The 54,423-nt window shown below is 65.1% G+C and carries 55 protein-coding genes and 2 pseudogenes (1 of these 57 only partly in view); 13 read left to right on the forward strand and 44 right to left on the reverse strand.

Annotation, left to right across the window (positions count from 1 at the left end; genetic code table 11):
- Positions 1 to 198: 198 nt before the first annotated feature.
- The gene (locus tag AVKW3434_RS13755) at positions 199 to 1,959 is read right to left on the reverse strand and encodes an ABC transporter ATP-binding protein/permease (RefSeq protein WP_284406297.1); all 1,761 of its coding nucleotides are present in this window, start codon (positions 1,957 to 1,959) and stop codon (positions 199 to 201) included.
- Between the two features lie 239 nt (positions 1,960 to 2,198).
- Between AVKW3434_RS13755 and AVKW3434_RS13760 the strand changes: the two genes are divergently transcribed.
- Entirely contained in the window at positions 2,199 to 3,302 is a 1,104-nt protein-coding gene (locus AVKW3434_RS13760) for an enoyl-CoA hydratase/isomerase family protein (protein WP_284406298.1), read from the forward strand.
- A 9-nt stretch (positions 3,303 to 3,311) separates the two neighbouring features.
- Here the strand turns inward: AVKW3434_RS13760 and AVKW3434_RS13765 are convergent, their stop codons facing one another.
- From AVKW3434_RS13765 to smpB, 4 genes are all read right to left on the reverse strand, one after another.
- Positions 3,312 to 4,136 carry an anti-sigma factor family protein gene (locus AVKW3434_RS13765; RefSeq protein ID WP_284406299.1) on the reverse strand — a complete coding sequence of 275 codons (825 nt, stop codon included), beginning with the start codon at positions 4,134 to 4,136 and terminating at the stop codon, positions 3,312 to 3,314.
- Between the two features lie 7 nt (positions 4,137 to 4,143).
- Entirely contained in the window at positions 4,144 to 4,659 is a 516-nt protein-coding gene (locus tag AVKW3434_RS13770) for a sigma-70 family RNA polymerase sigma factor (RefSeq protein ID WP_272569669.1), read from the reverse strand.
- Between the two features lie 27 nt (positions 4,660 to 4,686).
- Positions 4,687 to 5,070: a COG4315 family predicted lipoprotein gene (locus AVKW3434_RS13775; protein WP_272568718.1), complete on the reverse strand. Its 384-nt coding sequence runs from the start codon at positions 5,068 to 5,070 to the stop codon at positions 4,687 to 4,689.
- Between the two features lie 100 nt (positions 5,071 to 5,170).
- Entirely contained in the window at positions 5,171 to 5,644 is a 474-nt protein-coding gene (smpB, locus tag AVKW3434_RS13780; RefSeq protein ID WP_272568719.1) for an SsrA-binding protein SmpB, read from the reverse strand.
- 140 nt (positions 5,645 to 5,784) lie between these two features.
- Between smpB and AVKW3434_RS13785 the strand changes: the two genes are divergently transcribed.
- Both AVKW3434_RS13785 and AVKW3434_RS13790 read left to right on the forward strand, forming a co-directional pair.
- Positions 5,785 to 6,225 carry a type II toxin-antitoxin system RatA family toxin gene (locus AVKW3434_RS13785; protein ID WP_272568720.1) on the forward strand — a complete coding sequence of 147 codons (441 nt, stop codon included), beginning with the start codon at positions 5,785 to 5,787 and terminating at the stop codon, positions 6,223 to 6,225.
- Positions 6,218 to 6,574: an RnfH family protein gene (locus tag AVKW3434_RS13790; RefSeq protein WP_284406300.1), complete on the forward strand. Its 357-nt coding sequence runs from the start codon at positions 6,218 to 6,220 to the stop codon at positions 6,572 to 6,574. The genes AVKW3434_RS13785 and AVKW3434_RS13790 overlap by 8 nt, the downstream gene beginning before the upstream one ends.
- Before the next feature lie 75 nt (positions 6,575 to 6,649).
- On the opposite strand, the gene AVKW3434_RS13795 is transcribed toward AVKW3434_RS13790, so the two are convergent.
- Complete coding sequence (locus tag AVKW3434_RS13795) at positions 6,650 to 7,165, reverse strand: DUF4124 domain-containing protein (protein ID WP_284406423.1); 516 nt, start codon at positions 7,163 to 7,165, stop codon at positions 6,650 to 6,652.
- Between the two features lie 105 nt (positions 7,166 to 7,270).
- Here AVKW3434_RS13795 and guaB point away from each other — a divergent pair, with 105 nt between their 5' ends.
- The 3 genes from guaB to AVKW3434_RS13810 all read left to right on the forward strand — a co-directional run bounded on the left by guaB (position 7,271) and on the right by AVKW3434_RS13810 (position 11,991).
- Positions 7,271 to 8,746 (forward strand): IMP dehydrogenase, encoded by a 1,476-nt coding sequence (gene guaB / locus AVKW3434_RS13800; protein ID WP_272552260.1) that lies wholly within the window; start codon positions 7,271 to 7,273, stop codon positions 8,744 to 8,746.
- Positions 8,747 to 8,821: 75 nt separating this feature from the next.
- Positions 8,822 to 10,441 carry a glutamine-hydrolyzing GMP synthase gene (gene guaA, locus AVKW3434_RS13805; RefSeq protein ID WP_284406301.1) on the forward strand — a complete coding sequence of 540 codons (1,620 nt, stop codon included), beginning with the start codon at positions 8,822 to 8,824 and terminating at the stop codon, positions 10,439 to 10,441.
- 293 nt (positions 10,442 to 10,734) lie between these two features.
- Positions 10,735 to 11,991: a tyrosine-type recombinase/integrase gene (locus AVKW3434_RS13810; protein ID WP_284406302.1), complete on the forward strand. Its 1,257-nt coding sequence runs from the start codon at positions 10,735 to 10,737 to the stop codon at positions 11,989 to 11,991.
- On the opposite strand, the gene AVKW3434_RS13815 is transcribed toward AVKW3434_RS13810, so the two are convergent.
- From AVKW3434_RS13815 to AVKW3434_RS13910, 20 genes and pseudogenes are all read right to left on the reverse strand, one after another.
- The gene (locus tag AVKW3434_RS13815) at positions 11,969 to 12,340 is read right to left on the reverse strand and encodes a helix-turn-helix transcriptional regulator (protein ID WP_284406303.1); all 372 of its coding nucleotides are present in this window, start codon (positions 12,338 to 12,340) and stop codon (positions 11,969 to 11,971) included. The two genes, AVKW3434_RS13810 and AVKW3434_RS13815, sit on opposite strands and share 23 nt — an antisense overlap.
- Positions 12,341 to 12,435: 95 nt before the next feature.
- Entirely contained in the window at positions 12,436 to 12,699 is a 264-nt protein-coding gene (locus AVKW3434_RS13820; RefSeq protein WP_284406304.1) for a DUF2274 domain-containing protein, read from the reverse strand.
- Entirely contained in the window at positions 12,696 to 13,982 is a 1,287-nt protein-coding gene (locus AVKW3434_RS13825) for a TraB/TrbI/VirB10 family type IV secretion system protein (protein ID WP_284406305.1), read from the reverse strand. Before AVKW3434_RS13825 ends, AVKW3434_RS13820 begins: the two co-directional genes overlap by 4 nt.
- Positions 13,979 to 15,004: a P-type conjugative transfer protein TrbG gene (gene trbG, locus AVKW3434_RS13830; protein ID WP_502869082.1), complete on the reverse strand. Its 1,026-nt coding sequence runs from the start codon at positions 15,002 to 15,004 to the stop codon at positions 13,979 to 13,981. The genes AVKW3434_RS13825 and trbG overlap by 4 nt, the downstream gene beginning before the upstream one ends.
- Positions 15,001 to 15,705, reverse strand: coding sequence for a conjugal transfer protein TrbF (gene trbF / locus AVKW3434_RS13835; RefSeq protein ID WP_284406306.1), 705 nt, complete (start codon positions 15,703 to 15,705; stop codon positions 15,001 to 15,003). Before trbF ends, trbG begins: the two co-directional genes overlap by 4 nt.
- 22 nt (positions 15,706 to 15,727) lie before the next feature.
- Positions 15,728 to 17,110 (reverse strand): annotated as a pseudogene (gene trbL / locus AVKW3434_RS13840) (P-type conjugative transfer protein TrbL).
- A 2-nt stretch (positions 17,111 to 17,112) separates the two neighbouring features.
- The gene (locus AVKW3434_RS13845; protein WP_284406307.1) at positions 17,113 to 17,385 is read right to left on the reverse strand and encodes an EexN family lipoprotein; all 273 of its coding nucleotides are present in this window, start codon (positions 17,383 to 17,385) and stop codon (positions 17,113 to 17,115) included.
- A 10-nt stretch (positions 17,386 to 17,395) separates the two neighbouring features.
- The gene (gene trbJ, locus AVKW3434_RS13850; RefSeq protein ID WP_284406308.1) at positions 17,396 to 18,124 is read right to left on the reverse strand and encodes a P-type conjugative transfer protein TrbJ; all 729 of its coding nucleotides are present in this window, start codon (positions 18,122 to 18,124) and stop codon (positions 17,396 to 17,398) included.
- A complete protein-coding gene (trbE, locus tag AVKW3434_RS13855) occupies positions 18,121 to 20,577 on the reverse strand; it encodes a conjugal transfer protein TrbE (RefSeq protein WP_284406309.1) in 2,457 nt (818 codons plus the stop codon). The genes trbJ and trbE overlap by 4 nt, the downstream gene beginning before the upstream one ends.
- Before the next feature lie 10 nt (positions 20,578 to 20,587).
- The gene (locus tag AVKW3434_RS13860; RefSeq protein WP_284406310.1) at positions 20,588 to 20,869 is read right to left on the reverse strand and encodes a VirB3 family type IV secretion system protein; all 282 of its coding nucleotides are present in this window, start codon (positions 20,867 to 20,869) and stop codon (positions 20,588 to 20,590) included.
- Positions 20,866 to 21,198, reverse strand: a complete 333-nt coding sequence (locus AVKW3434_RS13865; protein WP_284406311.1) for a TrbC/VirB2 family type IV secretion system protein — start codon at positions 21,196 to 21,198, stop codon at positions 20,866 to 20,868. The genes AVKW3434_RS13860 and AVKW3434_RS13865 overlap by 4 nt, the downstream gene beginning before the upstream one ends.
- Positions 21,195 to 22,229: a P-type conjugative transfer ATPase TrbB gene (trbB, locus tag AVKW3434_RS13870; protein ID WP_284406312.1), complete on the reverse strand. Its 1,035-nt coding sequence runs from the start codon at positions 22,227 to 22,229 to the stop codon at positions 21,195 to 21,197. The genes AVKW3434_RS13865 and trbB overlap by 4 nt, the downstream gene beginning before the upstream one ends.
- The gene (locus AVKW3434_RS13875; protein ID WP_284406313.1) at positions 22,226 to 22,735 is read right to left on the reverse strand and encodes a CopG family transcriptional regulator; all 510 of its coding nucleotides are present in this window, start codon (positions 22,733 to 22,735) and stop codon (positions 22,226 to 22,228) included. The genes trbB and AVKW3434_RS13875 overlap by 4 nt, the downstream gene beginning before the upstream one ends.
- Positions 22,732 to 24,735, reverse strand: coding sequence for a conjugal transfer protein TraG (locus AVKW3434_RS13880; RefSeq protein WP_284406314.1), 2,004 nt, complete (start codon positions 24,733 to 24,735; stop codon positions 22,732 to 22,734). Before AVKW3434_RS13880 ends, AVKW3434_RS13875 begins: the two co-directional genes overlap by 4 nt.
- A gap of 281 nt (positions 24,736 to 25,016) precedes the next feature.
- Positions 25,017 to 25,904, reverse strand: coding sequence for a LysR family transcriptional regulator (locus tag AVKW3434_RS13885; RefSeq protein ID WP_284406315.1), 888 nt, complete (start codon positions 25,902 to 25,904; stop codon positions 25,017 to 25,019).
- A gap of 132 nt (positions 25,905 to 26,036) precedes the next feature.
- Complete coding sequence (locus tag AVKW3434_RS13890) at positions 26,037 to 26,402, reverse strand: RidA family protein (RefSeq protein WP_284406316.1); 366 nt, start codon at positions 26,400 to 26,402, stop codon at positions 26,037 to 26,039.
- A 2-nt stretch (positions 26,403 to 26,404) separates the two neighbouring features.
- Positions 26,405 to 27,877 (reverse strand): FAD/NAD(P)-dependent oxidoreductase, encoded by a 1,473-nt coding sequence (locus AVKW3434_RS13895; protein WP_284406317.1) that lies wholly within the window; start codon positions 27,875 to 27,877, stop codon positions 26,405 to 26,407.
- Positions 27,874 to 28,191: a (2Fe-2S)-binding protein gene (locus AVKW3434_RS13900; protein ID WP_284406318.1), complete on the reverse strand. Its 318-nt coding sequence runs from the start codon at positions 28,189 to 28,191 to the stop codon at positions 27,874 to 27,876. Before AVKW3434_RS13900 ends, AVKW3434_RS13895 begins: the two co-directional genes overlap by 4 nt.
- Positions 28,175 to 29,293: an NAD(P)/FAD-dependent oxidoreductase gene (locus tag AVKW3434_RS13905; RefSeq protein ID WP_284406319.1), complete on the reverse strand. Its 1,119-nt coding sequence runs from the start codon at positions 29,291 to 29,293 to the stop codon at positions 28,175 to 28,177. The genes AVKW3434_RS13900 and AVKW3434_RS13905 overlap by 17 nt, the downstream gene beginning before the upstream one ends.
- A 30-nt stretch (positions 29,294 to 29,323) precedes the next feature.
- Positions 29,324 to 30,289, reverse strand: a complete 966-nt coding sequence (locus AVKW3434_RS13910; protein ID WP_284406320.1) for a tripartite tricarboxylate transporter substrate binding protein — start codon at positions 30,287 to 30,289, stop codon at positions 29,324 to 29,326.
- Between the two features lie 184 nt (positions 30,290 to 30,473).
- On the opposite strand from AVKW3434_RS13910, the gene AVKW3434_RS13915 reads away from it, so the two are divergent.
- Positions 30,474 to 31,373 carry a LysR family transcriptional regulator gene (locus AVKW3434_RS13915; RefSeq protein ID WP_284406321.1) on the forward strand — a complete coding sequence of 300 codons (900 nt, stop codon included), beginning with the start codon at positions 30,474 to 30,476 and terminating at the stop codon, positions 31,371 to 31,373.
- Positions 31,374 to 31,391: 18 nt separating this feature from the next.
- Here AVKW3434_RS13915 and AVKW3434_RS13920 read toward each other — a convergent pair whose 3' ends face one another.
- Complete coding sequence (locus AVKW3434_RS13920; protein ID WP_284406322.1) at positions 31,392 to 32,300, reverse strand: LysR substrate-binding domain-containing protein; 909 nt, start codon at positions 32,298 to 32,300, stop codon at positions 31,392 to 31,394.
- A 111-nt stretch (positions 32,301 to 32,411) separates the two neighbouring features.
- Here AVKW3434_RS13920 and AVKW3434_RS13925 point away from each other — a divergent pair, with 111 nt between their 5' ends.
- Genes AVKW3434_RS13925 through AVKW3434_RS13935 form a run of 3 tightly spaced genes read left to right on the forward strand, consistent with a single transcriptional unit; the run spans position 32,412 to position 36,432 of the window.
- Positions 32,412 to 33,752, forward strand: a complete 1,341-nt coding sequence (locus AVKW3434_RS13925) for an MmgE/PrpD family protein (RefSeq protein WP_284406323.1) — start codon at positions 32,412 to 32,414, stop codon at positions 33,750 to 33,752.
- Positions 33,753 to 33,798: 46 nt separating this feature from the next.
- Positions 33,799 to 34,803 carry a Bug family tripartite tricarboxylate transporter substrate binding protein gene (locus AVKW3434_RS13930; RefSeq protein ID WP_284406324.1) on the forward strand — a complete coding sequence of 335 codons (1,005 nt, stop codon included), beginning with the start codon at positions 33,799 to 33,801 and terminating at the stop codon, positions 34,801 to 34,803.
- A 24-nt stretch (positions 34,804 to 34,827) separates the two neighbouring features.
- Positions 34,828 to 36,432, forward strand: a complete 1,605-nt coding sequence (locus tag AVKW3434_RS13935) for an amidase (protein WP_284406325.1) — start codon at positions 34,828 to 34,830, stop codon at positions 36,430 to 36,432.
- 128 nt (positions 36,433 to 36,560) lie between these two features.
- On the opposite strand, the gene AVKW3434_RS13940 is transcribed toward AVKW3434_RS13935, so the two are convergent.
- The 10 genes and pseudogenes from AVKW3434_RS13940 to AVKW3434_RS13980 all read right to left on the reverse strand — a co-directional run bounded on the left by AVKW3434_RS13940 (position 36,561) and on the right by AVKW3434_RS13980 (position 43,728).
- Complete coding sequence (locus AVKW3434_RS13940) at positions 36,561 to 38,585, reverse strand: DUF3363 domain-containing protein (RefSeq protein WP_349816837.1); 2,025 nt, start codon at positions 38,583 to 38,585, stop codon at positions 36,561 to 36,563.
- Between the two features lie 297 nt (positions 38,586 to 38,882).
- Positions 38,883 to 39,416: a S26 family signal peptidase gene (locus AVKW3434_RS13945; RefSeq protein ID WP_284406326.1), complete on the reverse strand. Its 534-nt coding sequence runs from the start codon at positions 39,414 to 39,416 to the stop codon at positions 38,883 to 38,885.
- On the reverse strand, positions 39,413 to 39,931 hold the full coding sequence (locus tag AVKW3434_RS13950) for a DUF2840 domain-containing protein (RefSeq protein WP_284406327.1): 519 nt from the start codon (positions 39,929 to 39,931) through the stop codon (positions 39,413 to 39,415). The genes AVKW3434_RS13945 and AVKW3434_RS13950 overlap by 4 nt, the downstream gene beginning before the upstream one ends.
- Positions 39,928 to 40,191, reverse strand: coding sequence for a ribbon-helix-helix protein (locus tag AVKW3434_RS13955; protein ID WP_284406328.1), 264 nt, complete (start codon positions 40,189 to 40,191; stop codon positions 39,928 to 39,930). Before AVKW3434_RS13955 ends, AVKW3434_RS13950 begins: the two co-directional genes overlap by 4 nt.
- Positions 40,188 to 40,823 (reverse strand): ParA family partition ATPase, encoded by a 636-nt coding sequence (gene parA / locus AVKW3434_RS13960; protein ID WP_284406426.1) that lies wholly within the window; start codon positions 40,821 to 40,823, stop codon positions 40,188 to 40,190. Before parA ends, AVKW3434_RS13955 begins: the two co-directional genes overlap by 4 nt.
- Positions 40,824 to 41,168: 345 nt before the next feature.
- Positions 41,169 to 41,987, reverse strand: a pseudogene (locus AVKW3434_RS13965) (replication initiator protein A); the annotation flags it as partial.
- Positions 41,988 to 42,007: 20 nt separating this feature from the next.
- Positions 42,008 to 42,304 (reverse strand): helix-turn-helix transcriptional regulator, encoded by a 297-nt coding sequence (locus tag AVKW3434_RS13970; protein ID WP_284406330.1) that lies wholly within the window; start codon positions 42,302 to 42,304, stop codon positions 42,008 to 42,010.
- Between the two features lie 92 nt (positions 42,305 to 42,396).
- A complete protein-coding gene (locus AVKW3434_RS13975; RefSeq protein ID WP_284406331.1) occupies positions 42,397 to 42,936 on the reverse strand; it encodes a DUF2285 domain-containing protein in 540 nt (179 codons plus the stop codon).
- On the reverse strand, positions 42,854 to 43,276 hold the full coding sequence (locus tag AVKW3434_RS24285; protein WP_502869083.1) for a transcriptional regulator domain-containing protein: 423 nt from the start codon (positions 43,274 to 43,276) through the stop codon (positions 42,854 to 42,856). Before AVKW3434_RS24285 ends, AVKW3434_RS13975 begins: the two co-directional genes overlap by 83 nt.
- Before the next feature lie 20 nt (positions 43,277 to 43,296).
- A complete protein-coding gene (locus tag AVKW3434_RS13980; protein WP_502869084.1) occupies positions 43,297 to 43,728 on the reverse strand; it encodes a DUF2958 domain-containing protein in 432 nt (143 codons plus the stop codon).
- 87 nt (positions 43,729 to 43,815) lie between these two features.
- Here AVKW3434_RS13980 and AVKW3434_RS13985 point away from each other — a divergent pair, with 87 nt between their 5' ends.
- Positions 43,816 to 44,106 (forward strand): helix-turn-helix domain-containing protein, encoded by a 291-nt coding sequence (locus AVKW3434_RS13985; RefSeq protein WP_284406332.1) that lies wholly within the window; start codon positions 43,816 to 43,818, stop codon positions 44,104 to 44,106.
- Positions 44,107 to 44,152: 46 nt separating this feature from the next.
- Here the strand turns inward: AVKW3434_RS13985 and AVKW3434_RS13990 are convergent, their stop codons facing one another.
- Positions 44,153 to 44,500: a DUF2958 domain-containing protein gene (locus AVKW3434_RS13990; RefSeq protein ID WP_284406333.1), complete on the reverse strand. Its 348-nt coding sequence runs from the start codon at positions 44,498 to 44,500 to the stop codon at positions 44,153 to 44,155.
- A 583-nt stretch (positions 44,501 to 45,083) separates the two neighbouring features.
- On the opposite strand from AVKW3434_RS13990, the gene AVKW3434_RS13995 reads away from it, so the two are divergent.
- Positions 45,084 to 45,752, forward strand: a complete 669-nt coding sequence (locus tag AVKW3434_RS13995; RefSeq protein ID WP_284406334.1) for a DUF6988 family protein — start codon at positions 45,084 to 45,086, stop codon at positions 45,750 to 45,752.
- A 53-nt stretch (positions 45,753 to 45,805) separates the two neighbouring features.
- On the opposite strand, the gene AVKW3434_RS14000 is transcribed toward AVKW3434_RS13995, so the two are convergent.
- The 4 genes from AVKW3434_RS14000 to AVKW3434_RS24240 all read right to left on the reverse strand — a co-directional run bounded on the left by AVKW3434_RS14000 (position 45,806) and on the right by AVKW3434_RS24240 (position 49,397).
- A complete protein-coding gene (locus tag AVKW3434_RS14000) occupies positions 45,806 to 46,111 on the reverse strand; it encodes a DUF736 domain-containing protein (RefSeq protein ID WP_076196773.1) in 306 nt (101 codons plus the stop codon).
- A gap of 590 nt (positions 46,112 to 46,701) precedes the next feature.
- Positions 46,702 to 47,151 carry a thioesterase family protein gene (locus tag AVKW3434_RS14005; protein ID WP_284406335.1) on the reverse strand — a complete coding sequence of 150 codons (450 nt, stop codon included), beginning with the start codon at positions 47,149 to 47,151 and terminating at the stop codon, positions 46,702 to 46,704.
- 239 nt (positions 47,152 to 47,390) lie between these two features.
- Positions 47,391 to 48,695 carry a hypothetical protein gene (locus AVKW3434_RS24235; protein WP_349816838.1) on the reverse strand — a complete coding sequence of 435 codons (1,305 nt, stop codon included), beginning with the start codon at positions 48,693 to 48,695 and terminating at the stop codon, positions 47,391 to 47,393.
- 6 nt (positions 48,696 to 48,701) lie between these two features.
- Positions 48,702 to 49,397, reverse strand: a complete 696-nt coding sequence (locus AVKW3434_RS24240) for a ParB/RepB/Spo0J family partition protein (RefSeq protein WP_349816839.1) — start codon at positions 49,395 to 49,397, stop codon at positions 48,702 to 48,704.
- 886 nt (positions 49,398 to 50,283) lie between these two features.
- On the opposite strand from AVKW3434_RS24240, the gene AVKW3434_RS14015 reads away from it, so the two are divergent.
- The gene (locus AVKW3434_RS14015; RefSeq protein WP_284406336.1) at positions 50,284 to 51,957 is read left to right on the forward strand and encodes a hypothetical protein; all 1,674 of its coding nucleotides are present in this window, start codon (positions 50,284 to 50,286) and stop codon (positions 51,955 to 51,957) included.
- Between the two features lie 281 nt (positions 51,958 to 52,238).
- Here the strand turns inward: AVKW3434_RS14015 and radC are convergent, their stop codons facing one another.
- Both radC and AVKW3434_RS14025 read right to left on the reverse strand, forming a co-directional pair.
- Positions 52,239 to 52,748: a RadC family protein gene (gene radC, locus AVKW3434_RS14020; RefSeq protein WP_284406337.1), complete on the reverse strand. Its 510-nt coding sequence runs from the start codon at positions 52,746 to 52,748 to the stop codon at positions 52,239 to 52,241.
- A 350-nt stretch (positions 52,749 to 53,098) separates the two neighbouring features.
- Positions 53,099 to 54,423 carry the 3' portion of a DUF5623 domain-containing protein gene (locus AVKW3434_RS14025; protein WP_284406338.1) on the reverse strand. Its footprint extends 1 nt past the window's final position, so only the last 1,325 of its 1,326 coding nucleotides appear in the window; its start codon straddles the right edge of the window (only 2 of its three bases are visible, at positions 54,422 to 54,423); its stop codon occupies positions 53,099 to 53,101.

Genomic DNA, 54,423 nt, shown 5'->3' on the forward strand with positions numbered 1-54,423 from the left:
CTACCTGATCCACCACCGCCAGCTTAAAGGCCAGTGTGTAGTCCTTCTGCGTTCTCTTAACCCATTGATCCACTTGACTTTCCTTTCTGATGAACAGAAAGGTGTCAACCTCATTCAGGACGGGTCACTGGCTTCGAGAAAGGCACCGCAAGGTGCCTTTTTCTTTTTCTCGTTGCCCTTCCTGCGGTGCCCCAGGGCTCAGGCAGGCAGGGCGGTCTCCCCGGCTGGGGCGCCCTGCCCAGGCAGGGTGGAGGTGGCGATCGCCTGCGGTGCGTGGCTCGGCGCCAGCACGCATTCGCGCGCATGGAAGTCGGCCAGCGCGTCCCGGTGGCCCACGCTGATGACCGTGGCGGCAGGCAGGCGCTCGGCCAGCAGCGTGTAGAGCATGCGCTCGGCCGCCGGGTCCAGCGCGCTGGTGGCCTCGTCCAGCAGCACCCATTCGGGTTGCTGCAGCAGCACGCGCGCGAAGGCCAGGCGCTGCTGCTCGCCGGGCGACAGGCGCTGGGCCCAGGGCGCCACCTCGCCGAGCAGGCCGCTGAACGGTGCGAGCCCCACCGCCTGCAGTGCCTCGCGCACCTGCGCTTCGGGGTGTTCGCCGGCCGTGTCCGGGTAGGCGAGCGCATCGGCCAGGCTTCCCATCGGCAAGTAGCTGCGCTGCGGCACGAAGAGCATCCGCGCGCGCGGCCGCTCGATGATGCCGCTGCCGAAGTCCCACAAGCCTGCCAGCGCGCGCAGCAGGGTGCTCTTGCCCGCACCGGAGGGGCCCCGCAGCAGCCAGCGCTCGCCGGGTGCGATGCGCAGGTCGGGCACGCGAAGCAGCGTGGCGCCGCCGGGCAGGGCCAGTTGCAGGCCGTGCGTCGCCAGCACGGAGCCGTCCCCGGCTCGCCACTGGATTCCTTCGGACGGCGTGGCAGGCACGGTGGCGAGCACGTCGCGCAGCTCGGCCAGCCGGTTCACCGTGGCGCGCCATTCCGCCAGCGTGCCGTAGCTGTTGATGAACCAGGACATCGCCCCGCTCACCGTGTCGAAGGCCCGGCTGATCTGCATCAGCACCCCGAAGCTGTAGGCGCCCGCGAAGTACCGGGGCGCCGCCAGCGCGAGCGGCAGCACCACGGCCACCTGCGTGTACAGCGAGTTCACCAGCGTGAGGCGCTTGGTGTAGCGCATCACCATCCGCCAGTTGTCCTGGATGCGGCCGAACAGGGTGGCGGAGTGGGCGGCTTCGGCCCGTGCGCCGTCGTACAGTGCGATGGGCTCCGCGTTTTCGCGCACCCGCACCAGGCCGAAGCGGAAGTGCGCCTCCACCTGCTGCTGGCGGTAGTTCACGGCCACGAGGCGGTGGCCGAAGGCCTGCATGGCGACCGAGCCCACCAGGGCATAGGCCGCAGCGGCCCAGACCATGTAGCCCGGAATGGTGGCGCTGTAGCCCGCCACATGCACCAGCAGCGGCCCGCCCACCGACCAGAGGATGACAACGAATGAACCGAGGGTGACCACCGTGGACAGCAGGTCCAGCGTCAGCGCGAGGGTGGTGGTCGCCAGGCTGCTCAGGTCATCGGCGATGCGCTGGTCCGGGTTGTCGGCCAGCCGGTCGCGCTCGATGCGGTAGAACGCGTTGCCGTGCAGCCACCGCTGCAGGTAGTCGGTCGTGAGCCACCGGCGCCAGCGAAAGCCCAGCATCTGCTTGAAGTACAGCGCATACACGGCCAGGACGATGTAGGCCAGCGCCAGCCCGGTGAACAGCAGCAGCAGGGGCCCGAAACGGGCAGTGTCCCGCGCCTCCAGGGCGTTGAAGAAGTCCGCGCTCCAGGCGTTGATGCGCACGTTGATGTACACGATGCCCAGGTTCATCGCCACGATCAATGCCAGCAGGCCCCGCGCGGGCCAGCGCTCCTGCGAGAACCAGTAGGGGCGGATCAGTGACCAGGCGGACGTCTTGGCAAGCGGGGGATGGGGCATCGAGGGCGCGATCGTTGTGGGGAGATGGCCAGTGTGCCGCGCGCGCCGGGCGGCTGGCTTAGCCGGGCCTTAAACGCGCTCTCGTGCGTCGCTGCGTGCTTTGTTGCGTGCGAGGTGCCGGCACCTGTCCACCGCCTGACATTCGCTGCGGGCCACAGGCCCTAAGATTCCGCCCGGGCCGGCCGCCAGCGTGCGAGCGGGCCTTTCAGACCGTGAACCGATTGAAAAAAGGAACAGCGATGACGGAGACGACGACGGCAGCGGCCGCAGAGGTGTTGGCCCAGGTGCGCGGGCAGGTGGGGTTCATCACCCTCAACCGCCCCCGGGCACTGAATGCGCTGTCGCTGGGCATGGTGCGCGCGCTCATGGAGACCCTGCTGGCCTGGCAGGACGACGAGCGCATCCTGGCGGTGGCCATTCGCGGCAGCAACAAGGAAGGCCCGTTCGGCGCCTTCTGCGCGGGCGGCGACATCCGCTTTCTGCACCAGGCGGGCAGCCAGGGCGATCCGAGGCTGGAGGATTTCTTCACCGAGGAATACGCGCTCAACCACCTGATCCACCACTACGGCAAGCCCTACATCGCGTTCATGGACGGCATCGTGATGGGCGGCGGCATGGGCATCAGCCAGGGGGCCAGCCTGCGCATCGTGACCGAGCGCACGAAGATGGCCATGCCCGAGACGGCCATCGGCCTGTTTCCGGACGTGGGGGGCGGCTACTTCCTGTCGCGTTGCCCGGGGCACGCCGGCGAATGGCTGGGCCTGACGGGGGACACCATCGGCGCGAGCGATGCGGTGGCGCTGGGCCTGGCCGACGGATGCCTGCCGTCCGATCGGCAGGCGGCGGTCTGGGATGCGCTGGGCACGGAGTCCTTCACCGACGCAGCGGCGGTGCAGGCATCGATTGCTACTAAATTTGTAGCAAAAGAGGCAATGAGTACTAGGGCATCGGCCGAAATCGATCGATATTTCGCGTTGGACAGCGTCCAGGCCATCATGGCGGCCCTGGAGGCCTCCGGCACCGACTGGGCCCGCGCCGCGGCAGCCACCTTGCGCAAACGCTCTCCGCTCATGCTGCACGTGGTGCTGGAGCAGATCCGCCGCGCCCGCCGCATGGACCTGGCCGCCGATCTGCGCATGGAGCGCGACATGGTGCGCCACTGCTTTTTCCTGCGCCCCGGCCAGAGCGAAACGGTCGAAGGCATCCGGGCCCTGGCGGTGGACAAGGACCACACCCCGCGCTGGAGCCCGGCGCGCATCGAGGACGTGACGCCGGAGATGGTGGCACCGTTCTTCGAGAGCCCGTGGCCGGCCCATGCCCACCCGCTGGCCGCGTTGCGCTGAGCGCGGCCATCACAACTGCGGATGCACTGCCGTCGCCAGCCCCAGCAGGGCGGCGCGCGGCAGGGCGCCGCTGAGCGCATAGCCGAAGCCGCCATCCGTCCAGTAAAAGCAGGGCACCGGGCCGTCCGCATCGAAGCGGAAAGCCGTGTCGGCGGCGCCGGGCTGGCCCGCCGCCAAGGCGCCGAGGTACAGGGTGACGCGCTCTCCGGCGGCGTTCTGGTACATGAACTGGGCCCGTGCGCCCGTGTCTCCCGGCAGCAGCCGCCCGCCCACCAGCTCGTACCCCTGGGCCGCCAGCACGGGAATCCTGAGCGGCCGCCCGAGCCGCTTGGACAGCCACTGCACCAGATGCTCCTGCTGTGCGGCGGCCACCTCCACGGGGTGCCGCTGCTCGGGCTGGTACACCGCGTGCGCCACGGCGGCCTGTTGCGCGAATCGGCGGGCGACGGCGGGTGCGGCATCGGCCATGCGGCCGGCGGCCTGGCCGCGGTGGTCGGTGGGCCATTGCCCGTGCACGGTCCAGCCCAGGCCGAAGGCGAGGAGCAGCGAGGCGGCCATGCCGCCCAGGCGCCACCAGCGGGCCTCGCGCTCCCGCACGGCCTCCAGGCGGCCGGCCGCGCGGCGCAGGCTGTCCGGCACCGGCGCCGCGTCCCAGGCGGCATGCAGGGCCTGCAATTGCGCGCGCTGGGCCTGCCAGGCCGCTGCAGTGGCCTGGGTCTCGGCATCGCGGGCGAGGCGGGCGCGCAAGGCCTCGGCTTGCGCGGCCGAAAGCCGTCCGTCGGTCAGGGCGTGCAATGCGTCCTCGGAAATGGGGGTGTCGTCGTGGGAGGCCATGGGGTCCTCACTTCATGCGGCGCAGCGCGGGCGGGGCGTCACCGGGCGCCGGGCGCGCTGTGGCGGGCGCGTGCATCAGTTCGCGCAGCCGTGCCCGGGCGCGGGACAGGCGCGACATCACCGTGCCGACGGGGATCTGCAGCACGCGGGCCGTCTGCGCGTAGTCCATGTCTTCGAGCGTGACCAGCAGCAGCACCGCGCGCTGGTCGGAGGGCAGGCGCTGCAGGCAGCGATCGAGGTCGATGGCGTCGTCCGATGCGGGTGCGGGGGCCTGAAGGCTGTCCTGCACGGCCTCGATGTCCAGCAGCGGCAGGGCCGAAGCCGAGCGCTGCTGGTTCAGGTACAGGTGGTGCATCAGGGTGAAGAGCCACGCCCGCAGATCGCTGCCCGATCGCCAGAGCAGCCACTTGCGGCACGCGCGCTCCAGCGTGTCCTGCACCAGATCGTCCGCGGCCCAGGCATTGCCGGTCAGGGCCCGCGCATAGCGGCGCAGGCTGGGCAGGTGCTCGACGATCCGGTCCATGGGAGCGGGCGCTGGGCCGGTCCCGGATCAGGGCTTGGCGGTGTGCCAGACCTGGTTGACGCCGTCGCCGGTGCGATCGCCTGGCTTGGCGTCCTTGGCCCAGTAGTACAGCGGCTTGCCCTTGTAGGCCAGCTGGCTGCTGCCGTCGTCGCGGCGCACCACGCTGTAGTCGCCGGTCGGGGTGGCATTGCCGGCCATCAGCGGCGGCCAGTTGGTGGCGCAGGGGCCGTTGCAGACCGATTTGCCGCTGCCCGTCGCATCGCGGTCGAAGGTGTAGAGGGTCATGCCGTTGGGGCCGGTCAGTGCGCCGTCCTTGGCCTGGACGCCAGCCGGCGCCGTCATCATGGAAGAGCAGCCGGCCAGCGCCAGTGCAAAGGCAGCGGTGGCCACGGAGGAAGCGATGCGGATCATGGGTGTCTCCAGTCGATCGGGTGCGGGCGACGCGAAATGCGGCCCTGCACCTGGATGAACACCGAAGGATGCGCTTTTATTCCCGGCGCCGCCGAAAAAATTACCGGTGGCGGCTTTTCATGGCGCGCTCGACCTCGCGCTTGCCTTCGCGGTCCTTGATGGTGTCGCGCTTGTCGTGTTCTGCCTTGCCCTTGGCCAGCGCGAAATCGCACTTCACCAGGCCATCCTTCCAATGTAGGTTGAGCGGCACCAGCGTGTACCCCTTTTGCTCGACCTTGTTGATCAGGCGATCGATCTCCTGCCGGTGCAGCAGCAGTTTCTTGGTGCGCGCCGCCTCGGGGCTGACGTGGGTCGAGGCGGTCTTCAGGGCGTTGATCTGGCAGCCGATCAGGAACAGCTCGCCTTCGCGGATCACGACGTAGCCGTCGGTCAGTTGCACCTTGCCTTCGCGCAGTGCCTTGACCTCCCAGCCGTGCAGCACCATGCCGGCTTCGTAGCGTTCCTCGAAGAAGTAGTTGTAGGCTGCCTTTTTGTTGTCGGCGATGCGGGACTGTGTTTCGGGTTTTTTGGCCATGGGTTATAGGTGCGGCGCAAACCGGGAGATGAAAGCCCTCCCTACAATCGTTGTCGTCTCGCTTCCAAGATTTTAGGCCCACGCGCTCCAGGCCCTCCGTAGGGCATCCGGCCCTTTGCCCTGGGCGCCTTGCTTCATCCATGAAAAACGTCAACAAGTCCGTCCTGATCTGGTACAGCCCCGAGGAAATGTTCGCCCTCGTCACCGATGTGGCCAAGTACCCGGAGTTTCTGCCCTGGTGCGACCACGCGGCCGTGCTGGACCAGGACGCGCAAGGCATGACGGCCGAGGTCGGCATCGCGCTGGGCGGGCTGCGCAAGACATTTGTCACGCGCAACACGCAGGAGGCCGGGCGCCGCGTTCAGATGCGCCTGGTCAAGGGGCCATTTTCGCAACTGGACGGCGACTGGGTTTTCCATCCCGTGGGAGACGGCTCGCAGCGCGCCTGCAAGGTCGAGCTGACGCTGAACTATGGTTTCGACAGCGTGGCGCTGGCGGCCTTGGTCGGGCCGGTTTTCGATCGCATTGCCGGCACGATGGTGGACGCGTTCATCCAGCGCGCCGAGCAGGTGTATGGCTGACAGGCCGGACACATCCGCTGTTGGGGCGGCGGTGGAGTGGCTGACGGTGACGGTGGTGCACTCCTCGGCACCCCGATCAACCGTGGAGCGGGTCTTGCCGTTGCCCAGGGGGGCCACCCTGGCCGATGCATTGAAGGCCTGCGGGCTGGCTGCGGGCGACAGCGCCTGCGGCGTATGGGGCAGGGCGGCGGCGCCCGACCAGGTTTTGCAGGACGGGGACCGGGTGGAGCTGTACCGGCCTTTGGTGGTGGACCCCAAGGTGGCGCGGCGCGAGCGTTTCGCCCGCCAGGGGGCCCGGTCCACCGGCCTGTTCGCGCAGCGCCGGCCGGGTGCGAAGGCCGGCTATTGAGGGCTGGCGGGCACGGGGGTATTTGACATGCCCTTGCGGGTGGTCATCCAGTGACCGTGCCGGGTTCTGCCCGGCTCAGCGCGGCGCGCACTCGGACGCGATCACACTGTCGGCGCGGCGGGCCTCCGCGGCCTTGGCGGATTCGTCCATGAACACGCGCTCTCCCTGTGCATTGGTCTGGCTGAACAATTGGCCGGATGTCATCGCTGCCTTGGATTGCCGTGCCCGCTCGCAGTTTTCGGCCCGCAGCTTGGCCTGGCGCTCCTCGTCGGCCCTCTTCTTGGCGGCCTCTGCCGCGTCGGCCTGGGCCTTGCGCTCTTCCAGTTCCTTGTCTTTCCCGCTGGGGCGTGGCGCACTGGCTGCCGCCATGGCGGCAGACGCCCCATCCGCCGCAGGCGGTACGGCAACCGGGCGGGCCGAGATCGCATTGCCGCCGGGCTGCTTGAGAATGCTCTTTTGCGGAATCTCCGTTGGCGGCGGCCGGTCGCTGAAGACCTTGCGGCCGTCCTTGTCGATCCACTGCCATTGCGCCGCAGCGCCCATGGCCCACGTGCAGGCGAGGGCGGCCAAAAGAAGCTGGGGGGTTTTCATGCGATGCAAGTTTAGCGGCCCAAGCCCCTTGGCGCCATGGTTGCCAAGCCACAACGCGAGCACACGCACGGCCCGCAGGTACAATCCTTTTTTTGGAGCTTTCTCATGCGCCTTCTTGGAAAAGCGCTCACCTTCGACGATGTGTTGCTGGTGCCAGCGTACTCCCAGGTCCTCCCCAAGGACACGTCCCTCGCGACGCGACTCTCCCGCAATATTTCCCTGAACCTGCCGCTGGTGTCCGCCGCCATGGACACGGTCACCGAAGCGCGCCTGGCCATTGCCATCGCGCAAGAGGGCGGGATGGGGATCGTGCACAAAAACCTCACGCCGCAGGAGCAGGCCGCCCACGTGGCCAAGGTCAAGCGGTACGAGTCCGGGGTCGTTCGCGATCCCGTCGTCATCACGCCCGAGCACACCGTGCTGCAGGTGTCGCAACTGTCGGAGCAACTGGGCATCTCGGGTTTTCCGGTGTGCGACGGTGGCAAGGTCGTCGGCATCGTGACGGGGCGCGACCTGCGCTTTGAAACGCGCTACGACGTCAAGGTGCATGAAATCATGACGCCGCGCGACAAGCTCATCACGGTCAACGAGAAGGAAGGCACTTCTCCCGCCGCGGCGAAGGCCTTGCTCAACAAGCACAAGCTCGAGCGGCTGCTGGTGGTCAATGACGCGTTCGAGCTCAAGGGCCTGATCACGGTCAAGGACATCACCAAGCAGACCAGCTTTCCCAATGCCGCGCGAGATGCCGCTGGCCGCCTGCGCGTCGGCGCGGCTGTCGGCGTGGGCGAGGGCACGGAAGAGCGCGTGGAAGCGCTGGTGAAGGCCGGAGTCGATGCCATCGTGGTGGACACGGCCCACGGCCACAGCAAGGGCGTGATCGACCGGGTGCGCTGGGTCAAGCAGAACTACCCGCAGATCGACGTGATCGGCGGCAACATTGCCACGGGCGCTGCCGCGTTAGCCTTGGTGGAAGCCGGCGCCGATGGTGTCAAGGTCGGTATCGGCCCAGGCTCCATCTGTACGACCCGCATCGTGGCGGGTGTGGGCGTGCCGCAGATCATGGCCATCGACAACGTGGCCACGGCGCTCCGGGGCACGGGCGTGCCTCTCATCGCCGATGGCGGCATCCGTTACTCCGGCGATATCGCCAAGGCCTTGGCGGCCGGCGCCAGCGCCGTGATGATGGGCGGCATGTTCGCCGGCACCGAAGAAGCGCCGGGCGAGGTCATCCTGTTCCAGGGCCGCAGCTATAAAAGCTACCGCGGGATGGGCAGCATCGGCGCCATGCAGCAGGGCAGTGCGGACCGTTACTTCCAGGAATCCAGCACGGGCAACCCCAATGCGGACAAACTGGTGCCGGAAGGCATCGAAGGCCGTGTGCCCTACAAGGGGTCGATGGTCTCCATCGTGTTCCAGATGGCGGGCGGCGTGCGCGCCGCCATGGGTTACTGCGGTTGCGCCACGATCGAAGAAATGAACAACAAGGCCGAGTTCGTCGAGATCACCACCGCAGGCATCCGCGAAAGCCATGTCCACGATGTGCAGATCACGAAGGAAGCGCCCAACTACCGCGCCGACTGATCTTGTCGCCACCACAGGCCCGAACCCTTCTTGCGGTGTTCGGGCCTTTGTTTTTTCCTCCCCCCGTCGCCTGCCATGCAACACCAGAAAATCCTCATCCTCGATTTTGGCTCCCAGGTCACCCAACTCATCGCGCGCCGAGTGCGCGAGGCGCATGTGCTCAGCGAAGTACACCCCTGCGATGTCACGGATGAATGGATCCGCGAATATGCCAAGGACGGTTCGCTCAAAGGGGTGATCCTCTCCGGCAGCCATGCCAGCGTGTACGAGGACACCACCGACAAGGCCCCGCAAGCCGTGTTCGAACTGGGCGTTCCCGTCCTGGGCATCTGCTACGGCATGCAGGCCATGGCCCACCAACTGGGCGGCAAGGTCGAGGGCGGGCACAAGCGCGAGTTCGGTTTCGCGGCGGTGCGTGCACGGGGCCACACCGAGCTGCTGCGCGACATTGCCGACTTCACCACGGAAGAAGGCCACGGCATGCTCAATGTGTGGATGAGCCATGGCGACAAGGTCACGGAGCTGCCCCCGGGCTTCAAGCTCATGGCCAGCACCGAGAGCTGCCCCATCGCCGGGATGGCGGATGAAGAGCGCAAGTTTTATGCGGTGCAGTTTCACCCGGAAGTCACGCACACCGTGCAGGGCAAGGCGCTGCTGGAGCGTTTCGTGCTCGGTATCTGCGGCGTGCGTCCCGACTGGATCATGGGGGACTACATCTCCGAAGCGGTCCAGAAAATCCGAGACCAGGTGGGCGACGAAGAAGTCATCCTGGGGCTGTCCGGTGGGGTCGATTCCTCGGTGGCCGCCGCGCTGATTCACCGCGCCATCGGCGATCAGCTGACCTGCGTTTTCGTGGACCACGGCCTGCTGCGTCTGAACGAAGGCGACTTGGTCATGGAGATGTTCCAGGGCAAGCTGCATGCGAATGTCATCCGCGTCGATGCGAGCGATCTGTTCTTGGGCAAGCTGGCAGGCGTGAACGACCCGGAAGCCAAGCGCAAGATCATCGGCGGCGAGTTCGTGACGGTGTTCAAGCAAGCGGCCGCCAAACTGAAGGCGGGAGACAAGGGCCACAAGGGTGCCACCTTCCTCGCGCAAGGCACGATCTATCCCGATGTGATCGAGTCGGGTGGCGCCAAGAGCAAGAAGGCCGTCACCATCAAGAGCCACCACAACGTCGGCGGTCTGCCTGAGCAGCTCGGCTTGAAGCTGCTGGAGCCGCTGCGCGATCTGTTCAAGGATGAGGTGCGCGAACTGGGCGTCGCCCTCGGGCTACCGCCCGAAATGGTGTACCGCCATCCATTCCCCGGGCCGGGCCTGGGCGTGCGCATTCTTGGCGAAGTGAAGAAGGAATACGCCGGTCTACTGCGGCGTGCCGACGACATCTTCATTCAGGAGCTGCGCAATTTCATCGATCCAGGCACTGGCAAGAGCTGGTACGAGTTGACCAGTCAGGCCTTCACCGTATTTCTGCCCGTGAAAAGCGTGGGTGTCATGGGCGATGGGCGCACGTATGACTACGTGGTGGCCCTGCGCGCCGTGCAAACCAGTGACTTCATGACCGCGGATTGGGCAGAGCTGCCTTACGCCTTGCTCAAGAAAGTGTCCGGACGGATCATCAATGAGGTGCGCGGGATCAATCGAGTGACTTACGACGTCTCCAGCAAGCCGCCAGCGACGATTGAGTGGGAATGATTTGCCGCACTTCGCGGACAATCAACTAATATCGCTAAAGAGACGTAAGTTGTTGATTTATAAATGTTTTATCATCAACATCTATCGACAACGATTGGTGGCAAGCGACTCAAGTTGTCGGTTGATCTGTCGGTAGCCAAAGTTCGTTCCACTGGTCTAAAATTTGTACCGTCAGCCTGTTTCGACGCATGACGGTAAAAAATAAGGCGAAAAGCTAGGTTTCATGCGGGTTCCGGGCGTGTTTGAAGTTTGAGCGTGCTTGACGGTAAAGGCGCTCTCACCCAGGAGAACGCATGCTCACCGACACCGCGCTCAAGAACCTCAAGCCCAAGGCCGCGCTCTACAAGGTGACCGACCGGGACGGGATGTACGTCACTGTGTCGCCGGTCGGCACTGTCACCTTCCGCTACGACTACCGCATGAACGGCCGCCGTGAAACTCTGACGATCGGACGTTATGGAGCTGACGGCTTGTCGTTGGCCAGGGCCCGCGAGAGGTGCATAGACGCCCGGCGCGCGGTGTCTGACGGTAAATCTCCGGCGCAGGAGAAGCAGCGCGAAAAGCGCCGTCTGTCTGAGGCCAAGAGCTTTCAGGAATTTACCGACAGGTGGGCGAAGGGCGCCAGGATGGCCGACAGCACTCGCTCGATGCGCAAAAGCATCCTCGACCGGGACATCCTGCCCGTGTTCAAGAACCGCCTCCTGACCGAAATCACTTCGGACGACCTGCGCGACCTTTGCAACAAGGTCAAGGGCAGGGGCGCACCGGCCACGGCTGTCCACGTGCGAGACATCGTCAAGCAAATCTATGGGTTTGCCATCCTGCACGGCGAAAAGGTGGCCAATCCGGCCGACGACGTGGGGCCATCCTCAATCGCGACCTTCGTGCCGAAAGACCGCGCCTTGTCTCCCGTCGAAATCCGACTGATGCACCATCAATTGGAAACGGTGGCGTCGTACCCGACCATCCGCCTGGCACTCCGGCTCATCCTGCTTACCCTCGTGCGCAAGGGTGAGCTGATCCATGCCACCTGGAACGAGATCGACTTCGAGAACGCGCTGTGGACCATCCCCAAGGAGCGCATGAAAGGTTCCAAGGCGCACAACGTCTATCTGTCGCAGCAGGCGCTCGACATCATGGTCGCGCTGCGTACCTGCGCTGGCGGTTCCAGGTTCGTGCTGCCCTCGCGCTACGAGCCCGACAAGTGCATGTCCAATGCGACCCTCAACCGTGTGACGCAACTGGTGGCTGCGCGGGCAAAGGAGAAGGGCCTGCCATTGGATGGATTCACCGTGCACGACTTGCGTCGTACCGGCTCAACCATCCTGAACGAACTGGGCTTCAACAGCGACTGGATCGAGAAGTGCCTCGCCCACGAAGACGGCCGCTCGTCGCGCGGGGTCTACAACAAGGCCGAGTACGCCGAGCAGCGCCGGCACATGCTGCAAGAGTGGGCGGACATGATCGACGCCTGGGTGGCAGGCAAGTCCCACACGCCCACCTTGCTGCCGCCGTCGATGAAGGTCATCACGACGCAAGCATTGCTTTGACCGGACGGCGCTTGCGCTGCCGCACGTCGGGGGAGGGCGCACGCTTCATCTGCGCGGCGTCCGAGACCTGGCGGCGTGTCTCGATCCAGGCCTCGACCTCTGCAAGATCCCAGACCACGCAGCGCGAGGTCAGGTTGAACCGGCGCGGAAACTCGCCTCGACGCTCCATGTCGTAGATAGTGGTGCCGGAGAGCGGCACCATCTTGTGCAGTTCCGTCCGTCGGATCGTGCGCCGGAAGGACACGGCGCTTGGAACCTCCGATTGGGGTCGCTGTTCGGGGCTCTGCAAGCGTTCGACGTGCCTGCGGTGAAAGACTCCGACAGCGGCTGACTCTTCGCCTTTTCTCATGATCGACTCCATCCGTGCCACAGCGTCACGGAAGTCCGGTCACGCTGATTGCACTGCAACTGTTGATGCCCTCATCGTGCAGGAGCCGACATCTATCAAGAACCTGCTGCAGCGTGCCCGGTCGTAGTTTGGGGCGGCGGTCGCTTGCCCGCGGCTCTGCTGAAAGCGCGATCGCGTGCCATGAAGGCTTCCAGCATGTGCGGAATGAGAGAAGCTGCGTCAACCGGCTCGCCGTAGGCCTGTGAATGCTGAGCCGCATAACGGTCGAGCATGTCCTTCAGGTCGGCAGGCATGGTCACAGCAAGCCTCACCGTCGTTGCCCTCGGCAATGGTCCAAGGCGGAGCTTGGCTGCGCTCATTGCGGTACTCCTGGCACGAAGAACAATGGCTGGTACGGCCGCAGCACCAAGTCCTTGCTCACCATCACTCGCATCGGAAACCCCTGACGGATGGTCAGCGTGGGCTGGATGCTCGCGTTGCGCTTTGTGATCTCCTGCCCGACCTGGTTGATCGAGTCCTGCGTGCCTTCCCGAATGGCGATCACCGTTCGGTCACCGTTTTGGTCCGTACGACTCTCCGGCGCTGCCAGCTCTGCTCCCACGCCTAGTAGCGTCGACAGCGCCGCGCCGGCCAGGATGCGGTCCCAGTGCCAGTCGACGCCATCCTCGAGCCCGGCATAGCCCGCTGGATCGATTCCGGGCAAACGGTCCAGCGCCACAGACGACGTGTCTGGCAGGATCAGCCGCGTCCACACCAGCAGCAAGCGCCGTTGGCCGAAGGAAACCTGGCTGTCGTAGCGCCCAATCAGCCGCGAGCCCTGCGGGACCAACAGATGCCGCCCCGTGGCGGTGTCGTAGACCGCCTCCGTCACGTTGGCGATTACCTGCCCCGGCAGATCCGAATTGATCCCCGTCACCAGCGCTGCAGAAATCACGGTGCCCGCCATCACCTGGTACGGCGATGCGGGCAGTTGCAGACTTCCTGGATTGCGCGTCGCCCCGTCTCCCGCTTTCGTCAGGAAGGCCTCTTTCAAATCCTGCCTGTTCTGCGCTGCAGTCGGATCGGTCGGCACCGCGGGCAGCATGCCGCCGGCCGTTGCATTGAACGGATTCTGGTTCGGAGCGGCAATGCCTGCATTCGGATTGGCCACTGATGTTGTAGATGGAGCGGCAGCTACCTGCCTGGCGCCGCCGGCCCCGCTTCCGGCCCCCCGGAAAAACACCGACGACCGCGCCGCTTCTTCGGCGGCCAGCTGCGCGGGATCGGTACCAGGCGACGCCATCCGCTGTTCCATCGGCTGCTGCGATTTCACGATGGCGGGCCCGAGATCCCCCGGCAACGGCTCGCCCAGAACGGGCGGTGCAGCCTTCGGCGCTGGCGGAATTGCCGCATAGTCTTTCGGCAGCCGGTCCAGGCTCTCTGACTTCGCAATGCGATCGACGTTGAACAGCTCATTCGCAGGAGCGCGGGAGCGCTGCTGAGACTGCAACGACCACAGCGTGCCGCCCAGCACCGCCGCGGCGAGCGTGCCGGCTCCTACTGCCAGCACGCGGCGATTCAGGCGAACGACAGGGCGCGGCTGCGCGCGCAGCGCCAGCGTTTCAGGATCGGCCTTGACGGATGCTGCGCCGGCCTCGCTCACGATCCGCTCCCGCGTTGAGCGCCATCAGTGCGCTCGATCCGTACGACCTCGGCCTTGCCGCCCTTGAACCCGCCCAGCCGTAGTTCGGCAGCACCGAAGAGCCGATCAACGACGTAGTACGGCGATCGGAAGCGGTAGTTCACGAGCTGTCCGTCCCCTTGGGACCCGATTACGAACAGCGGGGGCAATTCGCCCTGTGCGATACCGCCCGGGAACTGAATGTAGACCCGCTGCCCGTCGTCGAACGCACGCAGCGGCTTCCACGAGGGCCCGTCGCCCGAGATCGAATAGCGGAACTTGATCTGCTCCAGCGACAGGCCCGAGTCCACCGGCGTGGCCGCCTGAGCTTCGCGCGCCTGCTTCTGCAGCGCAAGCATCCGATCCTTCGGGTAGTCCCACGACACCGAAGCCATCCAGGCCTGCGGCGTCGAGGAAAGCTCCAGCAGGTAGGTGCGTCGGTTCGTGGTGACGACGAGATTTGTCTTCAAGCCGATCCGCGTTGGCTTCACCAGGATGTTGACGCGCAGGGTAGTGCCAGCGCCACTGGCCGTGTCGCCGACGATCCAGCGCACGGTATCGCCGGCGGAGACCGTCACCAATTCCTCACCCTCCTGCAGCGCGATCACGGTGACACGACCCGGGCTGGTGTACACCTGATACAGCGCTCCGTCCGCGTAGGGCCAGACCTGGATCGCATTCACGTACCCCTCGCGCGTCGGCGCGATGCGGGCTTCCTCATTCGCGCGGGAGACACGCACCTTGTCGTCGGCCGGCTCTTGCGCCGGCTTCAATTCCGTCTCGGTCGGCAGCGCCTTCATCTGCTCGGGCAACGGCAAGGGCTCTGGAACAGCCACCACTTCGATGGGCTTCGCAGGCTCAGGCAAGACCTTCGCAGCGACGGCCACGGGTTCATCGAGCGAAATCACCGGCGGCGGGTTGCCCTGCGTGGCGCAGCCCGCAGCAGTCGCCAGCGCGGTGATCAGGAACAAGCTCGATACGGTTCTACTGAAATGAGTCTTCACGGTTTTGCTCCTTGCATTGCTTCGAGTTCACGGCTCCAGGACAGGCCGTTGACGTAGATGCCCAGTGGGTTCTTGCGCAGCCGCTCTTCGGTGCGTGGCGGCTGCAGCACTACGGACAGCACCGCCGTCCAGCGCTCGGTGCCCGAAGGCGATCCATTCGCGTAGCTGCGCTCGATCCAGCGAACCTGGAACGAGGCATCGCTGGCCCTGACCACGCTGGTCACTTCCACGGCCACCGAGCTCTGCCCGATGCGAGAGAATGGATCGTTGGTCCGTGCGTAATCGTTCAGCGTCGCGGCACCGCGGTCGGTCGTGTAGTCGTAGGCTTCGAGCCAGTTCCGGCGGACAACGATCGGGTCGATGGAGAGCGACCGCACGTCGCCGATGAAGCGCGCCAGGTGAAACGCGATCTGCGCATCGGCCGGCTTGTACGGCGCAGCCGCTTCGCCCACGGCGCGCACTTGACCGGCGTTGTCCACCTCGATGACATAGGGCGTGACGATGGACTGCGCAGAGCGCCAGACCAGCCCGCCAGCCATCAGCAGCGCCAGCGACAGAGTGCCGAAGGCCATCAAGCGCCAGTTCTTCGCCTGCACGCGGCTGTCGCCGATGCGCTGGTCCCAGACCTGCGCGGCGGCTTGATAGGGGGTGACGGGCTCGGGCGTGTCCGAGTACCGCACCTGGGGTCGTTTGAAACGCACAGTGTTTCCTTTCAAAAAGGGTTCAGAGGTTGGAGCTGTCCCGCAGACTGGGACTGACGCCACCACCGGCGTGGTCGCCCGAGCGCAGCACGTGGGCTGCGGTCGTCGCGGCTTGGGTCATCTGCTGCTTGCGGCGCATGCGCTGCGCCCATGCGGGCTCTGCTGCGGAAGGGGCCGATGCACTGCCTTCGGCAGCTGAACCAGAGGCGAATGCAGAAGGAGAGGCAGGCGCGGCAGCATCGGCCACGAAGCTCGCAGCGTGGTCTTTGACGGCCTTGGCGTTGGAAGCGACGCGCTGGCCGGCTGCACCCGCCCCGGCTTTTGCGACGCTGGCGAGTCCGGCACCGGCAGCACGCACGCCACTACCGCCCGATGCGGCAGCGCCCGTCTGGTAGGCAGACTTCGCTCCGCTGGCCAGGGCGCTGGCCGAGCGCGCCGCGGTCGCGCCGCCGCTGATGGCCGCCTGCGCCGCGCCGGGCGCCATACGCGCACCCGCCGCGACTGCGGAACCGGCGCCAGCCACGGCCGCACCTCCAGCCACGGCCAGACCTGCTGCACCCATCGCGGTGCCCGCCGCAGCGCCCGCGCCCAACTGCGGCGCACCAGATACCAGCCCCGTCGCGATCCCCGGGCCGAAGATCCCCAATCCGAGCATCGCCAGCGATGCCAGCATGATCACCAGCGCATGGTCAATGCTCGGGTCCGCACCTGGTGGCACTGTGAATTCTGCGAACAGGCCAGAGCCGATGCCCACGATCACCGCGAGCACCAGCACTTTGATCCCCGACGACACCACGTTGCCCAGGACCTTTTCAGCCAGGAATGAGGTCTTGTTCTACAGCGCGAAGGGCACCAACACGAAGCCCGCTAGCGTGGTCAGCTTGAACTCGATCAGCGTGACGAAGAGCTGCACCGCCAACACGAAGAACGCCACGATCAAGACGAGCCATGCGAGGAACAGCACCGCGACGGTGTCGAGGTTCGCGAACACCTCCGGGAACCCCGTCATGGTGCCGATCTGCTCCATGATCGGCCGGCCGGCGTCGATGCCCACTTTGGCGAGCTGGCCCGGCTGCAGCAGTTGCGCCTGACTCATCCCCGAACCCGAAGCTGTCAGGCCCAGGCCGGCGAAGGACCGAAAGAGAATGCCCGCCAGGCTGTTGAAGTTGCCGATGATGTAGGCGAAGGCTCCGACGTACAGCACCTTCTTGATCAGCTTGGCGATCACGTCATCGCCCTGGCCGGAGGCATGGCTCATCGCCCAGAACAAGCCTGCGAGCGTCATGTCGATTGCGATCAGCGTGGCCGTGAGGAAGGCCACCTCGCCGCGCAGCAGCCCGAAGCCGGAATCGATGTAGCGTGAGAAGACGTCGAGGAACCGGTCGATGACCGCCACATCCTGCACGGCTATTCCTTCGGCGCCGGCGACGCTGGCGATGAAGCGGGCGGCGTGTACGACGGGCCACCGCTCCCGAAGAAGCGCCGACGCGTGGCCTCGGCCACTGCGTTGCACTGCGCATCGCCGACCGTGGCATGGTCAGCCTTGCACTGTGCACGCAGTTCCTTCAAGCGCTCAGGATTCACCACGAGCGATTCGACGGATTCGATGGGCGCGGGCTTGCCGCAGGCGGCCAGTAGAGGCGTTGAAGCCACGGCGGTAAGAATGAAGAGCTTGTTCATGGCACCCCCCTCACTCGCTGTAGAAATTCACCGTCGCTGGCGTGTACGGCGTGCCCGCACCCGTGAAGCGGCGGCGCACCTCGCGCGCACGCTCCTGGACGGCAATCTGCCGCGCCTGCTCCAGCGCGGCAGCCCGGTCCTGCGTGATCTGAAGTTGCTGCGCCTGTATCGACTGCCGGGCTTGCAGGGCCAGCAGCTGATTGGTCGCCTGCGTGGCTTGCAGAGCACCCACGGCCGACTGGCTGCGGTTCACCAGATCCGTCAGCGTCGATTCGTCCGAGGCGAAGTTCTGCACCGCCTGAGACTGAACCTTCGTTGCTGTGCGAAGTGCGTCCAGCGAGTTCGTCCAGCGCTTGCGCGCGTCGAGCACCATCTGACCACTGGAGACGGTGGCACTGAACGACTCGGGATACAGCTGCTGGAACTGCGTCTCCATCTGCTGCACGTTGAAGGCCAGGCCCTGTGCCTGCTGGATCAACTGATTCGTCGCCGACAGCGCGGCGCGCAGTTCGTTCAGGGCGCTGAAGTCCAGACTGGTCAGGTTTTTCGCCTGATTCATCAGCGACTGCGCCTGGTTCTGCAGTTGCTTGATCTGGTTGTTGATCTGCTCCAGCGTGTTGGCGGCCGTCATGAGGTTCTGCGCGAGGTTCGTTGGGTCGATCACGACCCGCTGCGCATGCGCAGCGGGCAGCGTGCTCATCAAGGCCGCTGTGGCGACGGCAAGCAAGGTCTTCTTCATGGCGTGTTCTCCTGAGCTGTGGAAGAAAAGGGTGGAAAGGGTGGAAACGAGGGGATGAGATCGGCCGCCCACTCAAGGCCGCGATGGCGCAGCCAGGTGGCGGCGAATGCACCGGCATCGCCCTTGGCAAGCACGGCATCGATAGCGCGCTGGTCTTCCGGCGAGGAGGCTGCGGCGAAAGCCAGCGCTGCGGGGCCCAGGCCAAGGTCGAAGACCCGGTTGCCGAGCCGCGACTGGTAGTAGTAGTCCCGCTTCGGCTGCGAGGTCGCGACGATGTCGATCTGCCGTGTGTTCAGGCCGAAGCCCTCGTAGATCGAGCGGATCTGCGGCTCCGTCGCCTGCGGGTTCGGCAGGAAGACGCGGCTCGCGCAGCTCTCCACGATGGCCGGCGCGATCGGCGAGTTCTGGATGTCGGCCAGTGACTGCGTCGCGAAAATCACCGAGACGTTCTTCTTGCGCAGCGTCTTGAGCCACTGGCGGATGCGCGACGCGAACACGGGGTCGTCGAGGAACAGCCACGCCTCGTCGAGCATCAGCAGGGTCGGTGCCCCGTCGAAGCGCTCATCGAAGCGCGCGAACAGATAGCCCAGCACGGCCAGCACTGCTGCTTTGCTCTGCATCAGCTCTTCCATCTCGAAGCACTGGATCGAACCCGTGCCGAGCCGGTCCGAATCCGCGTCGAGCAGCGCGCCGTGCGCACCACCCAGCACGTAGGGCTGCAGCGCCTGGCGCAGGGCGTTGGACTGCAGCAGTACCGACAGGCCAGTCATGGTGCGCTGTTCGACCGGCGCGCTCGCCAGGCTGTTGAGCGCGGACCAGACCGCGTCCTTCTCCGGCGGGCCGACAGCGACGCCTTCCTGAACCAAGCGTCCTTCGATCCACTCGGCCGCCCAGGTCCGGTAGGCGTTCTGGTCGATGCGAGCCAAAGGCTGGAACGCAATGGCTCCGTCCGCCCCAAGGTCGTAGTGTTCGCCGCCAAGACCGAGCACGGTGGCACGCATCGAGCGGCCCATGTCGAAGACGAGCAATTGGGAGCCCGCGTAGCGCCGGAACTGCATCGCCAATGTGGCGAGCAGCACCGACTTGCCCATGCCGGTCGGCCCGACCACCAGCGTGTGCCCCACATCGCCGATGTGCGTGACCAGCCGGAATGGCGTCGCGCCATCGGTACGGGTGACGATGAGTGGAGGGCCATCGAGATGCGCATTGCGCTCAGGCCCAGCCCAGACGGCCGAGACCGGCATCATGTGCGCAAGGTTCAGCGTCGAGACGATGGGCTGGCGCACATTGGCGTAGGCATGGCCCGGGATCGACGACAGCCAGGCATCGACCGCATTCAGGGTTTCAGGGATCGTCACGAATCCGCGACCCTGAATGGCTCGTTCCACCTGCCGCAGCTTTTCGTCGGCCCCGGCCGCGTCGGCATCGAGCACAGCGACCGTCGCAGTGAAATAGCCGAACGCCACCTGGTCGCTTCCCAGCTCCTGCAACGCAGCATCCGCGTCGGATGCCTTGTTCGATGCATCGGAATCCACCAGCGGGCTCTCCTGCTGGAAGATCGTCTCGCGCAGCAGCGCGACGATGTTTTTGCGTTTGACGAACCACTGGCGGCGCAGGCGAGCGAGCTCCTTCTCGGCTTCGGCCTTGTCCAGGCAGATGAACCGCGTGCTCCATCGGTAGGCAAAGCCCAGGCGGTTCAAATCGTCGAGCAAACCGGGCCAGGTCGAGGTGGGGAAGCCGCGCACGGTCAACACCCGAAGATGCGAACCGCCCAGCGTCGGCTCCAGTCCGCCAGTGAGCGGCTCATCCGCCAGCAGCGTGTCGAGGTGCATCGACACCTCGGGCACTGCGACGGTGTGTCGGCGCGTCGAAATGCACGCATGCAGGTAGGTCAATGTCTGGCTGTCGTCGAGCCAGCGAATCTCAGGCATCACGCCTTCGAGCAGGCCGAAGAAGCGTTCGGTCTCGGACACGAAGGTGGTCAGCCGCGTCCTCCAATCTGGCCAATCCACGCCTTCGGTCTTCTGGTTCTCGTAAAGCAGCCGGCCCGCACGCGCACGCGATTCCTCCGGCGGCAGATACAGCAGCGACAGGTGGTAGCTGCTCTCGAAGTGGCTAGCGTCTTCCTCGAAGGCAGCGCGCCGTTCTTCGTCGACGAGCCAGGACAGCGGTTCGGGAAACGAGCACTCGGGGTAGTCGGCAGCTTCGCGCCGCTCGGCCGCGACGAACAGCGCCCAGCCCGAGCCGAGCCGGCGCAGTGCGTTGTTGAGGCGCGCTGAAGTGGCGACCAGCTCGCCCTGTGTCGCGCTGTCCAGGTCTGGCCCACGGAAACGCGCCGTGCGCTGGAACGAGCCATCCTTGTTGAGCACAACACCGGGGGCGACAAGGCCTGCCCAGGGAAGCCAGTCGGCCAGCAGCGCCGGACGCTCGCGGTATTCGGTGAGGTTCATCATCGTGATGTCCTCACACGTCCAGCAGTTGCCGGTGCTTGATGTGCCGCGCGAAGACCTGCATGAACTGCGGGTCCACGCGGGCGCCCCAGACAGCGAGTGAGTGCCCGACGATCCACAGTGCGATGCCGGGCAGCCAAAGCTGCAGGCCCAGTCCGACCGCTGCGGCCAGCGTGCCATTGGCGATCGCCACGGTGCGCGGCGCCCCGCCCATCAGGATCGGCTCGGTCAACGACCGATGCAGGAGCACTTCGAAGCCGGGCGGCCCCGAGGTGTTGGCAGCCGAGGTGTTCATGCCAACACCGCTCCGCCCGTGAAGCTGAAGAAGGTCAGGAAGAACGAGGAAGCCGCGAACGCGATGGACAGACCGAAAACGATCTGGATCAGCTTGCGGAAGCCTCCAGAGGTGTCGCCGAACGCCAGTGCCAGCCCGGTGGCGATGATGACGATCACCGCGACGATGCGCGCCACCGGCCCCTGGATCGAATCGAGGATGGATTGCAGTGGTGCCTCCCACGGCATGCTGGAGCCAGCCGCGTGCGCTGGCAGCGCAACGGTGAGCAACACCGCCGCAGCAACGGTGGCGACCAGAAGCGGTTTTACGGATGTACGCAGGTTCGTCATGTTGGTTCTCCTGTGGATGACGGGTTGGGGGAAATGGGAGGAAAGCCCGGCCCGAGCGAGGTGTCGAACTGGTATCCATGGCTGTTGAAGCCGAGGACGCGTGCGATTTCGCGCACGCGGCGCGCGCGGCCGCGGCCGGCAATGAAGACTATGACGTTGACCGCCTCGGCGATGAGGGCGCGCGGGACGGTGATGCTCACCTCCTGCACGAGCTGTTCGAGCCGCGTGAGCGCACCCGCGGCGGAGCCGGCGTGCACGGTTGCGATGCCGCCCGGATGCCCGGTGCCCCAGGCTTTGAGCAGGTCCAAAGCTTCGGCGCCGCGCACTTCGCCGACGACGATCCGGTCCGGCCGCAGCCGCAGGGTCGCGCGCACCAGGTCGGCCATGGTGCTCACGCCGGGCTCGGTGCGCATGCCGACGTGGTCGTCGCTGCGGCACTGCAGCTCCACCGTGTCCTCGAGGATCAGCACGCGATCGCGCGTCTCTACGATCTCGTCGAGCAGCGCGTTCGCGAGCGTCGTTTTGCCCGTGCTGGTCCCGCCTGCGACGACGATGTTCAGCCGGTCGTGCACCGCCGAGCGCAGGAATGCCGCCTGCTCGGCCGTCATCACGCCGTCTTCCACATAGCGCGCGAGATTCATGATGCGCAGCGCGCGCTTGCGAATAGCGAACGAGGGCGCCCGCACGACGGGGGGCAGCACACCCAAGAATCGCTCGCCGGTCTCAGGCAGCTCGGCTGAAAGGATCGGTGCACCCGGATGCACCTCCGTGCGAACGTGCGCAGCCACGAGCCGGATGATCCGTTCGGCCACCGGTGCAGGGAGCGCGGTGCCGGTCGGCGCGCGGCCACTGCCGAGACGGTCCACCCACAGCGATCCATCGGGGTTCAGCAGCACTTCAACGATCTCCGGGTCGTCGAGCGCTGCCGCGATCTCCGGCCCCATCGCCGTGCGCAGCATGCGGATGCGGCGGGCGGCGGATTCACCGCCGTCGCCCACGCCTCCGCCCTGAGCGATGTTGATGGGCCTCATGGTCTTTCTCCTTCACTGGACATGGCTGGGTCGTCTCCATGAATCGCGCCGTCGGAGGAAGTCGGCTGGTGGCCTTCACCTGTTTGCTGTGCCGGTGCAACCGGCTCGATCTCTTGATGAATCTCGCGAACCAGGCTGCGGCCGCGCTGGATGTGGCGGGCCAGCTGCTCGATGAACTGGACATAGCGGGCGCGACCCTGGGCGCGCATGGCCTCCTGCTGGTGTTCGGGTACCGGCAGCGCCACGGTCAGGTAGTGGCGCAGGTACAGGGCGACGGTCTCGATCAGCACGCCCTGGTCGCGTTCCAGACGGTCGAACTGCCGCGAGAGGCGGTCCAGGCGTTTGGCCAGGGCCGCCTCGCGCTGGTCCTCGCCATCCGGCGAAAGGAAGGACGCCAGTGCCGCCGCGATCACGGCGGACTTCGAAACGCCCTTGTGCGCGGAAACCTGGTCCAGGCGCTTGGCGTGCGCCGGCTCGATGAAGATGTTCAGGCGTGTGCGGCTCATAGGGCGATCCCGTCGTCAGGGTCCATGGCGGCGAGACGTGCGCTGCGAGTGAGCTGCCGGTCCACGTCCTGCGGACGCAGTGGCATGTCGTCCTCATCGTCGAGCACCAGCAGACCATCGTCGGCCGGAAGGATCGGCGTGTCGGGGGTCACTTCGAGCTCGGGCTTGAACTGGTGGCCTCCCTCGTCGGCAAAGCCTTCTTCTTCGCCACCGGACGAAGATTCGGTCGCTACGAGCGGAGCCAGCCCGCTCCAATCGTCGGAGCGCGGTGCAGGTCGGTCCACATAGACACCTGGTGCCAGCACCGGTGGCGGCAGCACCCGCGCAATGAAGTTCCGGTCCTGGTAGTAGCGGAGCTTCTTCGCCTTGATCGGCGGATGGCCGGAAACCATCACCACCGAGTCATCGGGCGGCAACTGCATCACTTCGCCCGGCGTGAGCAGCGGCCGCGCGGTCTCCTGCCGGGAAACCATGAGGTGCCCGAGCCAGGGCGCCAGCCGGTGGCCCGCGTAGTTGCGCTGCGCGCGCAATTCAGTACCGGTGCCCAGTGCCTCTGAGATGCGCTTGGCCGTGCGCTCGTCGTTGGTGGCGAACGCGATGCGCACGTGGCAGTTGTCGAGGATCGAATGGTTCTGGCCATAGGCCTTGTCGATTTGATTCAGGGACTGCGCGATCAGGAAGGCGCGCAGGCCGTAGCCCGCCATGAAGGCCAGCGCGGACTCAAAGAAGTCCAGCCGTCCCAGCGCCGGGAACTCGTCGAGCATCAAGAGCAGCTTGTGCTTGCGCGCGATGCCGTCCGAGCCGTCGAGTGATTCGGTCAAGCGCCGGCCGACCTGATTGAGGATGAGACGGATCAGCGGCTTGGTGCGGCTGATGTCCGAGGGCGGCACGACCAGGTAGAGCGACACCGGGTGCTCGGCGGAGATCAGGTCGGCGATGCGCCAGTCGCAGCGTGACGTGACTTCGGCCACCGTGGGGTCGCGGTAGAGGCCCAGGAAGCTCATGGCGGTGGACAGGACGCCGGATCGCTCGTTGTCGCTTTTGTTGAGGACTTCGCGGGCGGCTGACGCAACGACGGGATGCACCCCATCTTCTCCATCTCTACCCAGGTGCTTGGTCGTCATCATCCGATGCAGCGTCACCTCGAAAGGGCATGCCGGGTCGGACAGGAAGTTGGCAACGCCACGTAGCGTCTTGTCCTCGCTCGCGTAGAGCACGTGCAGGATCGCACCGACGAGTAGTGCATGGCTGGTCTTCTCCCAGTGATTGCGGCGTTCCAGCGCGCCTTCCGGGTCAACCAGGATGTCGGCGATGTTCTGCACGTCGCGGACTTCGTGCATGCCGCGTCGCACTTCGAGCAGCGGGTTGTACGCTGCGCTCTTGGCGTCGGTCGGGTTGAACAGCAGGCAGTGGCTGAAGCGTGTGCGCCAGCCTGCCGTCAGATTCCAGTTCTCGCCCTTGATGTCGTGGATCACGGCCGACCCGGTCCAGGACAGCAGCGTGGGGATGACGAGACCGACACCCTTGCCTGAGCGCGTGGGGGCGAAGACCATCACGTGCTCCGGGCCGTCGTGGCGCACGTACGCGACGACCTTCCCAGCTAACTTGCCCAGGAAGACGCCCGTAGCCCGGATCAGTCCGGCCTGCCGGATCTCATCTGCATCGGCCCAGCGGGCGGAACCGTAGGTTGTGACCCCCTTGGCAAGACGGGAGCGCCAGACGGCCATGCCGATCGCCGCGCCCGTAGCGAGCATCCCGCTCGATGCCGCGATGGTGCCGCCGCGAAGGAACACGTCGGGTGCGTAGGCATCGTAGAAATACCACCACTCGAAGAGCTTCCAGGGCCCGTAGACCGGTACGCCGGAAATATCAAACCATGCGGCTCCGAGCCGCGGTTGATAGCCCAGCGCATGAGCCGTCCACTGTGTTGCCGACCACACGCCGCCGAAGGCCACACCCAGTACAACGCAGATCTGCCCGAAAAGGATGCCTGTGGGCATCGTTCACCCCCTTCACGTCTTGGTTCCGTCTTTGTTTGCGTCCTGGTTCCAGCACGCACGTGCCGCAGCGGCACAAGTGCTTGAGTCTGGAATCGGATCGTCGCGATGCACACCCAACAGGGCGTGGCGCGGCGTACGCTGGCGGGTACGTGAAAACGCAGGTGGCTGGCCCGATCACCGCGGCCTGAAGGCCGTCGAGCCTGCAGCATTGCAAAGCATGAGCGGCTTGTCCAAGGCCGATGGCGCGACGCATCGTTGCAGTACAGCTGGCCTTGTAACGATCAGTGAAGCGTCTTGGCGTAGGTCACGAAGCGTTGCAGCTGTTCAGGCAGGCCGAAGCGCTGGTGCTTGTGAAGCACCCAGGTGATGATGTGCTCGTCTTCTTGGAGCGGTACCGCGACCACGTCGGTACGGTGCAAGGTGGCGGCATGACCGGCATCTGCCAAGCCGACGCCCATGCCGGCGGCGACGCGTGTGACGTAGCCGGCCAGGCTGCTCGCTTCGCCCGTGATCGTGAGTTGCGTTCGATAGCGCCGCACGATGTCCCGCATCTGCTGCACCAGGCCCGGCTGCCGGTCGGCCCTGCATGAGATCAAAGGGAAGGCCAGAAGGTCGGCCAGCGCCACCTTCTCCAGGGACGCGAGCTCGTGCCCAAACGGCAGCATAGCCACCAGCGGGTAATTCCAGGCCGGCTCCTGAGCGATGGCCTCGTTTTCGGGCAAACCGAAAGATACGCCGGCATCGATCTCTTCGCGCCGCAACGCGGTGGCAAGTTCATCGGCGCTCATTTCGGCTAACTCTAGTGGCGTCTCTGGCGCTAGTGCTTGCCACCCGGTGAAACATTCGGACAGCTTGGGCTGGGCTATGCCGTCCGCAATGCCGATGCGAAGCGGAGCGCGATGGCGGGCATTGGTCGCGCGCACAACGCGTCGCGTGCGTTCAAGTCGGATAAAGAGGTTGTCGGCTTCTTTGAGCAGACGTGCACCGGCGGGAGTGAGGCGCAGCTTGCGTGGCATGCGAATGAAGAGCAGCACACCAAGTTGATCCTCCAGATCGCGGATGGTGCGCGACAGCGGCGTCTGGTCGATATGGATGCGCTCGGCGGCTCGGCGGAAGCTGAGTTCTTCGGCAACCGCGATGAAATAACGAAGGTGGCGTAGTTCGATCATTAGCGCATTGCCGAGCGGCCTTCTCTCCGACTACTGCGCAGGCGCGATGGCACTTTTTTGTCGCCGCATAGGCGTGTGGGTAGCACGAACGCAAATCAGGCGAAACAACCACCGAGGCGAAAGTCCGAATAACTAAGTCAAAGCCGCAACAGCTGTCATTTCCACGCGCAGGCTGGTAGTGGCAAGCGCTGCTTCTATGGTCGTGCGCGCAGGTGCGGCCGCTTGTTTGCCTTCGAGCCATGCCTCCCATACCGCGTTCATGCCAGCGAAATCCGCAATCTCGCGCAGGTAAATGGTGACGGTGAGCAAACGCGTCGCGTCGGTGCCCACCTCAGCCAGCAGTGCATCAATGCGCGACAGCACTTCCGTGGTTTGGCTGGCGATGTCGGCCTCTGCAGCCGCGCTGCCTTTGGCAGTCTGGCCGCAAAGATATGCAACCCCGCCGTGTATCACGATCTTGCTGATGCGAGCGTTGGAGTGATGGCGTTGGATGTCCATGTTCATTTCTTGGTTGATGCATGCAAAGAGGCGGCAGATGGTTCGGCAAGCGCAGCAAGCGAGCCCAGGCGTACCGGTTTGAGCGGGGCACGTACGCGATAGGCGCCGACGTCGCCAGGTGCGCGGTTGAGCGTCTTAGCAAGCACCTGCGTAACCGTGATGCCGCACATGCGGCCCTGGCAAGGGCCCATGCCGCAGCGGCTGAAAAATTTGGTCTGGTTCGGGCCCTCACAGCCCAGCTTGGCCATTTCGCGGATGCGGCCGGCCGTGACTTCTTCGCAGCGGCAGACCAGCGTTTCATCCGGGCAATCGACCAGCCACTCGGGCGGACGGTACAGCGCATCCAGAAACGGTCGGATGACGGTTTGCGCGGCAAGTTGTCGGCGCCACGGAAGGGCTCGGCGGTCGACTTGTGCGGCATCGAGCTTGCCCATCGCAAGGGCTGCACCCAGGGCCGCGATGGCGCCTCGCGCTTCGGCGGCATGCGCACCACCGATGCTGCTGCCGTCACCGGCGAGGCGAAGCCCGGCAAGCGATGTGTTTCCCCAGGCGTCGACGACCGGCTGCCAAGTCAGTTGGGCATCGCTCCACACGTGATCCACCCGAAGCAGCCGGCTGATCTGGGTGTTGGGCACCACGCCGTGGTGCAACAGGACCACTTCGGCTTGCAATCGGTGGTTCTTGCCTTGGCTGGTGAAGCTGACCGTCTCGACACGCTGCTGGTCAGACGAAGCCTCGAAGCGGACCGATTCGGCATGCATGAAATGCGGCACGCGCGCGCGCCGCAGTTGCCACAGCATGCGTAGACCCTTGGTCAGCATGCCTGGCGCACGCAATGCCGACAAGGCATGCGGCATGGCCCGTGCGCGGTTAGATGCGGGGGAGGTATCGACAATACCCGCCACCCGCGCGCCCGCCTTCAGAAGCTGGCAGGCCACCAGCAGCAGCAGCGGCCCGTTGCCGACGAGCACGACGGCGCCGGACGGGACCTGCCCGGCGGTCTTTAGGGCGATCTGCGCCGCGCCAGCGTTCATCACACCGGGCAGGGTCCAGCCGGGAATGGGAGAGGGCCGTTCGATCGCGCCGTTGGCCACCAGCAGTTGCGGCGCACGCAGGGCAAACGACCGGCCGGCCTTCTGCGCTGTCACGGTCAGGTCGCGGCTGATGTCCCACGCCAAGGTGTCGTGGTGCACCTCGACACCCGTGACGACAAAGCGCCGCACGAGGTCGCCGCCGTGGCGGTAGTCCGCGCCCAGCAGTGCCGAGATGGTGGGCGGTGCCACCGACACGTTGCGGTAGATCTGGCCACCGGCGCGCGGCTGCTCGTCGAGCACGACGGTGCGCAGGCCGGCATCCATGGCGGTGATGGCAGCGGACATGCCCGCCGGGCCGGCACCGATGATGACCAGGTCGTGGGTAAAACCGTTGCCTTCAACGGAGACTGCCGCCGCTTCGCGGGTGCTCAAGCTGTTCATGCCGTCTCCTCGTTTTCAATGCGGCGGGCACCCGTCGGCAGGCGCACCTGCATGCCGTTCTCCACCTCGACGAGGCACGACTGCACGTTCTGCGAGCCGTCCACTTCGATGAGACAGTCGAAGCAGACGCCCATCAGGCAGAGCGGCGCCCGCGGTGCACCGGAAACCGATGTACGACGAAACGGCACCACGCCTGCGCCGAGCAAGGCGGTGGCCAGGGTCTGGCCTTCCCGGGCTTGGATCGCACGACCCTCGACGTGGATCACGATGCTTTTGCGCTGCTCCGCAGCGGGTAGGTCAATGGGCTTGAACATCGAAGCGCTCCGCTTTGAATCCCTGGATTTCCGTCGGCTCCGCGCCGCCACGCATCCACTCGACCAGAGGGCCTGCGTGGACGGGCGCCAGCGTGATGCCGCTGTGGCAGGTCACCACGAACGCGCCGGGGCATTGGGTGGACTGTTGATAGATGGGGTAGCCGTCCGGGCTCATCACCCGCAGGGCGCCCCAGGTGCGGACCACATTGGCGTCAGCCAGCATCGGGAAGGTGCGGGTGGCCCGGGCCGCAATGCGCGCCAGTTCGCCGTGGGTGGTGCCGTCGTCCATGCCGACTTCTTCCTTGGAGTCGCCGATCTGCACCACGCCCTCGCCGGTCTGGCGCACGTAATGCGTCGGGTGGAAAAGAAAGGGCTGCATGCGCTCGGTCACTAGGATCTGGCCGCGCACCGGGCGCACCGGCGCGTCAAGACCCACCTGTGGCGCCAACTCCTTGTTGGCCAAGCCGGCGGCCAGCACCACCCGGCCCGCCGTGTAGGTCTGGTCACCCGCCTGGACCTTGAACTGGTCGGCCTCATGTTCGATCTTCTCCACATGCACGCCGCTGATCAACCGGCCGCCGCGAGCGTGGAAGCCCTGCACCAGGGCGCGCAGCGTGCGCAGCGGGCTGACGTGGCCGTCCAGTGGGCAGTACACGGCGCCGACCACATCGGGGCCGATCGCCGGGGTCAGCTTGCGCAGTTGGTCGTGGTCCAGCACCTGGTACGGATAGTCCATGCCTAGCTCCTGACCGAGGGCGTCGAGCTTGCGGGCATGGGCGACCAGCGTTTGCTGGTCGAAGCTCATCGCCAGGCCGCCGGGCTGCTGCAGTTCGACGTCCACGCCGGTGAGCGACAGCAGGTCGTCGGCAAGCGCCTGCCAAGCCTTCGCAGACCGCATCGTCCAGCGCGCGTAGCCGGGTCGGCCCAAGCCCTTGTTCTGCACCCACACCAAGCCGAAGTTGCCTCGCGAGGCCCGGAAGGAGCTATCGCTCCCGTCCAGCACGCAGACCGAGTCGCCGGCCCGGGCCATGCCCAAACCGATCGACATGCCGACGACACCCCCGCCCAGGATGAGGGTGTCGAATTCATTTCTACTGCTCATGCATGTCTCCGCATAGTTCGATGAGTCCGGTCACTCCGGCTTGATGCCGCGATCCTTGATGACCTTGGCAAACTTTGCAGCCTCGGCTTGCACGAACTTGCCGACTTCCGCGGGCGTCTTGCCGGTGTCCGGCTCGATGCCCAGCGCGATCAGCTTGTCGTGGAATTCCGGCGTTGCGACGATCTGGCGGATCGTGGCGTTGAGCTTGTTCACGATCTCGGGCGGCGTGCCTGCTGGCGCCTGGATGGTTTCCCAGGCCACCAGTTCGTAGCCCGGCAGGCCAGACTCGGCGATGGTCGGGATGGTGGGCACCGCCGACACGCGCTTGGCGCTGCTCACGGCGATGGCCCTGAGCTTGCCTTGCTTCACCAAGGCATTGGATGCGGCCACGGTCGGCATCATCATCGTGACTTGGTTGCCCATCACATCGACCAGCGCCGGGCCGGTGCCCTTGTACGGCACGTGAATCATTTCCGCGCCGGCCATCGACAGCAGAAGTTCGGATGCGATGTGCCCCGCGCTGCCAGCGCCGTAGCTGGCGTACGGCAGTTTGCCGGGCTGGGCCTTCGCAAGCCCGATCAGCTCGGGCAACGATTTCGCCGACACCTCGTTCGGCGTCACCAGCATCAGCGGAATGATGCCCAGCAAGGCGACTGGCGCGAAATCGGTGTCGATGTTGTAGCTGAGCTTCTGCAGCGCCGGGTTAATGGCGAACGACGACGAGACCGACAGCAGCGTGTAGCCGTCGGCCGGCTGGCTGCGCAAGTACTGGGTGGCGATGACGGTATTTGCGCCCGCCTTGTTATCCACCACGACTGGCTGACCCAGCTTGGCGCTCAGAGCGGTGCCTAGCATGCGCGCCGTGGCGTCCGAAGAGCCACCCGGCGGGAAACCCACGATGAGCCGGATCGGCCGGTTGGGGTAGTTTTGAGCTGTCGTCTGCGCCTGGAGGGCGGGGGCGACCGCCAGCAAACCGAACACGGCGGCGGCTGCCACGCGGCGGGTCAAAGGCACGGCCAAAGAACTTTTCGACAGAGATATTGTGTTCACGTCATCGATTCCTGATAAGGGTTGGGGGCGGCCGTTTGGTTGTGCTTCCTGCAGGGATGGCTGATTGTTGGACGGAGCGACATCAATAACAATTCAATATCGGTACTCTACTTATGTTTGAATGTTATGTATGAAGCCCAGCCTGAATCTTCGACAAGTCGAGTCCTTCTATTCCGTCATGCGCACGGGCACTGTGGTGGGGGCGGCGCGACTAATGAGCGTCAGCCAGCCGGCAGTCAGCCGCTCGATCGGTCTGCTGGAACTTCGCATTGGCTACAAGCTTTTTGAACGGCGCGGCCGGCGGTTGGTGGCGACGCCGGAAGGCGATGCGCTTTACCGCGAGATCGAACCCATCTACGGCAGCCTGGACCGCATCGCTCAGGTGGCGATGGACATCGGCGAGACACGAGCGGGCGCTTTGCGAATCGCCTGCCTGCCGTCCTTGTCCCAATCCTTGTTGCCGCGGGCGCTGGCGCGCTTCCTGGCGACGCGGCCCAACGTGTCGGCGTACGTGCAGAGCCTGCCATCGCGGCAGGTGGCCGACCAAGTGGCGACGCGGCAATTCGACGTGGGCTTGATCGAGCTGCCCTTGTCGCGTCCCGCAATTTCGGTTGAGCCTCTGGAGCCCTCGACCTCGGTCGCGGTGATGCCGGCCACGCACCGCCTGGCTGGCAAGCGCCAGCTCTCGGTGAAGGACCTGGACGGCGAGCGCATGGTGCTGCTGTCGCAGCACAGCTTCCTACGCTACCAGATTGACGATCTTTTCTCGCGCTCCGGCGTCAACCCGAGGGTAGTGCTTGAGACGCCGCATTCGGTGATCGCTTGCGGCATGGTGGCAGCCGGCCTGGGCATCACGCTGGTGTCGCGCTGGGCGGCAGCGTCCTTTGTCGGGCCGAACGTTGTGGTGCGTCCGATTAAGGAAGAAATGACGTCGCGGTCTGCACTGATTTTTCCTTTTCCTGGCAGCAGGCTGGCGCTGGCCGAAGCGTTCGCCAAGGATTTGAAGGAAGAAATCCGCAAGGCCGGATGAGGGGCGTGCCGCTGCCGATCAGTCGGCCGAAGAGGCCGCCTGCATCTGCTCGGCCAGCATTGCCTGGAACTCATCGGCCAGCACCATGGGCACGGCTCCTTCAGCTCGCAGGCATGCGTACTGCGACTGCAATGGCTCCTGGAAGGGCCGCTGCACGATGCGCACGTCGCCGTGCGGCGAGGGCGTCCAGGCGGACACGAGCCCGATGCCGGCGCCTTCCGCCACTAGAGCGCACACAAGCGGCGAGGTTGGCGTTTCGGCGACCACCTGAGGCGCGATGCCCTGACGGTTGAAGGCGTCGTCGATCTGGTAGCGAAGGTAGCTTTGGGGAGACGGCAACACCAGCCGCTCGCCGTCCAAGTCCCTCAAGGACAACGCGACGCGGCTCGCAAGGCGGTGATCGGCTGGCAAGACCGCCACGATTGGAGCGGGTGGCAAGGGCTGGACATTCACGCCCGACTTGGACATAGGCAACTCCACAACACCCAGGTCGAACTGACGGGTCGCTACCAAGTCGGCGATCTGGGTCGAGGGCAATGTCTGAATGAAGATGCGGACTTGTGGCCGGGTCGCCAGGAACTTGGAGACGACCGCAGGCACGAGCCATTGAGCGAGGGCGGGCAGGGTGGCCAGCCGTAAGGCGCCTGCACGGTGATGTCGGATGTCGTAGGCCACCTGCGTGATGCGCTCGATGCCCACATAGAGTTGCTCGACTTCGCGGTAGAGCGCCTCGGCCTCTGATGTCGGCAACAGCCGCCGGCCCTTGCGCTGGAACAGGTCGTAACCCAGGCGAAGTTCCAGCAACGCGAGCGTACGGCTGACGCCGGGCTGGGTGACGTTGAGCAGCTTGGCCGCACCCACAACGCTGCCGGAAATCATCACCGCCCGGAACGCCTCGATGTGGCGCATGTTCATTTCTATCTTCATCTATACCTCCAAGGCATAAGCAGGACCTCGCTTGTCACTGTACTGACACGGATTGCGAATTTAGCATCCGAGTTCCATTGAATAATTTAGAAATGCGAGCGTGCAAGTCGTATGCCAAAACGTAATGAATCAGGAGCTACTGCGTCGGTCGCGATCCAATTGGGTCGCCACGCGGCGGGGCTGGACGCCCGTCGCTTCGGACCCGAGACGAGGGACGCAGTGTTACGTTGCGTGCTGGACGCCATCGCCAGCGGGGCGGCGGGGCTCGGACAACCTGGGGTAACGGCGGCGCGAATGGTTGCACCGCTGCTCTACGGCCCCGGCGTCGCGCCGCTTTGGTTCGGCGGTGGAACTGGCTCTGTAGGCGCGGCCGTGCTTGCCAATAGCACCGCCACGGCCGCACTCGACCTGGACGACGGCTACCGGATGGCAAGGGGCCACCCCGGCGCAGCGGTGATCCCTGCAGCGCTGGCAATGGTGTCCGCCTTGCCGCACATCTCGACCGACGACTTCGTCGCCGCCGTGGTCGCTGGCTACGAAGTAGGTGTGCGTCTAGCGGCCGCCCGTTCGACCTACGCGCCTTCTGGTGCATGGTCCGGTTTCGCCGTCGTCGCTACCGTAGGGCGGATGCTGGGTGTCAGCGCCGATGTCATCGCTCAGGCCCTTGCCATCGCGGCACAAACGGCCCCCGCATTGCCCGTATTGGCGGGCATCGCCGGGTCTGATGTAAAGGAAGGCATACCGGCTGGCGTCGTCTCCGGATGGTCCGCCCTGCAACTGGCGATGGCCGGGTTCACCGGGCCGACCGCGGTTCTGGACGACGCGCATTTGTTCGACGCGCAGGCCGCGTTGCACAACCTGGGTGGAACACCGCTCATTGGCGGCACCTACTTCAAGGCATTCGGGTGTTGTCGTCACATCCATGCACCACTGGAAGCCGTGCTGCACCTGCAGGCCTTGCATGGGCTAACGGCCGATGACATCTCCGGCATCGAGGTGCTTACCTATCGGGCGACCTTCAACCTGAGCAACAAACCAAGCCCGGAAACGCTCGTAGAGGCGCAGTACAGCGTGCCCTACTGCCTGGCCCTGTGCCTGCTGCGCGGCGCCGATGCGCTGGTGCCTCTGAATCCCGGGCAGCTCAACAACGCCAAGGTACGCGAAATGGCCGGGCGCATCGTGGTCACCCACGATCCTGCCATCGAACCGCTGTTTCCCGGGCGCTCGCCAGCGCGTGTGATTGTCACCCTGAGGGGCGGCCAGCGGCTCGAGTCTCCGCTAACTGATCCCCGCGGCGATCCCGATCGCCCGCTCTCCACGGCGCAGCTGGAACGCAAGTTGCGCATCGCCACGCGCGACACCCTATCGCCCATCGTCCAGCAGGCGCTGTTGGACGGAGTTTCAGCGCTGCGCGCCGGAGAGCGGGGGCCTTTGCTGGCCGCTTTGAGCTGAAGAAGCAAAGAGCTAAGAATTTTTCAACCCGTTGAAGGTACCAACCATGAGCATTATGAAAATTGAAGCAACGATGCGTCGGCGCACCCTCGTCTGCACTGGCTTGTCGGCGGCCGCGGTGCTCGCGGCGCCTGCCTTCGCGGACAACTTCCCTTCGAAGCCGATCCGGCTCATCGTGCCCGCGCCTCCCGGCGGGGGCACCGACGGCGTGGCACGCCTGACCGCCCATGCGCTGACCGAATCAGTGGGCTGGACATTCGTTCCTGACAACCTTCCCGGCGCCGGCGGAAACATCGGCTTCGACACAACGTTCAAGGCCGTTAAGGACGGCTATACGCTGGCGATGGGCGAATCCAGCAACATGGTCATCAACCAGTTCCTCTATGGTCGCATTCCTTTCAACATCGAAAAGGACATGCAGCCAGTGGCACTGATCGCGCGTGTGCCCATGGTGTTGGTCGTTTCCTCCAGCGGCCCCTACAAGTCAATGAACGGACTGGTGGAGGCGGGCAAGAAGCGTTCACTGTCTTTCGCATCGTCGGGTAACGGCACGCTGGCCCATCTCGTCGGCGAGTTGTGGAAACGCAGGGCCGGCGTGGACATGCAGCACATCCCTTATCGTGGCGCCGCGCCGGCGATGACGGACCTCATCGGCGGTCAGGTCGATCTGGCCTTCACATCAATACCGGTCGCGATGCCCATGATCCGGGGCGGCAAGGTACGCGCGCTGGCGGTTATGGCCGGCGAACGCCTTCCTCTACTGAACGATGTGCCCACTATGGCCGAGGCTGGATACAAGGACATGGAAGCCAGTGTCGTCTGGGGAATGGTCGGCCCGGCGGGAATGCCGCCCGCGGTGGTGAGTCGCATTAACGCGGAAACCAACAAAGCGCTGCAACGGCCGGCGGTGGTGCAGCAACTCGTCGCGATGGGCGCAGAGCGCACGCCGGGGAGCTTCGGTGGCGATCCCGAGTCATTCGCCAAGGTCCTGCGCGAAGAGCGTGCCAAGTGGGCGCCTGTGGTCAAAGCCTCAGGCGCCACTGTCGATTGAGCCGCCATGAAAGACACACCTACCATGTACAAGCGCCTCAACCTTTCGAACCGATGCAGCAGGGCGGTAGTCCTGCTGGTCCTGGCCGCGGTACCTGTCTTGGCTACATCAGGGATGCCACCCGAGCGGATCGTGGACATGGGCCTGTCCGACCTGCGTGTAGCGCTGGACCGCGGCACTATCTCCTCGGCCGAGTTGGTAGCGGCCTACCTCGAACGTATCGCCGCTGTTGATCAGCCTGCTGGCGGAGTGCATGCAGTGCTGGCCGTCAATGGCAAGGCCATGGAGCAAGCGAGGGCCTGGGACATTCGTCGCGGCCAGCAGGGCGGAGGCCAGGCCAGCGCCCCGTTGGCGGGCATACCTTTCCTAGCAAAAGACAATTTCGATGCCGTTGGTTTGCCCAACACTGGGGGCTCGCTAGCACTCGCGCAGTCGATGCCTGCCAGCAACGCCTTCGTCATTCAGAAGCTTCTTGACCAGGGTGCCATCCTGCTGGGCAAGACCAACCTGTCCGAGCTAGCGGCGTCATACGGTTGGTACGGCTACAGCGCCGTAGGGGGCCAGACCCTCAACCCGTTCAACCCCCTGCGCACTGCAGATGGTTCCAGCAGTGGTTCGGCCGCCGCGGTGGCCGCGAAGCTTGCGCCCTTTGCTCTGGGAACCGATACGACGGGCTCCATCCGTGGGCCTGCCAGCGTCACCGGCACCGTCGGCATGCGTTCCACCATGGGTTTGGTGAGCCGCGCCGGCGTGATTCCGATGTCACTCACAGCCGATGTTGCCGGAGCCATCACCAGGACTGTCGAAGACCAGGCCATCGTGCTCGACGCCATTCAAGGGGAGGACAAGAACGATGCATCCACCAAGGGCGCGGCGCGGCCTCAAAGGCCGCTGTCAAGCGGACTCTCTGGAAGTTCGCTTGCGGGAAAAGTCATTGCCGTCATCGACAACTTCGATGGAGCGAACCCAGAGGTCGACGCCGTCAAACAGAACGCCGTCGCCGCTATGCAGAAGGCCGGTGCGCGTGTCGTCAGTATCCGCCTTCCTAAGGTGTTTGAAACGTTGCAACCGGCTGTTCTGGGGCCCATCGGCGCTGCAGAGTTCAAGCCGCAGTTCGAAACCTACCTGTCCGGATTGCCCGCCGGCCAGCCGAGAGACTTGCGCGAATTCATGAACCGTCTGGACACGCTCACCGACAAGGGCACTCGGGCAATCAACCCAGGGCGCTACAAGGGGCTCATTGAAAACCTGGAGACTAGAGCGACGGACTCGCCGGAGTACATCCAACTGCTGAGTGTGGTGATCCCTTCACTCAAGCGCGAACTGAGCGGTTTCATAGAGGCGGGCCGGTACGACGCGCTGTTCTATCCGACGATCGGGTGCACGGCGCCAGTGGTGCCTGGCAAGGCCGATCCGGGGTTCGTCTGCAAGGCCTACGCGTACGCCGCTGCGAAGATCGCTTCGGCGACGGGTTTTCCGGAGGTGACGGTCAACGGAGGCGTGGCGGCCGGAAACTTACCGGTTGGCGTGTCATTCTTGGGCAAGGCGGGAGACGACGCCAAAGTGCTGGAGATAGCATTTGCGTTTGAACGGGTACATGGCGCAACGGCACCACGTAAAGCAAACTGATCTACACGGAGAGCCGGAACGCCGGAATGTTCTCGTTGACGCCTCCGGCTCTACCCTGTGGCCCGTCCAGGCATAGCCCAGTTGAGATGACGATATCTCGGACAAGTACATGAAAATGAAGCATGCGATCACCGATACCCGGGAAGATCCTTTCGGCGCTGAAGCTGCCAACTTACCGACGAACCGTGCACAACCGCCGATACGTTTTTTCCTCGCCAGTTTTCAACAACCGGACGCCAAGGCACGAGGCTAAATCCCATGCCATCGTCGAGCAGGGCGAAGCGACCGCTGGCGAGCTGGATGGACTTTGAATAGACGCCGCAAGCATGTTGGCCGTCTTGCAACGGTCGGTAGGTATGGCCTGTTTGGGCCTGCAGTGATTCGCCCAAGGTAGACAGTTCACGGTCGCGTAGCGTACTTAGCAGGTTGCGCGCAAGGCGCACGCGCTGGCCAAGACGCTCCGCCAGCCCTTGTTCCGCTAGAAAGCCTACGCGCGACTGCATCGCGTCGCGCACTTGAGCGCCGAAGCCTTTGTTTGCCACACTGCCATCTAGCAGCAGATTGCGGTCCAGCCATGTCGCCCCGATAGCGCGCACCTGCTGCTCTACGGATAGGGCCGAGCGCAGGTCGATTATCCAGCCCGCCGCTTTCCGCGCATCGTGCTGCTGCGCTCTCTGCATCAGATCGGCCGGAATCTTCCAGACGCCCTCCGCCACACGTTCCACTACACCGGTGCGCCTCAGGGCTTCGAGCCGGCGCACGTGGGTTTCGACAGCGCCCTGCGGATCGCGATCTCCGGCCTCCCTCAGTTGGGCCAGATAACTCGTCGTGCTGTATGTGCCGTTCTTCGAAGCCCCCAGGATGTTGCGATCCACTGCCTTCTCCTGTCCCGGTTGCTTGGCCTCCACGATGGCATGCACCGGAAGTTCGGCTAGGTCGGCGTTAGCGGGCAATTTCAGGTAGTGCGCTCGACCGTCGATGCCATCGACCACCAGATAGCCGCGATCGTTCAGTTCGTCGGCCAACCCCTTGCCGACGATGCGCCCAATCACCGGCATGGCGGTGGCAGCCTCCGTGTGCACCACGAGCTCACGCGGCAGACTCTGGAGCGCACGGCGCATCGTGTACAGCGCGTCCTCGCGTTCGCCCATGGCGTTGAGCGTGACCGCCATGCTCGGATCGAGCTTCCACCGGTTCGCATCCACCCGCTTGGCCAGCCCCATGCCTTCGAGCCGCTGCAGCCGTGCCCGCAACACGTTCTGGCGCTGCTGATTCGGTGAGCTGCGCGTCAGGTCGATATCGTCAACACCAGCCTGCCTTATCAGCGCCCGGTCGAGGCCGGTGAGCCGCTGCTGGTCCACCTCGCGCAGCAGGCTCTGCCGCATCTCTACCTCGGTGCGAGGCCCCAGCCACTCGGTGGCGATCTCGCTGGCTCGGATGCGCATTCCATGCGCCATGTAATCCGGGGCGATCACCAGATCCTCCTTGCTGGCGGAGCGCCCGTTCAACACGACGTGTGTGTGCGGGTTGTCCGTATCCCAGTGATCGACGGCAACCCAGTCCAGCCGGGTCTCCAGGTCGATCTCCAGTCGTCGCATGAGCTGGCGGGTGAAGCCCTTCAGGTCTTCCAGTTCCAGCCCATCCTCGGGCGAGACGATGAAGCGGAACTGGTGGCGGTCGCCCTGGCCGCGTTCCTGGAACGCCTTGAGGTCCGCTGCATCGGTATCCTGGCCGTAGGCCTGGCCCTTTTGCCCATCGCGGGTGACGCCGTCGCGCTCGATGTAGCGCAGGTGGACGGCCACGGAGTTTGGGCTGGCGCGACGGAGTACCACGAAGCGGCTCTTGATGATGACGCGCCGGGCGTTGGCGCCCAGGCGCCGGCCGGCCATGGTGGCTGCGACACGGCCCCGGCCGAAGGTGTTGGCGGGCCGTCCGGCGTTTTTGCCGGAGCGCTTGGCGCCGGCCTTCGACACCTCCTTGAGCACCTGCGAGATGAAGCGCTGGGAGCCTGGCCCGGCGCGCGACTTCGGCGCCGCAGGCTTGACGCGAAAGCGGTCATCGTCACGTCCGGCCACGGCGAAGCCCCGAGCGCACCACGGAGCATGCCATCGCAAACGGCACGCGGCAAACGCCGCGGCGATGCGGGTTCCCATGTCGGCAAGGCACACGCGAGACCCCTCGCGGTGCCACCGCAAACCCACGTGCAGACTGGCTTTCGGGGGCACGGCGTGCCACCCCCTTTATCTGGCCCTCCGTCTCCGCCTTCCGCATCCGCTCCCGGCTCCGACCTGCCGCCAGCGGCGCACCGGGTGCGCAGCGCTGCTCGAAGGGCAGCGGCAATGCAGCCCGTGCTGCACGCTGGCGGCGGGACCCCTGCACGATGGAGTGCAGCGCGGGCGCATGCCCGGCTGCAGTCTGGAGGCATCTTTGGTGATGCGATGAGGCAGATCTCATGGCGTGGTCCATGTCCACAGGGGTCGCGCGATGCCGAGCACGGCAGACGTCGCGATGGGACCGAAGTAGCGGCTGTCGAAAGACGCCGGGTTCGTGTCGCTGAGCAGGAACAGTTCGCCGCTGGCAAGGGGGCGGCATTGCCGCCAGACGTGCAGTTGTCGGCGCGCGCCGTCATGTGTGCGTGCGGTCGCAGCCACTGCGCCATCAATCAGCACGACCTGTTGCCGAACGCACACCGACTGCGGAGCAATGGCGCCAATGCGCTTAAGGATCGGGAAGCCGTTCGGCAGGTAGCGGCGTTGTCCTGCGAACGCTGCCACGTCGACAGGAAGCCGGGCCAGCACGATGCCGCTGACGTGCAGCGCAGCTGCGCTGTCGATGCTGCCGACCTGGTACCAGCCGCGCGGCACACTGTCCGTCGGGTTGTAGACCAGGAACACATGTTCATGCACCGACGCCGGCATGAAGGCCGGCGCGCACAGCGCAGCCAAGCTAATGCCCATGGCGGCAAAAAGTACCCGCCGGCTCATCGCAGCGCCCCGCGCGCAAGATGCGCCGCATGGCGCTCGCTGGTGTAGTCCGGCAGCGGCTGGCGTGCAGCCAGCCGGTTGCCAACGGTGTGCCAGTACGTAGCGGCAACCGCGGCCGGTTCAATGCCGAGTGCTTCGATGGCGTCGATCACTTCGAGCACCGCCTTGACCTGCTGCTCGCCATCGGCGCGCAGCAGGATGCGTGCGCCAGGCACTACGCCGGCGATGCGCTGTGCGCCATCGAACGGCATCGGTGCTTGCAGCACCATGAGCTGCCAGAGTGCCGTGCCGTAGTCGTTGCCGATCCATTTGACGCGACAGCACACCGCATTGGGCTCGAAGATTGCCACGCGCCGCCATCGGTCGAGCACCGTCTCGCGCACCGGCTGGCCGAAGCGCAGCCAGACGTTCACGCGATGCTCGACGAAGGCGAGCGAAACGCGCATAGGGGTAGGCCGTGGCGGCAGCGCTGCGTGTGGCCAGGTCTGCGCGGCAATGGGCGACGGGTGCGTCATGACTGGCCTCCACCGTATTCGCGCTCCAGCAGCTCGCGCAGCATTTCGGCCGCCGTGACGCCACGTTCGAAGGCGATCACCTTGATGCGGCCCCGCAGCACCGGCGTCACGTCGATGGTGAGGCGCGCGGTGAAGATCGACGCCTTCGCGACGTTCTCCGGTGTATCGGCCTGGCGCACCCAGGTCGAGGCCGGGTCGGCGGCAGGTTTGCGCCCGATGGATGCCCGCTTCGGTGTTGAAAATGACGCTGAACCCGTCATCGCAGCATCTCCTGCACTGCCTGCGCCAATGCCGCGATCTCGCGCGCGGCGGCGCACTTCGGTGCGGCCTCGCATGCGAGCCGGCCGGCGGCCACGCTGTCGGCGAACACGATGCGCTGCGAGACTTCGGTCTGCAGCGCTGCAAAGGGCTGATCGGCCAGAGCGGCGCGCGCTTCGCGGCCGATTACCGTGCCGACCACACGCCGGTTGATCACGAAGGCCGCGCGAAGCTGCGGCCTGAACACCCGGGCTTCGGCAATGAGCATCATCATCTCGTGGCTGGCCCACACGTCGTAGGCGCTGGGCTGGACGGGGATCAGCACCAGGTCGGCGGCCAGCAGCGCGGAGCGCGCAAGGGCCGCCACGCGGGGCGGCCCGTCTATCACCACGTAATCCGCCTCCAGGGCGATCTGTGGCGCCTCCTGGTGCAGCGAGTCCCGGGCCAGCCCGAACACGCCGTAGAGCCGTCCCTGTCCGTTTTGAAGGCGCCGTTGCGCCCAGTCAAGGGCCGACCCCTGCGGATCGGCATCCAACAGCGTCACGCGGCTTCCCGCCATCGCCAGTTCGCCGGCCAGGTGCGTGGCGAGCGTCGTCTTGCCCGCACCGCCTTTCTGGTTGAGCAACGCAATCACCTTGCCGGGCCGGTCTTGTCTTCCTGGCAAGCGGTTTTCGGGTGTTCGGACTGCCTTCAGCGAGGCACTGCCCGCTTTTTGGGCAGCTTCGGTTCGCGCGCGTGACTTCCATTTATGTATCCCTTTAGATGTTTAGGGAGGCCCGAAACCATTGCTGGACGCGGGTTGCGGACCGTTTTGCGCCGGTGATTCACCGATGTTTGCGCCGGTGATCACCCGAGTCGCGCGCCGGTGATCCACCGAGCCCGTCCCCATGAAATCCACAGGTTCTTCAACAGAAGCTGTGGATAAGTCTCGGTCGACACGAGAAGTGGATAAGTCGGTCTTAGGGCAGTTGTCGATGCGAGGGTGAAACGCCAACCACTCGATTCCGCCGCTGCGTTCGATGGACAGGCGGTAACCGGGCAGCGCCTGGCGCAATGCGAGACCACGCACGTGCGCGGCGAAGTCCCGGGAGCGCTGGAGCGCGCCAGACTTCAAGTAAAGGTGCCGCATCTCGAAACGCCAACCATTGGGCTGCCGCCCGCCGTGCTTGCGCACGAGCCGGTACAGCCAGCGTTCGATGCCGCCTGAAAGCCGGAAATACGTGGGATCGAGCGTGAGCACGAGCGCTTCCTCCATCACGCCGGTGAAGAACCAGTCGGCCAGGATCAGCTCGATGCCATCGGAGCGCCCATCCGGCCGGATGTACTCCTTCCATTCGTTGATCCAGGAGAAGCGGTGCACCCGCTTGCCGCCGTTCGGACGCTCGCGCTGGCGCAGCGTGGTGGCGACGGTGGTGGACTGCAGGCGGTCGAGCGCGGCGCGCAGCGCGAGGTAGTCGCTGCGACCGGTGCCCCGCTGCGCAAAGCGCAGGATCTCGTAGGGCGTAGCCACCATCAGCCGCGAGGGCGGGATGCCTTCTTTCTTGGCCTGGATGATCTGGCTGGCTGCCCAGATCAGCACGTCGGCGTCCCAGATGGTGGCGATGCCATGCTCGGGCACACCCTCTACGGTGAGCGAAATGCCACCAGCCTCGAAGCGGATCGGCACAATGCGCGGCGACTTGGCCAGCGAAAAGAAGGGGTAGGCCATCAGGTCCTGCGCATCACGCAGCGCCATACCGTCGTGCGGCAGCGCGCGGAACAGCGAGAGCTGTTCGCGTTCGCTCATGCGCTTGGACATGCGGCGTTGCCCAAAGTAGGTCAGCGGACGGAGTCGCGCTGCACGTAGCCCGGATCCGAGGTCATGCCGTAGGTGTGGCGGTCCGCCCAAGCGCGCAGATCGGCGGCGGCGTAGACCACGCGCGCCCCGAATTTGCGAAAGCGCGGACCGCCGCCGAGCACACGCTGCTTCTCCAGCGTGCGCGGCGACAGCCGCAGGAAGGCGCCGGCTTCGTCGGTGGTCAGAAACTCGGGATTGGCCGGCGCAGCCGGAACCGCAGCAGGCTGCGGCGCAACCGCTGGGGTCGTGCGGTGAGGAAACGAACTGCCAACTGCCATGACGGACTCCATCGCTGTGGATGAGCCGCAAACCATTCGCGGCCCAATGGAGGCAGTCTCGGGAATCAGGCCCGATCAAGGCAGGGAGAGATTCAGCGCACCGGCTCGTCTCCGGGGTGGTCTGCTGTTGTGTGCGGCACGCCGGCGAGAGCCAAATAGCCGCCGGTCGCGTATCCCTGCGCACGCCGCAGCAGGTGGCGCACCTGCGCGCGCAGGTCGCCATCCTCGTGCCACCGCAGGACGACGGCTTCGAGGCCGAACAAGGCTTGGGCGATGTCCCGGTGCGATGCGCCCGCCTGCGTGGCATCGAGCGCCTGCAGTGCGCGCAGATGCAGCAGCGCGGCGCGGGTGACCGCCCGCGCAGGATCGACCCGGGGCGCATGGCCTTCCAGGGCCTGTGCCTGCGCATGGAAGGCATCGAGCTGGCCCCGCAGGCGCGGCGTCAGCGGCACTGCGCTCACATAGGCAGCACCATCAGCCACGTTGCTCGCCAGCGACAAGCGCATGCGCCGTGCGCTGAGGTCGGCAGTGAGCGACAGGTCCGGGCCGTCAAGCGCCAGGCGCTTGCGGCCGGGAATGCGCCATAAGTCGAAACGGTTGGCTGCGGCGTCGTGCGCATGCGCGGCCCGCACCTGCAGCAATCCGTCCTGGAAGGACAGCCACAGCGGACGCGCAGAGCGCCCGTCGAGACCTGGATCTTCGGCGACATCGCAACCCCCAGCGGGCGAAGGACACTACGCGTCTGCGACGCACCCAATCCATGCCGTAGCCCGGGTGGCGGCGAAGGTACTCCCATGCGACGCCCGAGTCGTCAAGGTCCAGCACGTACAGATAGGCGGCGGTGAGGGCCCAGGGGGCGCGAGGCAGGTCTTCGGGGTTTAGCTTCGTCACAGGAATCCTCCTTAAATGAGGAAACCTGCCACAGGGGAGGGCGCGCAGGGTCGCTTTCGAAGCGACCCTGCATCGCGCCATCGGCGACTACCCGCGACCGGTCAGTCGTTGATCGACCCGTCCCGTTGTGCGTCTGCCAGGTAGCCCGAGAGTGGCTGGCGCGGCTTGAAGTGTGGATCAGCAACGATGCGCATGCCGCGCGGGCCGCGGACGCCTTCGAGGGCCGAGAGGCTGACTTGACCCAGCTCCGGGCTACCGGTGCCGGCATCGCACAGCCCGAAGGCCCGATCCTCGTCGGCATCGAGTTCAGTCAGCAGCCAAGCGGCTCCTACGTCGAGTGTGTAGAGCTTGACCACAGGCAGGGGGTCGATGGTTTCGCCACGCGAGCGCGCGGCGCCGTTGGCCAGCATTCGGAGACGTTGTTCGTCGGTTAGGAATGTCATCGTTATCGCGGGGAGGAATACGAATATAGCTTTCAAATAGAACTGTGCAAGCCGGGGAAGCGCCAGATGTAAGTGCTGCAGCGCTTGCATCAGCGCTGCCACAGTCGTGGCCAGGCGGTATTTTATGAGTTAAAGATAACGTGGTTTTAATTGCTTTAAAACGTAACGCTTCTGTTGATGCAGAAGCAGGGAATACAGCGCGGGCGGCCGACCGGCGCGACGACATTTGAGGCAGGCCCGGCACGGGCCTTTGGAGCTGCGGTGCGCGCCTTGCGCACCGAAGATGGTGTTGCCCAGGAAACCTTGGCGCACCAGGCTGGCATCGAGCGTTCGCACATGGGCAAGATCGAGCGCGGCGAGCACATGCCGACGCTGGCGATGATCCTGAAGATCGCACGGGCGTTGGGCCGTAGCGCTGGCGAACTGATGCTGGAAACCGAAGCGCGTCTTCCCAAGGAAGAGGGCTAGGACGAGATCGGCCGCCGACCCGTCGCCGGCGGCCAATGCGTCTTGGCTAGGCCACGATGCGACCGGCAAGACGTGCCTCTCGCGCATACGCGCTCAAGCGTTTCTGCGCCGCGAAGTGCAAGTCCCGCTCAATGGGAAGCCCGAGCCGGCCGCGCACAGTTGCGATCTCCGCCAGGCTGACCCACCCCAGCTCAGGGTAGCCCAGCCCCAGGTCGCACAGCCCGAATGCATGGTCGTGGTCGTCCGGGTCGATCTCGGTCAGCAGCCAGGTCGCACCCGCGTCCGGGGTGAACAGCTTGACCACCGGCGCGGGATCGAAGTTTTCCTGTTCGAGGGACTGCCGGCCGTTGGCCAGCAGCTGCGCGTGTTGTTCGTCCGTGATGAGCTTCGTCATGGTCTTCTCCTTGGAAGGAATCAGGGCGGGATTGCCCGAGACCGGAAGCAGCACGGCGCAGCGCAGCCGTCAGGGTTTGGCAGACGGCCGCGAGGCCGCCAGCGTGCACAGCACGCGCAGACCTTGACGGTGAGAACGGCGTGATACGGTGAAGGGAACAGCAAGCCAGCTCTGCCCATCAGCGCCACCCACCTGACTTGGCAAGCGCAGCGCGCAGCGCCGACTGGCGCGAAGGCGTCAGCGATGGAAGCCCGAAGGGGCGAGACGCCGCAGGCGGCTCGATGCGCGGCACGACAGCGCGGCCGGCATCGCCGGAGACGCACCAACACTCTTGGGCTCGGTCACGGATATGTGGAGAGACGTAGAGCCAGTGATCCGGCCATCAACAAATCCTTCGAAGCGCAAAGCCGCCTTCACGCATCGCCGTTGAGCCGTTGAGCCGCAAAGCCGTAAAAGCGGATTGGCGAGCAGACGCAGATACGTGTTTACTCATTCGGGTACATCCGCAAAGCCGCTAGACAGGTGCCTGCCTGCGCCGATCTGCTGTCGCTCAATAACAGCACCGAGCGAATACGATGCCTGCATGGAAGCTCCCCAACAAGAACCCTCGGACGATCCCCTGGAAGTCATGCTCCGTCGGTCCGACGAGCTGCACGAAGCGCTGCTGCATCTGCTCGACGGCGCCGAGTTCGATCCCTCACCTCGTGGCGAGGCCGCCTTCTGCATGTGCTCCGTGGCGCTCGAGCATGGGCTCAGCCTGCGCGCCTTGATGGCGATGGGATTGGCCACGTCGGCGGTCGGCCTGATGCGGCTGCAGTTCGAGGCCTTGACCCGCGCCATGTGGCTGCAATATGCCGCCAGCGATCTGGCCATCGAGAAGCTCAGCGCACCACTGACCCTGCAGAGCGAGCAGGCCGCGAAGAACCTCCCCTCGGCCAGCGAGATGATCGAGCAGATTGGCAAACGTGTCGGACCCAGCGTGCCCGCGGCCGCGCACCAGATGCTGGCGCACTTCAAGGACGTGTCGTGGCACTCCTTGAACTCGTTCGTACACGGCGGCATCCACCCACTGCGCCGCCAGTCCGAGGGCTTTCCGGTCCACCTGGCCCTGCAGATCCTGCGCAATTCAAATGGATTGCTCACGATGACCGCCATGACCCTAGCGGTGCTGACGTGGGATGAAGCCGTCGCCAAGCCCATGAGCAAGATCCAGCCTGCGTTCGCCGACTGCCTGCCCGACCTGTTGAAATAGCGAAGTTGCAGAAGAAAAGCGCCCCGCCGGTGGCGGGGCGCCGAGGGCGACGCTCAGTCGCCCTTGCTGCGCGACCAGATCAGGTTGTGCGCGCCGTCCTCACCTTCGACCAGGCGGGCGTAGATCGTTGCCGGGAACGACGGATCATCCAGGGTCACCGAGAGGTAGGGGCGTTCGGCCCGGCTGAGCTTCTTCCAGGCCGCGCCGATCTCGAAGTTGCCGGCGACGATGCGGTAGTCCGGGGCGTTCTCGCTTTCCTTGTCGTTGGGCACGATCTTGACCTTGACGTTGAGCGTCAGGGTGCGAACCGTGCCGGTATAGCTGTCGTTCTGTGCGGTGAAGGTGCCGATGTTGGCCATGATGAAGTCCTTTTGAAGTTGACCAGGTCGCGCCCACCGCGGCCTTGGCGTGATCCGATGGGTGAGGGTCCGGGCGCGCCGCATCCCGCAGCGAAGCGGAGGGGCCGCAGCGCAGCGCAGGACCGGGAGGCCCGAGAAATTTGCCTCGCGAGGAAGACCGCAGGTCGGGGAAATTTGTCGGGCCGGACGGTTGCGGCGGACAAGCCCGAGGCGGCGTGAAACGAAGTGAAGGGCCGCCGTGCCCTCGCCAGGATTCACGACAAATACAAGGCCGCTGTGGGTGTGATCCTGTCGCGGAAGGACGCATGGCCCCAGTACCGTCACCGCTGCAACAGCGTTCCGGCACGACCCCGATGCAGCCCGGGTCATGTCGGTCGACAACGATACAAGGAAGTGGGATCCCACCGTATCGGCGTTGGCCAGCGCATCGGCATTTTGCGGCGTGGAAGAAGCTGCGCATCGGAACGCTCTCTGTGAGCCACCGTCGTCTGGCGGACTGTTCGCCCGCTCCATTCAAAACGGCTCGCGCGAAATTCGAGCGCAGCAAGTTGCGTCGTGTCCGCGCTCCGCCACCGGCGGGGCGTGCATTTCTAGGTTCCAGGGCATTGGAGCGCCGAAACCTTTGTCGCGATGCGCGATTCCATCTGTGCCCGCTGGACAGCCACCAGCGTGACAGTCGCTTCGCACACGACTTCGTGCGCATCGTGGGCCTGAACGCGGAACGTCGCGCTTCGGTCTCCCAGACGTTCGAGCCATCCGCGCAGCCGCAGTGGCGACCCGGGTGGGATCGGCCCCCGGTGGTCAATGCGGATGGTTCGACCGACCACCACTTCTGTCGTGGCATCGACGTGCTGCTGCATCTCGCGAATGCAAATGGATTCGACCACTGCCACCAAGTATCCCGTGGCCAGACATTCGATCAGTCGCTCCGCATACCCGCTTCCGTGAGGAAGCCGCGCGAAAAGCGACTTCGCCGTCTGGTCCGCTGGCACTGTGTAGGACTCTTCAAAGAATATCTCGCTGACGCCTTGGTGGTTCATCGGTATCCGTGTGCGGTTGTGAAGTCTCGATCAGCGCGCTGAACGCGGGCGACTGGTGCTGTTCGATGCTCCCCTGTCTGGCGGGCATTCCCAACCCGCCGCAGCGAACACTGGCGTAGAGCGCCACTTAGGGAGCAGAGGGCAGGGTGTTCCGGAAGTCAAAACGCGCGCGGCAGAGATGCCGCGCGCGTCGCGCCGATTTCTTGATCCCCGGCCTCGCGGCCGGGGAGTCACAAGGATCACGCCGTTGCGTGCGCGTCCTCGTGGTTTTCGGCATCGGCCTGCCCCTCACCAATCGGTTCAGCGCTTGCGACGTCAGCCTGCGTTTCCTCCGGGGCGCGGAACATCGCAGGCAGCCAGCCTGTACCCGCTGCCAGCCGCTCGGCTTCGCTGGCGATCTGCGCCTTCTTGAGTTTGTCGAGCCGGTTCACCTCACCGGCCGCGAAGGCCCGCACTCCTTCAAGTGCCTTGGCCTTGGAGACGTGGTCGAAGTAGCCTGCTGCGGTCGGCGTCCACCACGCGTGCATGTCCAGCCCGACTGCTTGCGCCAGCGCAGCAGCCGGGGCTTCGTCCTCACGCGAAGCGATGGCGGTCACCGTGGAACCCACGCACACTGCCACCAGCGAAAGCAGCTCCTGCTGTGGCATTGCCAGCAACTCGGCGAACAGCGCATCCGGGTCGCTGGGCAGGCGCTTGCCCCAAGCCTCCCGCACCTGTCGCATGCCCACCGCAGCCGGTGCCTCGGCCACGTCCGGCGCGTACTGCTCCAGACGGTCCTGCGGGTTGGCGGTGATGTTGATGGGCAAACCGTAGTGCGCGTCATGGATGACGCGCAACGCAAGCCGGTGCACCACGGCCACCAGCGCCACATGCGGATGCCGGGCGACCTCGGCCTGCAGGGCGGCGGTGCGATGGGCACTCAGGCGCTTGACCAGCTTCTCCGAAATGGTGAGCTTGGCCTTCTGCCGCCCGCTACCGTGTTCGGCTTCATCATTCGCACTGTGCCCGCCGCGTTCCTGCTCCCGCAACGCCTTGGCCTGTCCCTCGCGCAGCAGCCCGCGATGCACGATCACGCCGCCCATGTGGTCGAGTGACACCACGGCCCCCGCCGTCGCCATCCCGCGCGCCGGATAGACCACCAGCGTGCGCTCGAAGGCTTCCAGCTCATTGCCCAGGCTGTCCATCTCGTCCTGCATGGTCTGCGCCTGCTCGTCCGTCATGTCCTCGTTCTCGTCGTCCAGGCGGTCTTGCAGCTTGCGTTGCTGCGCTTCGAGCTTGGCGATGCGCTTGGCTTCGGCCTTGCTCGGTTCGCGGCGCTTGCTGCGCATGCGCTGGAACTGGTGCAGGTCGGCGTAGGTGGCACGCGGCGCCACGTCCACCCAACCCCAGCCCTCGGCCTGCACCTGCTCAGCCACCGGCATGAGCCTTTCCTTCGTCAGCGACTCCAGCAGCGCTGCATCCGTGAGGAAGATGCCGTTCTGCTCGTCCGCGAACAGGTCGCGCCGCACAGCCCCGCCAGCCTGCTCGTAGACCTCAATGCCCACGAACTTCTAGAGCGCATCGCGGGCTGCGTCGATCTCTTCATGCGTGAGGTGGTCGCGCAGCGCCTCCGGGCTGCGCTGCCACTGCGGCGACTCATAGAACGCCGCCTCCTGCGCCGCATGGTCGTCGGTGATAGCAAGGGCCATCAATTGCTCCAGCGTGACGGCGTCAGCCCGGTAGTCGGCCAACAGGCGCGGCGAGACGTTGGCGAGCTTCAAGCGCCGCTGCACCACCAAGGGCGTCACGCCGAAGTCGGCGGCAATGTCCTCGATGGGGCGTCCCTCGGCCACCAGATCAGCGAAGGCCTCGAACTGGTCGGCGGGGTGCATGGCCTCGCGCTGCACGTTCTCGGTCAGGCTGACGGTGCGTGCCGCCGCATCAGACCCCAGCAGGCAGGCCACCTCGAAGTCCTTGGCGAGATTGCGCCGTTTGACCAGTAGTTTGAGCGCGGCGAGGCGACGGCGACCGGCCACGACCTCGTAGTGTTCCCCATCGGCGGCCAGCACCACGTTGAGGTTTTGCAGCAAGCCCACGCGGGCGATGCTGGCAGCAAGTTCGGGTATCGACGTGCCGCCGCTCTTGCGCACGTTGCGGTTGGAAGGCCGCAGCTTGGACAGCGGAATCAGCAGCGGTTCGTGCGAAGCTATGACGGCTGCTACTGCAGCGGCGATGGCGGTGGTTTCATGAAGGGTGGCGGTGTTCATATTGAAAACTCCTGTCCCATGTCGAGACGTTGAATGTGAAAAATGGGAAGAAAGAGGGAATGGGTTCAAGGTGTCGGTGTCTGCATGCGCGGCTCTCCTGTGGTTTCCCACCCCAGCCGGATTCCAAGATTCGGAGCCCGGTGTTGGCTTCGGTGGGTTCGGCGCAGTGACCTGGGCTGGTCGCCGTTGCCGCCGTCTTTCCTGAGTTCATCGCCCGCGAAAAACCGGGTCGGCGGGGACTGGCCGTCAAGGAAACAAGCGCAGGGTTGGTGCGGCCCGCAGCCGCAGGCGAGGACACGGCCCTGCGCGCCTTGACGGCCAGGCGCCGGCGGCTACGGTCGCGGGATCAGCGATGAAGGAGGGGAAAGACGGAAACCCGGCCAACGGCCAGGGGGAGCGACGAACCCACGGCCGCGCGGCGAGCGCCCCGCATGCCGCAGGCATGCCTAGCTGGAGGTGAACAAACGCGTAGCGCGCATCGGCACCGTGTGCTGGCCGATCAGGCGCTGCCTGGTCGGCGGTATCGAGGGGCGCCAAGCCCGCGCGGCGGGGATTGGCTTCAGCCATTCCCCTGGAGGGCGTGTGCAGAGGTCAAATGCTGCATTAGCAATCCGCGCGTCAAAGAGGCTGTGCTCCCAGTACCGACACTATTCGCGCTACAGGATGGCTCATACTTGTTAGCGCAGAAAACACAAACTAGGGGAGCAGGGGATTGGGTTCCAAGAAAGCAGTGAGTCAGCGTGGCCGCCTTCGGCGGTTGCTGAGGACGGAGTGGCGCCGGCTTCGGGATGCATGTTCGCGATTGGTGAACCGGTGGCTTTTCTGTGGTCGCCCCGTTTGCAAGCAGCAGGAGGAGTTGAAGTCTCGAGAAATTGACGTCACTGCGATGATTCTGACCGAGCATGCGAAGCTTCCAGCGGAGGCGCTCAAGCGCAGACCGCCGGATCTCCCAACCGATCTGCATCCCCAGGCCGCTGAGATGTTTGTCTGGATGGCGGCTCACGCGGTCGACAAGATCGGCGATCACGCCGAGAATTACATCGACTACAGCGTGCCGGTCACGGGACTCGCGCTCACCTATTGCTTGGTCGCGGTCGAGCAGTCAACGACAAAGCCCGATTTCTCGAGGCCGTCGCACCCGGATCCCTCGGCCCATGCGGCATTCGGCGGGCAGCTCATGGAAGAACTGAACCGGGAGCAACACGCACGTGTGCAACAGGGCATCTGGCAATCCTTCTTCGACATAAAGGCAGATATCGCCCAGCACAGGCTCACTCGGCGCCGCCGTGGTTCCGCATTGATGATGCTGGACGCTAAGGCCAAAGCGGCGCTGCTTGAGATGCTTATCGGAAGACGACTCTCCGAACTCTCGCTGGACGAGTTGAACCATGCGCTCGCGTCCAGCCCGGAGATGCTCCACTTCCTCACGCAATCTGATCCGCTTGGTTGGCTGAAATTTGAGCAGGCGATGGGCGTGGACGCGGAGCGGCTTGCCGCTTTGTCGGGTTTCCTCGTGTTCCTGGAGTTCGCCGCCGTCCAGGTAAAGCACTCCTACTGGTACGACGAGGCGAAGCTGATTGAACTGTGGGCGGTGTATGTCCTTGCCTATCCGCAGTATGGCGCGATCACGGGTCAATCTATCGTGGATGCACTCACCCGCTTCAGCATGGCACCGTCAGAAGCAGCGACAACCCTGATTCACCCGCCGTTCTACCTGTTGCATGGGAAATTTCTGCGCAACCCGTGCTTCATCAATGCGCAAGGCATGACGGCCAGCCTGTTGACCATCGCAATACGACGTCATGAGCGCGACTGGAATAACACTCTAGGATCGTCGCTCGCGCGTGCCGCAGACACGCTCAAATCGCTCCTGCCGGTGTTGAGCCGTTTGAAGGTCGCCGTCAGACGCAAGTTTCCCGGCGGCGATGTCGATCTGGCGCTGTATGACACGCAGACCAACGAGTTGTTGGTTTGCGAGGTGAAGACCGTCTACGACAAGCACAACGTGGACAGCCTGATGCATCGCTTCGAGGAAGCCAAAGTGAACGTGGACAAAGCCGCGTCACAGCTTGAGGAGACAGCGCTCGCCATCTCAGGTGGCAAGCTGTCGATGGCGACCATCTTTGGCGAAAAACTTTCGGCTCCCAAGGCGGTGCACAAAGTGTTGCTGACGTGGCTTGACCCGGTGGACCTCACGATGGGCACTGAGTACGAGGAGGTCATGTGCATGAACTTCTCAATCTTCATCTGCCTCATTCATGCCAGCCAGGGCAACGTGCAGGCAGTGGCCACTGCCGTGCGCGAGCTTCGCAATGTTTGGCCCGTTGCACTGAGCAGACCACTGGATCTCGGCCAGCCTGAACTAACAGCCGAACTGGAAGTTCAGACGAACCTGCTTGACCGGCGCAGCGATCTGGAGCGTCTTGATCTTTCGCCGCTGAGCAGAAAGATCATCGCCCACATGGGCAGCGTCGACGAAGTCGCCGCTTCAGCGCAACCCACATCCTGGATCTCGTACTTGAGTGACTCCACGCGAGTGCTGCGCCCATCCACGCCTTGACCGCTTCCAAATGGAGGACGATTGGGACGCGCCTTCAACCGCGCTATGCGTGCTTTCAATCGTGCGGGCGTCGATCAGGAACTCACGCTTGCAGAGCTCTATCCGGATTGGCCTACATGGCGGATACCTGAGAGTCCCGATGGGTTCGCGGCTTGGGTCTTCATCGGAGTCGTTGGCGTCTGGCTTGCCTTCACAGCGAAGAGGCTTCAGAAGCAAGTTGGATAGACAACAAGGGCGGCGCATACGCGTCAGAGTAGCGAGGGCTTTCTGTCCCCGTTTGGTCAAAGCAACCCGCGCTCGGCAAAGCTCAGCACGTCGCTGCCCGCGACGATCAGGTGGTCCAGCACGCGCACGTCCACCAGCGCCAGCGCAGCCTTCAGCGTCTGCGTCAGATGCTCATCGGCTCGCGACGGCTCAGCAACCCCTGATGGATGGTTGTGCACCAGGACCAGCGCCGCCGCATTGCGCGCCAGCGATTCCTTGACCACCTCCCGCGGATAGACCGATGCCTGGCTCACCGTGCCGCGGAATAGCTCGACGTATTCGATCAGCCGGTTCTGCGTATCGAGCATCAAAACGGCAAACACCTCGTGCCCCAACGCCCCGAGCTTGACCCGCAGGAAGTCGCGCACCACCTGCGGCGACGACAGGACCTCGCGTCCTCGCAACTGCTGCCCCAGCAGCCGCTGCGCGGCCTGCAGTACCTCGCCGGCCTCGGCCGGCCGGTAGTCGCCCGCGACATCGCGAACTAGAAGAACGGAAGAATCGAAAGAGAAGAGATCGTGCGCCATCGTCGGCTCCGTGAATCGGGCGGGATTGCCCGAGACCGGCACCAGCACGGCGCAGCGCAGTGGTCAGGGTTCGAAGACGGCCGCCAGGACGCAAGCGCGTAACCGCAGGGCAGGGCGCGCAGACCTTGACGACGAGAACGGCGTGATACGGTGAAGGGAACAGCAAGCCAGCCCACCGCCACACACCGCGTCGCCGGATTGGCAAGCGAAGCGCGCAGCGCGGGAACGCGCGAAGGCGTCAGCGATGGAAGCCGAATGGGCGAGACGCCATCAGCGGATCGATGCGCAGCACGACAGCGCGACCCGGCGATGCCGGGTGACGCACAGGCACGGATGCTGTTCTGACAGCGTCAGCTTGCCCAGGTCTGCATCGAACCGATGGAAGCATCCAGCTTCTTCATCAGCGCGCGCAGAGGCGGGCTGTCCGGATAGTGCTGGGCCAGGATCTGCTTGACCTGTTCCAGACTGCCGACGTGAAGAGCGCGCTCGTCCGGCGAAAGGGTGCGCGCTAACGACGATCCGGACTCGTGATAGTAGAGCTCGAAGAATTGCTCGTTGGGAAGCTCGTCATAGTTGTACTCACGCTGAGTCCACTCATCGAGTTCGCTGCGGATGCCGTTGACGCGGTTGTAGACGCCCTTGCGGTTGTACGAGGCCGCCAGCACCGACTTGAGCAGCTTGCCCACCTGTGCGTGCACCTCTATCGGCATCCTGCCTTTGGGGCGGCGCTGCGGGCCGACAAAGGTCTGCACATAGCCGACCGTGCTGCGCGGACCCCTCGTGACCTTGCGGGTCTCCGTCGCTGGCAGCTTGGCGGCGGCCTCATTGCGGGCGATAGTTCCAGGGCTGAAGAAAATCGGCGTGGACGGCGCCGATTCGCCATCCCAAGCCGCTTCGACGATCGGCGCCGGCAGACGGTCTAGTGCCGCGACGATGGGAGCCAGCGGGACGCCCTTCGTCGAGTCGGCGATGAGATAAAGACGCGAGCCACCGTCGGGGTTGTACATGCCGGGCCACGACGGCTTGATGATGTCGAATCCGTAGCGCTCAGACCAGGCTGCACGCTCGGCAGCCTTGCCCTCGGCGGCAGGTTCATAGGGTTCGTCAGCGAACATGTAGCGCTTGGATTCGCGGTCGTACCAGATGCTGTAGTGGTCCCGGCCAGGCACTGCGTTGCTGGACTGGCCGGCGGGAAATGCGCGGCTGTGGCTCTTGGAAGGCCGCAGCTTGGTCGTGTCCATGAACTGGAGCGTGCGCGCGGCGGCGCAGATCGCCCGGCGCGCCTGGGACTGCGACTGCACCATGTCGCGGCGTGCCAGGTGGTCTGGGCCTTCCGGCTGGAAATGGGTCAGCGCGCGGTGATGGTCCAGCTGCGCCGGCGTGATCAAGTCGCTCCACAGCGTACCGAGCCAGATGCCCAGCGTTTCGCGGCCGCGGGTGTCCGACTCCTTGTCGCGCCAGTACACGGTGAGGTAGACACGGTGGCCCGGACGGGCGTTTAGACGATTGCCCCCGCTTTTCAGCACGTTTTGCGCGTGCTTGAGGTTCTGGAAGCCGGCCAATTGGGCGGCGACTTCCAGCGCGGGTATGTGTTTGATGCCTCGCTCGACCTTGATCGAATTGGCGAGGCGTTTGATGCCGTCCATGGTGGACGGACGAATGGCTTCACTCGACA

This window comes from Acidovorax sp. SUPP3434, assembly GCF_030159015.1.
Classification (GTDB): Bacteria; Pseudomonadota; Gammaproteobacteria; order Burkholderiales; family Burkholderiaceae_C; genus Paracidovorax.

Bases quoted from the DNA above. Each gene is read 5' to 3' on its own strand.
- AVKW3434_RS13895 (WP_284406317.1), bottom strand. From the start codon at position 27,877: ATGAACAGCTTGAGCACCCGCGAAGCGGCGGCAGTCTCCGTTGAAGGC.
- AVKW3434_RS13920 (WP_284406322.1), bottom strand. From the start codon at position 32,300: ATGAAGATAGAAATGAACATGCGCCACATCGAGGCGTTCCGGGCGGTG.
- guaB (WP_272552260.1), top strand. From the start codon at position 7,271: ATGCGCCTTCTTGGAAAAGCGCTCACCTTCGACGATGTGTTGCTGGTG.
- AVKW3434_RS13765 (WP_284406299.1), bottom strand. From the start codon at position 4,136: ATGGCCTCCCACGACGACACCCCCATTTCCGAGGACGCATTGCACGCC.
- AVKW3434_RS13810 (WP_284406302.1), top strand. From the start codon at position 10,735: ATGCTCACCGACACCGCGCTCAAGAACCTCAAGCCCAAGGCCGCGCTC.
- AVKW3434_RS14000 (WP_076196773.1), bottom strand. From the start codon at position 46,111: ATGGCCAACATCGGCACCTTCACCGCACAGAACGACAGCTATACCGGC.
- AVKW3434_RS13875 (WP_284406313.1), bottom strand. From the start codon at position 22,735: ATGAGCCGCACACGCCTGAACATCTTCATCGAGCCGGCGCACGCCAAG.
- AVKW3434_RS13865 (WP_284406311.1), bottom strand. From the start codon at position 21,198: ATGACGAACCTGCGTACATCCGTAAAACCGCTTCTGGTCGCCACCGTT.
- AVKW3434_RS13860 (WP_284406310.1), bottom strand. From the start codon at position 20,869: ATGAACACCTCGGCTGCCAACACCTCGGGGCCGCCCGGCTTCGAAGTG.
- AVKW3434_RS13790 (WP_284406300.1), top strand. From the start codon at position 6,218: ATGGCTGACAGGCCGGACACATCCGCTGTTGGGGCGGCGGTGGAGTGG.
- AVKW3434_RS13945 (WP_284406326.1), bottom strand. From the start codon at position 39,416: ATGAGCCGGCGGGTACTTTTTGCCGCCATGGGCATTAGCTTGGCTGCG.
- radC (WP_284406337.1), bottom strand. From the start codon at position 52,748: ATGGCGCACGATCTCTTCTCTTTCGATTCTTCCGTTCTTCTAGTTCGC.
- AVKW3434_RS14005 (WP_284406335.1), bottom strand. From the start codon at position 47,151: ATGAACCACCAAGGCGTCAGCGAGATATTCTTTGAAGAGTCCTACACA.
- AVKW3434_RS13915 (WP_284406321.1), top strand. From the start codon at position 30,474: ATGAAGCCCAGCCTGAATCTTCGACAAGTCGAGTCCTTCTATTCCGTC.
- trbE (WP_284406309.1), bottom strand. From the start codon at position 20,577: ATGATGAACCTCACCGAATACCGCGAGCGTCCGGCGCTGCTGGCCGAC.
- AVKW3434_RS14015 (WP_284406336.1), top strand. From the start codon at position 50,284: ATGATTCTGACCGAGCATGCGAAGCTTCCAGCGGAGGCGCTCAAGCGC.
- AVKW3434_RS13760 (WP_284406298.1), top strand. From the start codon at position 2,199: ATGACGGAGACGACGACGGCAGCGGCCGCAGAGGTGTTGGCCCAGGTG.
- trbJ (WP_284406308.1), bottom strand. From the start codon at position 18,124: ATGAAGAAGACCTTGCTTGCCGTCGCCACAGCGGCCTTGATGAGCACG.
- AVKW3434_RS13845 (WP_284406307.1), bottom strand. From the start codon at position 17,385: ATGAACAAGCTCTTCATTCTTACCGCCGTGGCTTCAACGCCTCTACTG.
- AVKW3434_RS13955 (WP_284406328.1), bottom strand. From the start codon at position 40,191: ATGACGGGTTCAGCGTCATTTTCAACACCGAAGCGGGCATCCATCGGG.
- AVKW3434_RS13970 (WP_284406330.1), bottom strand. From the start codon at position 42,304: ATGGCAGTTGGCAGTTCGTTTCCTCACCGCACGACCCCAGCGGTTGCG.
- AVKW3434_RS13885 (WP_284406315.1), bottom strand. From the start codon at position 25,904: ATGATCGAACTACGCCACCTTCGTTATTTCATCGCGGTTGCCGAAGAA.
- AVKW3434_RS13770 (WP_272569669.1), bottom strand. From the start codon at position 4,659: ATGGACCGGATCGTCGAGCACCTGCCCAGCCTGCGCCGCTATGCGCGG.
- AVKW3434_RS13980 (WP_502869084.1), bottom strand. From the start codon at position 43,728: ATGCAAGCGCTGCAGCACTTACATCTGGCGCTTCCCCGGCTTGCACAG.
- AVKW3434_RS13925 (WP_284406323.1), top strand. From the start codon at position 32,412: ATGCCAAAACGTAATGAATCAGGAGCTACTGCGTCGGTCGCGATCCAA.
- AVKW3434_RS13795 (WP_284406423.1), bottom strand. From the start codon at position 7,165: ATGAAAACCCCCCAGCTTCTTTTGGCCGCCCTCGCCTGCACGTGGGCC.
- AVKW3434_RS13905 (WP_284406319.1), bottom strand. From the start codon at position 29,293: ATGAGCAGTAGAAATGAATTCGACACCCTCATCCTGGGCGGGGGTGTC.
- AVKW3434_RS13950 (WP_284406327.1), bottom strand. From the start codon at position 39,931: ATGACGCACCCGTCGCCCATTGCCGCGCAGACCTGGCCACACGCAGCG.
- AVKW3434_RS13890 (WP_284406316.1), bottom strand. From the start codon at position 26,402: ATGGACATCCAACGCCATCACTCCAACGCTCGCATCAGCAAGATCGTG.
- AVKW3434_RS13940 (WP_349816837.1), bottom strand. From the start codon at position 38,585: ATGGGAACCCGCATCGCCGCGGCGTTTGCCGCGTGCCGTTTGCGATGG.
- AVKW3434_RS13995 (WP_284406334.1), top strand. From the start codon at position 45,084: ATGGAAGCTCCCCAACAAGAACCCTCGGACGATCCCCTGGAAGTCATG.
- AVKW3434_RS13880 (WP_284406314.1), bottom strand. From the start codon at position 24,735: ATGCCCACAGGCATCCTTTTCGGGCAGATCTGCGTTGTACTGGGTGTG.
- AVKW3434_RS13755 (WP_284406297.1), bottom strand. From the start codon at position 1,959: ATGCCCCATCCCCCGCTTGCCAAGACGTCCGCCTGGTCACTGATCCGC.
- smpB (WP_272568719.1), bottom strand. From the start codon at position 5,644: ATGGCCAAAAAACCCGAAACACAGTCCCGCATCGCCGACAACAAAAAG.
- AVKW3434_RS13775 (WP_272568718.1), bottom strand. From the start codon at position 5,070: ATGATCCGCATCGCTTCCTCCGTGGCCACCGCTGCCTTTGCACTGGCG.
- trbB (WP_284406312.1), bottom strand. From the start codon at position 22,229: ATGAGGCCCATCAACATCGCTCAGGGCGGAGGCGTGGGCGACGGCGGT.
- AVKW3434_RS13935 (WP_284406325.1), top strand. From the start codon at position 34,828: ATGTACAAGCGCCTCAACCTTTCGAACCGATGCAGCAGGGCGGTAGTC.
- AVKW3434_RS13990 (WP_284406333.1), bottom strand. From the start codon at position 44,500: ATGACGAAGCTCATCACGGACGAACAACACGCGCAGCTGCTGGCCAAC.
- AVKW3434_RS24285 (WP_502869083.1), bottom strand. From the start codon at position 43,276: ATGGCGCGATGCAGGGTCGCTTCGAAAGCGACCCTGCGCGCCCTCCCC.
- guaA (WP_284406301.1), top strand. From the start codon at position 8,822: ATGCAACACCAGAAAATCCTCATCCTCGATTTTGGCTCCCAGGTCACC.
- AVKW3434_RS13785 (WP_272568720.1), top strand. From the start codon at position 5,785: ATGAAAAACGTCAACAAGTCCGTCCTGATCTGGTACAGCCCCGAGGAA.
- AVKW3434_RS13930 (WP_284406324.1), top strand. From the start codon at position 33,799: ATGAGCATTATGAAAATTGAAGCAACGATGCGTCGGCGCACCCTCGTC.
- AVKW3434_RS24240 (WP_349816839.1), bottom strand. From the start codon at position 49,397: ATGAACACCGCCACCCTTCATGAAACCACCGCCATCGCCGCTGCAGTA.
- AVKW3434_RS13815 (WP_284406303.1), bottom strand. From the start codon at position 12,340: ATGAGAAAAGGCGAAGAGTCAGCCGCTGTCGGAGTCTTTCACCGCAGG.
- AVKW3434_RS13820 (WP_284406304.1), bottom strand. From the start codon at position 12,699: ATGAGCGCAGCCAAGCTCCGCCTTGGACCATTGCCGAGGGCAACGACG.
- AVKW3434_RS13985 (WP_284406332.1), top strand. From the start codon at position 43,816: ATGCAGAAGCAGGGAATACAGCGCGGGCGGCCGACCGGCGCGACGACA.
- AVKW3434_RS13900 (WP_284406318.1), bottom strand. From the start codon at position 28,191: ATGTTCAAGCCCATTGACCTACCCGCTGCGGAGCAGCGCAAAAGCATC.